Genomic DNA, 56,866 nt, shown 5'->3' on the forward strand with positions numbered 1-56,866 from the left:
CCCTGTTACCGCCGTGAAAGGGCGGTGTCCTAGGCCACTAGACGAAGGGGACACACTACAACATTCACTCCCTGCTTCGTTTCGCTGTGTGCTTTACGCTGCAAGTGGCGCGCATTCTATGGATGGATTGAGAGGTCGTCAACCCCCTGATATAAATTTATTTAAATCAATGACTTCGCCCTGCTTTGCGGCACTAATCCGGATTTTCCGCCGCCCGGTGTTTGGCGCCTATATTCTGACACTCGCCAAGGCGTTATAGTCGGCGTCGTCAGTGATGGCAATCCGCCCTATCGATGCCAGCATTCATATAAGAAGACTGCGGCCGATACAGAATGAGCCACATCGACCCAACTCGTCGAGCGGCCCTAGGCGCCTATATGCCAAGCCACTACACTCGCACGCGAACCCTAAAAAGAGGTCTTACCGGTGACACCACTCATGATCACCCTGCTCGTCGTAGCCGGGATCGCATTATTGATCGCCATTGGCTACATCAACCATGTGGTGGAAAACAACAAGCTGGAAAGGGCCCGTACCAAGGTTGAGCTCAATGATCGCCTGCGTCGTTGCGGCGAAATCACCGAGACCTTCCCCGGCCAATTGATGACACCGGCACTCAAGCTGCTGCTGACCCGCCTGGAGCTGAACGTCTGCCAACGTCTGCTGAATCTGGAAAAGACCAGTTCCAACCTCAAGGCAAGGATTGGCGAGCTGGAAACCCTGGTCGCCCAGGGCGAATCGATTCCGGTCAACAACCCGCCGGCGCCGATCCAGACCGAGGCCAAGGCCAAGGACGTACGCTTCCTGCTCGAAGCCTTGCACGGCCAGATTACCCGCGCCGCACAAGACGGTTTCCTGCCGCCTAACGAAGCCAAGCGCTGGATCCGCGAGGTCCGCCATATTCTGGTGCTGCTGCACATCGAGTTCTTCAACAACCTCGGCCAGCACTCGCTGCAACAGAATCAGCCCGGTCAGGCGCGCCTGGCGTTCGAACGTGGCGTGCAGTACCTGCGAAAACAGCAGGAACCGCAGATCTACGCCGAGCAACTGGAATACCTGGAAAAACTCCTGGCCCGTGCCAATGCGCAAGTCATGGACCGCATTGCCCCGGTAGAAGGCGAAGTCAACCAACTGACCGAAGGCCTCAAAGACGTCGAGGCAGATGCGGACTGGAAAAAGAAAGTGATCTACGACTGATCACTCGTTAAAAAAAACAAGCCACCGGGAAGGTGGCTTTTTTTGGGCTGGATATGAGGTGGGCGTACCGCTGCGGGTAACAGGTCGGCTGGCAGGTCGCTATCGCTGCGATGCGGCGACCCGACAAGCCAGCTCCCACAGCGATTGAGGGCGACCAGAAATCAAAGCCTGAAATGCCCCACCATCCCTTTCAACTCAGTCCCCAACTGCGCCAGTTCGATACTGGATGCCGCATTCCCCTGCATCGCCAGCGAAGACTGATCGGCACTGGCACGAATACTCGTGACACTGCGATTGATCTCCTCAGCCACTGAGCTTTGCTCCTCGGCTGCCGCCGCAATCTGTTGGTTCATCTGCTGAATCAAAGAAACTGCCGCGGCAATGCTCCCCAGCGCGCTCTCAGTTTGCAGCGCATCGCTGACCGCCAGCTTCACCAATTCGCCGCTGCTCTGAATCTGCTGCACCGACGTCTGCGCCGCTGCCCGCAAGGCGCTGACCAGCCGCTCGATTTCCTCGGTGGATTGCTGGGTCCGCTTGGCCAGGGCGCGGACTTCGTCGGCCACCACCGCAAAGCCCCTGCCCTGCTCACCGGCACGGGCGGCTTCAATGGCGGCATTGAGCGCCAGCAGGTTGGTCTGTTCAGCCACACTTTTGATAACACTGAGTACCGTGCCGATATTCTGGATTTCCGCACTCAGGCTTTCGATGCTTGAACTGGCTGAATTGGCCGAATCGGCCAGTTGCTCAATCCGCACCATGCTTTGGCGCACCACTTGCTGGCCGCTCTCAACCTTGCCATCCGCCGTTTGCGCAGCCTGTGCCGCCTCCTCTGCGTTACGCGCGACATCGTGAACGGTGGCGGTCATCTGGTTCATCGCCGTGGCGACTTGTTCGGTTTCTTCCTTCTGACTGCTGACTTCAAGATTGGTCTGCTCAGTGACTGCCGACAGCGATTGCGCCGACGATGCCAACTGTTCGATGCCTGCCTGCAAACCGCTGACGATCTGGCTAAGACCCGCGCCCATCTGCTGCATCGCGTGCATCAGTTGGCCAATCTCGTCGCGACGGGTGACTTCGACAGTCCCGCTCAGATCCCCCGAGGCAATCTGCTGCGCCACACGGATAACGCTGCGCAGCGGCTCCACGATCAACCGGGTAATCGCCCAGGCGGCGATCAACCCGACCAGCAGCGCCAGAGCCGAAGAACCGATGATCAGCAGCGAATTCTTTTTCAGTTCCGTTTGCATCGATTGGTCTTCGGCGATGTACGCCTGGTCCACCCGTTCCACCACTTGGCCGGCACGCTCATGCAGTTGCTGATAAACGTTTTTTTCCTGCTCCAGTAAACCGGTGTACTCGGCGAGCTTGTCGTTGAAACTGGCGATATGGCCGGTCACTTCATTGAGAACCGTCTGATATCCCTCATCCTTGACCGTGGTTTTCAATTGCTCGGCCTGGGTCAGTGCTTGACTGGCCTGTTCGATCTTGCCCTGTCCTGCACTGTCGTCGCCCTTGCGGCTCTGGTCCAGGCGTACGCGCGCTTCATTCATGGCCTGGAGCATCAGGCGTGAAACCTGACTGACCTGATTGGCCTGCTCGATAAACTGCGCGCCGTCCTTGCCTTCGGAATCCTTGAGGGTGTAAGCGCCGTCATCGGCAAGCCCCGACTGCAACACATCAAGATTATTGGCAACGCTGGAGACCGACCAACTGGCCATTTCCAATGCCAGATCCTTGGCCTGGCTCAGCGAGACAAACTCGTCAAACGCCTTGCGATACGCCGCCAGGGACTGCTCGACGTCAGTCATCACCGGGACGTTCGCTGCCGACTCAGCCTTGAGCTGATTCGCCAGCGCGATCAGGCCGTCCACGCCTTCACGCAAAGCGTCGGCTGTTTTCGGGTTGCCGTGCAAGGCGTATTCCTGCTCCAGCAGCCGCACTTTGAGCAGACCACTGTTGAGTGATGACATCTGCTTGAGCCCATCGAAGCGCTGGCTGATGGTGTGCAAGGACCACACGCCAATGGCCGCCACCAAGGCAGTCAACAGCAGCACAAGCACAAACCCGCCACCCAGTTTCTTTGCCATACCGAGGTTGGCAAAACGTCCTTGCACGGCCGAAATCATTGCACGTAGTCCCCTGCCATAGTCTATGGATGCAGATTCGCAACGGGCCTGTGTCAACACAAGTCTCTGGCGCCTGAATAATGGCAAAAAGCTACGTCAACGTCGTTTTCAGAACGCTAGAGGTCGATTCACAGCGGTGGCCTGAAAGAATGCCCTGGCTCGCGGATCGCAAGCACAAGCCACATTGATGCGCTGCCAATCACTGGCTTCCCCCGTGGGACTGAATGCCGTCGCGCACGACAACACAACCCCGTGGCGTTGCGCCTCGGCTCGCATCCGGGCGCAGTCCATCGATCGTGAGCGCGCCCAGATGAACAAGCCGGCAGCGGGCTTGCCAAACACCTCCCACTCGGCGTCTTCAAGCAACTGCAAGGCAGCCTGTCGATCGGTGTTCAAGCGCTGTCTTTGGCGCTTCACCAACTTGCGATACGCGCCGCTGGCCAGCAGGCAGGCCAGCACCGATTCACAAAATCGGGAAGCACCCATGCTGCTGATCATCTTGACTTCGGCCAGTCGTGCAATCACTTCGGCACTGGCCACCACGAAGCCGACACGCAAAGAACTGCTGAGGGTTTTAGAGTAGCTGCCGACATAAATCACACTGTCATCCATGGCGGCGAGACGCATGCCGGTACCGCTGTGAAGATCGGCGAAGACATCATCTTCGATCAGCATCACCTCCTGTTTTTTTGTCAGCTGCAGTACTCGTTGCGCCACCACAGGGACCAGGCTGCCGCCCGTAGGGTTGTGATGGAAGCTGTTGATGAACATTCCCTGCGGGCGGTGCTCGAGCAGTAGTTGTTCGAGAACGGCGACGTCTGGCCCATGCGGCGTTCGCGGTACCTCGAGCATGCGGATACCGTGCAGCCTGAGCAGATCGAACAACATCGGGTAGCCCGGACTCTCGACCACCACGCAATCCCCCGGCTTGAACAGCGTCCGCACGATCAGATCCAAACCCTGGCTGGCGCCTGCGGTGGTTACGATTCGATTGTCTTCAACATCGATGCCCAGCGGCTTCAGGCACTTGAGGATTTGTTCGCGCAGGGCGGGCAACCCCAAGGGTGAACTGTAGTTGAACAGGCCGGCCATATCGGTGCGGCTGACCTGGCGGATCGCATAACTCAAATCATCCGTCTCGCGCCAACTTTCGGGCAGCCCGCCGTAGCCCAGTTGCAGTTCAGACGAAGTTCCAGGTTTTACTACTGCGCCTTCAAACCACAAGTCATCCTGTCGACCCTGGGCTGCGGGGGCTGGGGCTGCCACAACGAAACCGGCGCCCTGGCGAGACTCCAGCACGCCTTGCACCACCAGACGTTCGCATGCCTCGACGACGCAGGATTGGCTGAGCAGGTTGATTCGCGCGATGCGTCGGACTGGCGGCAAGCGCGCGCCAGGCGCCAACTCATTGCAATGCAGCCAGCAGACCAGTGCGTCGACGATTTGCTGTACGACCGGCACCAATGCCTGTCGATCGATTCTCAATTCCATGAGCAAAAAAACTCCTGTGGATTCTGCCGAAAGCAGTTAATCACAGGAGCTCGTTGCGGGATGTGCGACAACGCCGCCAAAACCCCGGGTTTTAATCATTTGAAACACACTGCCCGGCGTATTCACCAAACGGAAAAAAATCTGTGGAAGTGAGTCTGCTCACTCCCGCAGATTGCGTTTTCAGAACGCCGTGACACCGCCATCCACCGCCAATGAATGCCCCGTGGTGAACGCAGCGCCATCGCTGCACAGGTACAGCACTGCGCTGGCGATTTCCTCAACCTTGCCGATGCGACCTACCGGGTGCATGGCGTTGGCAAACTCGCCTTTCTTCGGGTCGGCTTCGTAAGCGCGGCGGAACATGTCGGTATCGATCACCGCCGGGCATACCGCATTGACGCGGATCTTTTTCTTGGCGTATTCGATGGCGGCGGATTTGGTAAGACCGATCACCGCGTGCTTGGAGGCCGCGTAGATACTCATCTTCGGCGCGGCGCCGAGGCCAGCCACCGAAGCGGTGTTGACGATTGCGCCGCCGCCCTGTGCCAGCAACAACGGCAACTGATACTTCATGCACAGCCAAACGCCTTTGACATTGACGCCCATGATCGCGTCGAACTCCTCGACAGTGCCTTCGGCCAATTTGCCTTTTTCGATCTCGATGCCGGCGTTGTTGAAGGCATAGTCGAGACGGCCGTAGGTATTGATGACTTCATCCATCAGGTTTTTTACTTCGCTTTCAAGGGTGACGTTGCAGCGCACGAAGCTCGCTTCACCGCCTGCCGTGCGAATCAGTGCCACCGTTCCTTCGCCGCCCGCCGTGTCCATGTCGGCGACAACTACCTTCAAGCCCTCGGCGGCGAACGCCTGGGCGGTGGCACGGCCGATACCATTGGCGGCGCCCGTCACTACGGCTACCTGACCGGAAAACGTCATGCTCATTGTTATGTCCTCGAAGAGAGTTGGCGGGGGATCGCGTTTTTCCAGTCTAGCCACAGCGGCCCCGGGCAAGGCAGCACTATCAGGTGGCCGGTTGCCTGCCCATGAGTTGCAGTGATGGAACTGCCGTACCAACTATCACTGCACTGGATAAACCTGCATTCGCCGCATCAGCCAAACTTGCGGCATCGCCCACGAAGGTCTATCAACAAGGCTTCATTCATCTTGAGTGCCTGTCATGACATCCCAGACCAATCGCCAGTTCCTGCTCGCCAAACGCCCGGTGGGCGCAGCAACCCGCGAGACATTCACCTATCAGCAAGTACCGGTCGGCGAACCGGCGGCAGGTCAGATCCTGGTCAAGAACGAATACCTGTCCCTGGATCCGGCCATGCGTGGCTGGATGAACGAGGGCAAGTCCTACATTCCGCCGGTGGGGCTCGGCGAGGTGATGCGCGCCTTGGGCGTCGGCAAGGTGGTTGCCTCGAACAATCCGCAGTTCGCCGTCGGCGACTATGTCAACGGCGCGCTGGGCGTGCAGGACTATTTCCTCGGTGAGCCGCGGGGTTTCTACAAGGTCGATCCGCAGCTCGCGCCGCTGCCGCGTTACTTGTCGGCGCTGGGCATGACCGGCATGACGGCTTATTTCGCGTTGCTGGATGTCGGTGCCCCGAAGGCCGGTGAAACCGTAGTGCTTTCGGGCGCGGCCGGAGCGGTGGGCAGCATTGCCGGGCAAATTGCCAAGATCAAGGGATGCCGTGTGGTCGGCATCGCCGGCGGCGCCGACAAGTGCAAATTTCTGATCGAGGAACTGGGCTTCGACGGCGCCATCGACTACAAGAGCGAAGACGTCGTCGCCGGCCTCAAGCGCGAGTGCCCGAAAGGCGTCGATGTGTATTTCGATAACGTCGGCGGCGATATCCTCGACGCAGTACTCAGTCGCCTGAACATGAAGGCACGCGTGGTGATCTGCGGCGCCATCAGCCAGTACAACAACAAGGAGGCGGTCAAGGGCCCGGCCAACTATCTATCGTTGCTGGTGAACCGCGCGCGCATGGAAGGCTTCGTGGTGATGGATTACGCCGCACAATTCGCCACGGCCGCGCAGGAAATGGCCGGTTGGATGGCCAAGGGGCAACTCAAGAGCAAGGAAGACATTGCCGAGGGACTGGAGACGTTCCCCGAGACGCTGATGAAATTGTTCAGCGGGGAGAATTTCGGCAAGTTGGTTCTGAAGGTTTGACGCTGTAACCGACTCAAAAAAAACCTGTGGGAGCGGGCTTGCCCGCGATGAGGGTGTGTCAGTCTAAATCAATGTTGACTGACACACCGCTATCGCGAGCAGGCTCACTCCTACAGGTTTTAGCGGTGTTTAGGCCAATTCAGCAACCACGGCTGCCAACGCCTTGGCCGGATCGGCTGCCTGGCTGATCGGACGGCCGATCACCAGATAGTCGGAGCCGGCGTCCAGCGCCTGACGCGGGGTCAGGATGCGGCGCTGGTCGTCCTGGGCGCTGCCCGCCGGACGAATCCCCGGGGTCACCAGTTGCAGCGACGGGTGCGCCGACTTCAGGGCCTGGGCTTCCAGGGCCGAACACACCAGACCGTCCATCCCGGCTTTTTCCGCCAGTGCGGCCAGGCGCAGCACCTGCTCTTGCGGTTCGATGTCCAGACCGATGCCCGCCAGGTCCTCGCGCTCCATGCTGGTCAACACGGTCACACCGATCAGCAGAGGCTGCGGGCCGCTGCGCTTGTCCAGCACTTCACGGCAGGCCGCCATCATGCGCAGGCCACCGGAGCAATGTACGTTGACCATCCACACGCCCATTTCCGCTGCCGCTTTCACAGCCATGGCTGTGGTGTTGGGAATGTCGTGGAACTTGAGGTCCAGGAACACTTCGAAACCCTTGTCACGCAGGGTGCCGACGATTTCCGAGGCGCAGCTGGTGAAGAGTTCTTTACCGACTTTGACCCGGCACAGTTTCGGGTCCAACTGATCGGCCAGCTTCAGTGCGGCGTCACGGGTAGGGAAATCCAGGGCGACGATGATAGGAGTCTGGCAGGCGGACATGAGTGGGCTCTCAGGCAAGTCGAAATCGGCGCGCATTGTAGCGGAACCAGCGGCGCTGCGGGACCCGATGATCGGTAAATCGTTGATCGCGCTCAGGCAAGCCAGCCATTTTTTGCACAACGCGGCCATGGCGGCGAGTCAATAACGCGTTAGGGTTGTCTTCGCCCCGCAAAAAAGGCGCAGCGCGAAGACCAACCGAATTTCAGTTGAGGGTTTGTCCTCAACTCTGGATCTCCCCAGAGGTAATCCGGGCAGACCGCTGACTCAGCGTTTGCGCAAAATCACGCTACCGATCGAGTAACCGGCGCCGAACGAGCTGAGTACCGCCAGCGAGCCGGCCGGCAGGTCGTCCTGGTTCTTGTGGAACGAAATCACCGAACCGGCAGAACTGGTGTTGGCGTAGGTATCGAGAATCACCGGCGCTTCCTGTTCAGTGGCATCGCGTCCGAGCAGCTTCTTCACGATCAGGTGGTTCATGCTGAGGTTGGCCTGGTGTAGCCAGAAACGCTTCACATCGCTGACGTTGAGCTGGTTTTCCTGCAGATGCTCACCGATCAGCTCGGCCACCATCGGGCAGACTTCCTTGAATACCTTGCGGCCTTCCTGGACGAACAGTTTGTCCTTGGCACCGATACCCTCTTCCGCTGCGCGGTTGAGGAAGCCGAAGTTGTTGCGGATGTTGTTGGAGAACTTGGTCAGCAGCTTGGTGCTGACGATGTCGAACTGGTACTCGGACGTGGCCAGGTCAGCGCGTTCGATGATCACGGCGGTGGCCGCATCGCCGAAGATGAAGTGACTGTCGCGGTCGCGAAAGTTCAGGTGGCCGGTGCAGACTTCCGGGTTGACCATCAGGATCGCCCGGGCCTGGCCCAGTTGCACGCTGTTGGCGGCCGTCTGGATGCCGAAGGTCGCTGAGGAGCACGCCACGTTCATGTCGAAACCGAAACCCTGGATGCCCAGCGCTTCCTGAACTTCAATGGCAATGGCCGGGTAGGCGCGTTGCAGGTTGGAGCAGGCGACGATCACGCCGTCGATGTCCGCGGCGGTCTTGCCGGCGCGTTGCAAGGCTTGTTCGGCAGCGCCGATGGCCATCTGGCACAGCACCGACCATTCGTCATTGGAGCGTTCCGGCAGGCGTGGTGCCATGCGTTGCGGGTCGAGGATGCCTTCCTTGTCCATGACAAAGCGGCTCTTGATGCCGGAAGCCTTTTCGATGAACGCTGCGCTGGATTCGGTCAAGGCTTCGATTTCGCCGCGTTCGATAGCGTCGGCGTTGTCGGCATTGAATTGAGCCACATAGGTATTGAAAGACTGCACCAGCTCTTCGTTGGAGATGCTGTTGGCCGGGGTGTACAGGCCGGTGCCACTGATGACGACGTTATGCATGGTCGTGTCTCTAATCTGTTCAGGCAGAAAGCATTGGCACCGTCGTACCAATACACAAAGGGTCTATTCCCATCCCGGGGACGCAAACCTGGCATCGCTTTATTCAGGCCTGCCCGCAGCGGCGAAGGCTCAAAACCGCGGGGCCGGCGTTTATAGGCGCGAAGTTTGCCATAAACCTTGGATTTTGGCGCCTTTTTGCTGGATGAACCCTCTGTTACAGCCGCCAGAATAAACCTGTGGGAGCGGCGGTGCGACGTTTCGACTTGCCCGCGATGACGGTGTATCAGGGCACACCGTTGGCGACTGATACGCCTTCTTCGCTGGCAAGCCAGCTCCCACAAGGTATTGCATCCGCCCCGGCCTACGACTCGACTTGCGCCCACTGCTTGTTCAGGCGTTTGTCGGAGATCGGCACCTTGGTCCCCAATTGCTGGGCGAACAGCGAAACCCGGTATTCCTCCAGCCACCAGCGATACAGCTCGAGCTGCGGATCGCGCTTGCCTTCCTGGGTGTGTTTGTTGGCGCGGGTCTGGTATTGCGTCCACAGGCCGGACAATTCGCCACTCCATACCCGGTCCCGTTGCACCTGGGCGCCGATTTTTTCGAAGCGCTGCTCAATCGCCTTGAGATAGCGCGGCAACTCTTTGAGCCATGGCATCGGTGTTTCGCGGACAAAGCCCGGATACACCAGATGACTCAACTGTTGCTTGATGTCGTTCAGGGCCACGGCCTGTGCCAGGTCGATCTTGCCCTTGAAGCGTTTTTGCAGGCCATGCCAGAGTTTGAGGATTTCCAGCGTCAGCTTAGCCACCCGCTCGGCATGCTCGGTCCAGGCGCCACGCTTGCGCTCGGCCAGCGACGCCAACCCCGCGCCGTCACGGGGCAACGGGTCTTCGCCCTCGAGAATGCAGCTGTCGAGGCTGGCCAGCAGAATGTCTTCCACCAGTGCGTCGACGCGGCCCATGTCGCGGTACAGCAGGCCCAGTTCAGTCAGGCCCGGCAACTTGCCGCGCAGGAACTTCGCCGGTTCGGCCAATTGCTGCAGCAACAACCGCTGCAGTGCGCGACGATGCTGGAACTCGGCTTCGGCCGGGGTCGAGAACCGCCCTTCCTTGACCGTGCCCGCCTCTTCCACCAGCGCCGGGTAGACCGTCATCGACAGCCCGGCGATCTTCTGCTGGGTTTTTTCGGCCACCGCGGCAAACACTTTCGGTTCCACCGGCTGCTGGCTCTTCGCGGTTTGCGGCACCGCCAACGCAGCCTGGCTCGCTTCGGCGAAACGCGCCGTCAGTTCAGCCAGATCGCGACCTTCGCCGAGGAACTTGCCCTGGGCGTCGACGATTTCCAGGTTCATCCGCAGATGGCTTTCGACCTGCTGCGCCGCCTCGCTCCAGGCTTCATCACTGACGCGGGCGCCGGTCATGCGCAGCAGCTCGCGCCCCAATGCCTGCGGCAATGAGCCCTCGGCAAACGTCATGCGCTGCAAGGCTGCCTTGACGAAGTCCGGCACCGGCACGAAATTCTTGCGCAAGGCCTTGGGCAGGTTGCGCACCAGGGCAATGCACTTGGCTTCGATCAGCCCCGGCACCAGCCATTCCAGGCGTTCCGGTGGCAGCATCGGCAACAGCGGCGCCGGTACGCGCAGGGTCACGCCGTCGCGCGGGTGATTCGGTTCGAAGTGGTAACTCAGGGCCAACTCCAGATCGCCGATGTGCAGCGTGTCCGGGTAATGCTGCGCGGTGACTTCACTGGCTTCGCGGGCCAGCACGTCTTCTTCGCGCATGATCAGCAGCTGCGGGTCTTTCTGGCTGTTGATCCGATACCAGCTGTCGAACGTCGCGGTCTGGTGAATTTCCGCCGGCAGCCGCGCATCGTAGAAGGCGTACAGGGTTTCTTCATCGGCGAGAATGTCGCGGCGACGGGCCTTGGCTTCCAGTTCGTCGAGCTGCTCCAGCAGCTGCTTGTTGGCGGTCAGGCACTTGGCTTTCGATTGGATTTCACCGCGCACCAGCGCTTCGCGGATAAACAGCTCACGCGACACCACCGGGTCGACCGGGCCGTAATGCACCGGCCGGCGACCGACCACAATCAGCCCGAACAGGGTGATCTGCTCGAACGCCACGACTTGCCCGCGCTTCTTCTCCCAATGGGGTTCGAAGTGGTTTTTCTTGATCAAATGCCCGGCCAGCGGTTCGATCCAGTCGGCATCGATCTTCGCCACCATTCGTGCGTAAAGCTTGGTGGTTTCCACCAGTTCGGCCGCCATCAGCCATTGCGGGCGTTTTTTGCCAATGCCCGACGACGGGTGAATCCAGAAGCGCCGCTGTCGGGCGCCAAGATAGTCGCCGTCCTCGGTTTTCTGGCCGATCTGGCTTAACAGGCCAACCAGCACTGCTTTGTGCAGTTTGGGATAGTCCGCCGGCTCTTTGTTGAGACTCAGCTGCATGTCGCGGCAGATCAGGCTCAACTGGCGATGGGAATCTCGCCATTCGCGCAGGCGCAGGTAATTCAGGAAATTCTTGCGGCACCAGTTACGCAGCGGACTGGCGGTCAGCGCCTGGCGCTGTTCTTCGAAACCGCGCCACAGATTGACCAGCCCGGCGAAGTCCGAGTCGGCGTCCTTCCATTGTGCGTGGGCCTGGTCGGCCGCTTGTTGACGCTCTGGCGGCCGCTCGCGCGGGTCCTGGATCGACATGGCGCTGGCGACGATCAACACTTCCTGCAAGCTGCCGAGCTTGGCCGCTTCGAGCAACATGCGCCCCATGCGCGGGTCCACCGGCAATCGCGCCAGTTGACGACCGAGCGGGGTCAGTTGGCTGTTGCGGTCCACCGCCGAGAGCTCTTGCAGCAGGTTGTAGCCGTCGCTGATGGCCTTGCCATCCGGCGGTTCGATAAACGGAAACGCAGTGACCTCGCCGAGGCGCAGGTGCAGCATCTGCAGGATGACCGCCGCGAGGTTGGTACGCAGAATTTCCGGATCGGTAAATTCCGGACGCCCGAGGAAATCTTCTTCGCTGTAGAGCCGTACGCAGATGCCCGGCTCGACCCGTCCGCAACGACCCTTGCGCTGGTTGGCGCTGGCCTGGGAGATCGCTTCGATGGGCAGACGCTGGACCTTGGCGCGATAACTGTAGCGGCTGATGCGCGCGGTGCCGCTGTCGATCACATAGCGAATGCCCGGCACAGTCAGCGAGGTTTCGGCGACGTTGGTCGCCAGCACCACGCGACGGCCTGGATGCGACTGGAAAATCCGTTGTTGCTCGGCTGGCGACAACCGCGCGTACAACGGCAAAATCTCGGTGTGCTTGAGCTGGGCCTTGCGCAGCATGTCGGCGGCGTCGCGAATTTCGCGCTCGCCCGGCAGGAACACCAGCACGTCACCAGGACTGCGTCGTTCACTGCGCTCATAAGCGGCGATTTCGTCGAGGGTGGCGAGGATCGCCTGATCCACAGTCAAGTCGTCCTCGACGCGGTTGCCCTCTTCGTCCTGTTCCAGGGTCAGCGGGCGATACCAGGTGTCCACCGGGAACGTTCGGCCGGAGACTTCGACAATCGGCGCATCATCGAAATGCTTGGAGAAACGCTCAAGATCGATGGTCGCCGAGGTGATGATGACTTTCAGGTCCGGACGGCGCGGCAGCAGGGTTTTCAGGTAACCGAGCAGGAAATCGATGTTGAGGCTGCGTTCGTGGGCTTCGTCGACGATGATCGTGTCGTAGCGTTCCAGATAGCGGTCGTTCTGGGTTTCCGCCAGCAGGATACCGTCGGTCATCAGCTTGATCAGGGTATTGGAGTCGCTTTGATCCTCGAAGCGCACCTGATAGCCGACCAGCGCGCCCAACGGTGTGCCCAGTTCTTCGGCGACTCGGCTGGCGACACTGCGCGCAGCGATCCGCCGCGGTTGGGTGTGGCCGATCAGCCCGTGTTGGCCGCGACCGATTTCCAGGCAGATCTTCGGCAACTGGGTGGTTTTGCCCGAGCCGGTTTCGCCGGCGATGATCAGCACCTGATGCTTGAGCAGTGCCTCTTTGATTTCGTCGCGTTTGGCGGCGATCGGCAGGCTGTCGTCGTAACGAATCACCGGCAGGCTGGCGCGGCGGGCCAGCACCTGATCACTGGACGCCTGCAGGCGCGCCACCCATTGGGCCAATTTGGCTTCGTCGGGTTTCTTGCGCAGCTCAAGCAACTGCCGCCGCAGCCGGTGGCGGTCGGCGAGCATGGCGTGATCGAGGTTTTTCAGCAGTTTGTCGATGGAGGGCGATTCGTCGGTCATCGGGGATGCAATTCAGTCTTCTAGTGGCGCAGGGCGCGATTGTCGCAGATTTGGCCACTTCTGTGGCGAGAGGGCCTTTGTGGCGAGGGAGCTTGCTCCCGTTCGGCTGCGCAGCAGTCGCTAACAGGTGATCTCGGTAAGTCTGACACTACGCGGCGCCTGGTTTTAGGGGTGCCTCGCACCCCAGCGGGAGCAAGCTCCCTCGCCACAGTGGTCCGAGCCGGCCTGATCTACTCGCTGTCCAGGCCTTTACGTCGATAAGGAAACACATCAATCACCTTCCCCGCCCGAATCGCCTCTTGCAGGCTTTTCCAGTAATCGGCGTTGTACAACTCGCCATGCAAACGATCGAACAACTTGCGTTGCCCGGAATCGGCAAACAGAAACGGCGGAAACTCTTCGGGGAAAACATCCAGCGGCCCGATCGAGTACCACGGTTCGGACGCCATTTCGTCTTCCGGGGTCCGCGGTTGCGGGATGTGGCGGAAATTGGCTTCGGTCAGGAAACAGATTTCGTCGTAGTCGTAGAACACCACGCGACCGTGACGGGTTACGCCGAAGTTTTTCAGCAGCATGTCACCGGGAAAAATGTTCGCCGCCGCCAATTGTTTGATCGCCAGGCCGTAATCTTCCAATGCCTCGTGTACCTGCGCTTCGTTGGCGTTTTCCAGGTACAGGTTCAGCGGGGTCATGCGGCGTTCGGTCCAGCAGTGTCGGATCAGCACCGTGTCGCCTTCCACCGACACCGTCGATGGCGCGACTTCAAGCAACTCTTCCAGGCACGCCGGATCGAACTTGCTCAACGGGAAACGGAAGTCGGCAAACTCCTGGGTATCGGCCATGCGCCCGACGCGGTCGACGCTTTTCACCAGGCGATACTTTTCGATCACCGTGGCGCGGTCGACGTTTTTCGACGGCGAAAACCGGTCCTTGATGATTTTGAAAACGGTGTTGAACCCCGGCAGGGTAAACACGCTCATTACCATGCCACGCACGCCGGGGGCCATGATGAACTGGTCGTCGGTGTTGGCCAGGTGATTGATCAACGCCCGGTAGAACTCGGACTTGCCGTGCTTGTAGAAACCGATCGAGGTGTACAGCTCGGCGATGTGCTTGCCCGGCAGGATGCGTTTGAGGAAGCCGATGAACTCCGCCGGAACCGGCACATCCACCATGAAATACGAACGGGTGAACGAGAAGATGATCGACACGTCCGCTTCGTCGGTGATCAGCGCATCGATCTGGATGCCGCGCCCCTCAAGGTGCAGCAGCGGGATTGCCAGCGGCCATTGCTCATCGGCGGTGTAGATGCGCCCGACCAGGTAGGCGCCCTTGTTGCGGTACAGCACCGAGGAAAACAGTTCGACGCTCAGGTCCGGGTCCTTGCACACCCAGTCCGGGAGGTTCTCGCGCAGTTGTGCTTCGAGACGCTTCAGGTCGCCGGGCAAGTCGGCGTATTCCTCGCTGAAACGGTAGTCGGCGAAGATGCTCGCGAGCATCCCGGACAACTGTCCCTGAGGCTTGTAGGTGCGGGTTTGCGCAGCACGAGCCCGGCGCAGGCTTGGCCGGGTGGTGTGGATGAACATGCAGCCATCGCTGATCAGGTCATGGCTGAACAGGCCGCAGAAAATCGAGTTGTACCAGGTTTCGGACAGTTCATCGTCGAAGCGCAAGTCGATCAGACTGATGTAAGCGCTTTTCACCAGTGGCCAGCAACTGACGTCCAGTGTGTCGGGGTCAAAGGCAGTGCGCAGGCGGCCCACCGTTTCACTGACCTTTTCTTCGTACAGGTTGATCCGCGCGGCCGACGCCGCCTGCGCCTCCTGCCACTTGGCCTGTTCGAAGCGCGCCCGGGCGCCGTCGGTGATCTGGCGAAAATGCTCGCGGTAATCGTCAAAGCCATCGAGGATCAAGCGGGCGATGTCGGCGGCTGGCCATTGCTGCGGCATGGTGAGACCTCTGCGGGAATTCGTGAGCCCTGAGCTTAGCCAGTGAAGCGGGTGCAGGAGAAGCGTAATTTTCCGGGCGCCATGGGATTGAGGCGCTTGAGAGTTCTCTGCTCGTTTTTCGGTTGCCATCGATCAGACGCTCAGCAACACTCTCGTCCCCAACAAGGAAGGAATGTGCTGTGAACCCTGTCGATTTATTCCGATTACTGTCGCTTGCGGCCATTTGGGGTGCGAGCTTCCTGTTCATGCGCATCATTGCGCCGGTGATCGGCAGCCTTCCTACCGCTTTTTTCCGCGTCTCGATCGCCGCTGCCGGACTGCTGGTGATCCTCGGGCTGATGCGCATCAGTTGGGATTTCAAAGGCAAACTCAAAACCGTGATGCTGCTCGGGGTGATCAACTCCGGCATTCCGGCGACGCTCTATTCGGTGGCCGCGCAGGTGCTTCCGGCCGGCTATTCGTCGATTTTCAATGCCACCACACCGTTGATGGGCGTGCTGATCGGCGGCCTGTTTTTTCATGAAAGGCTCACTGGCGCCAAGCTCGGCGGCGTATTCCTCGGGTTGTTCGGCGTGGGCGTGCTGACCCGTGCCGGTCCGGTGGCGTTCGATATGGAACTGCTGATGGGAGCCGTCGCCTGCCTGCTCGCAACCACTTGCTACGGATTTGCCGGGTTTCTGGCGCGCCGATGGCTCGATCAGGCCGGCGGTCTGGACAGCCGTTTGTCGGCGCTGGGCAGCATGCTGGGGGCGACGTTGTTCCTGCTGCCGCTATTTGGCTACAGCGTGATCAGCCAACCACCCGCCAGCTGGGGCGGTTGGAGTGTCTGGCTATCATTGCTGGGATTGGGCCTGGGATGCACGGCGTTTGCGTACATCATTTACTTCCGCCTCCTGAGTTCGGTTGGCCCGGTAAAGTCGATGACCACGACCTTCCTGATCCCGCTGTTCGGCGTGTTGTGGGGGGCACTGTTTCTGGATGAGCCGCTGTCGATGGCGCATGTCTATGGTGGCTTGTTGATTGCGGTGGCGTTGTGGATGGTGTTGAAGCCCACAGTGATGAAGGGCGCTGTGGTGGCGGCCAAGTAGATTTGTAGTGCGGCTGATGACGCCATCGCCGGCAAGCCAGCTCCCACAGGGTTCAGTGCCAAGCACAAATCATGTGCACGACACCCATCACTGTGGGAGCTGGCTTGCCAGCGATGGCGTCAGTTCAGACACTACAAGGCCGAAGCACTCACCTCCCCATCCACCAGCCGCCGAATCCCCAGCGGATTGCTGTTTTGCAACGCCTCGGGCAACAACCCATCCGGATAATTCTGGAAGCACACCGGCCGCAGGAAGCGATCGATGGCCAAGGTGCCCACCGACGTTCCCCGCGAGTCAGACGTCGCCGGATACGGCCCGCCATGCACCATCGCCTCACACACTTCGACTCCGGTCGGATAGCCGTTGAGCAGGATCCGCCCGACTTTCTCTTGCAGCATTTCAGCCAGCCAGCGGTACTCCAGCAACTCGTCCGGCTCGCCGATCAACGTCGCCGTCAATTGCCCGCGCAGACCGTGCAACGCTGCCGCCAACTGTGCGCGATCTTCGACCTCGATGACGATGGTGGTCGGCCCGAACACTTCCTCCTGCAACAATTCATCGCCCTTGAGCAACAGGCTGACATCGGCCTTGAACACTTGCGGCTGGGCCTGATTGCCCTGTTGCGGCTTACCGGCCACATGCGTCAGGCCCGGATGTTCGTGCAACTCGCCAAGACCTCGACCGTAACTGGCCAGGGCACCAGCGTTGAGCATGGTTTGTGGCGGTTGCTGGTTCATGCTCGCACAGAAGGTTTGCAGAAACAGGCTGAACTGCGGCGAACGCAGGCCAATGACCAATCCCGGATTGGTACAGAACTGGCCACAGCCGAGCGTCACTGAAGCGGCCAGTTGTGCGGCGATCTGTTCGCCGCGCACCGCCAATGCTTCGGGCAGCAGGAACACCGGGTTGATGCTCGACATTTCGGCAAACACCGGGATCGGCTGCGGTCGGGTGGCGGCCATGTGGCTCAAGGCATTGCCACCCTTGAGTGAACCGGTGAAGCCCACCGCCTGGATCGCCGGATGCTTGACCAGCCATTCGCCGACGCCACCGCCATAAATCATGTTGAACACGCCCGCGGGCATTTCCGTGCGTTCGGCGGCACGGATGATCGCGTCCGCTACCCACTCGGCGGTTGCCATGTGCCCGCTGTGAGCCTTGAACACCACCGGGCAACCGGCAGCCAGCGCCGAAGCGGTGTCACCGCCAGCCGTGGAAAACGCCAGCGGAAAGTTGCTCGCGCCGAACACCGCTACCGGTCCCAGGGCGATGCGGTACTGACGCAGATCCGGGCGTGGCAAGGGCTGGCGATCAGGTAACGCGCGGTCGATGCGCGCGCCGTAGAAATCACCGCGTCGCAACACCTTGGCAAACAGGCGCAACTGGCCGCTGGTTCGCCCGCGCTCGCCCTGGATACGTCCGACAGGCAAGGCGGTTTCTCGGCAGACGGTGGCGACGAAGTCATCGCCCAATGCATCGATTTCATCGGCGATTGCATCGAGAAACTTCGCGCGCTTTTCCGCGCTCAGGTTGCGGTAGATCGGGTACGCCGCCGCGGCGGCTTTGGCGGCGGCATCCACTTCGGCTTCCGATGCTTGAAAGAAATGGCCGGGCAAGAGCTCGCCGGTGGTCGCATCGAGGCTTTGCAGTTGCAAGGTGCCGTTGGCGCTGCGACGGCCGCCGATGTAGTTGTGTCCGAGAAGCGTGGTCATAAGAAACTTCCTGAAGATTTGCAGGAACGGGTACGCGACCTGTGGGAGCCGGCTTGCCGGCGATGGCATCCGAAAAATCGGTGCAGGGCTTGAGGGCCAATCGCTGGCAAGCCTGTTCCCACAGGTTCGTCGGATTTTCCCGATCCTTGTCAGAGTGTGCGCACCTGCCCGATGCCCAACGGCTGGGCACTTTCGCCGATACCGTTGACCAGCGGCGCGCCGAACTCATCGAGGCTGATCTGAAAACGATCCCCGGGCTGGGTCTTCACACCGTCGGCGAATGACAGGGTAGCGGTGCCGAAGTAATGCACATGAACATCGCCGGGACGCAAAAACTGCGCGTATTTGAAGTGATGGAATTCGAGGTTGGCCAGGCTGTGGCACATGTTGTCTTCGCCGCTGAGAAATTCCTTCTCCCAGATCGTTTCGCCATTGCGTTTGATGCGGCTGGTGCCGACCAGGTGCTTGGGCAGCTCCCCAACGCGCAATTCCGGACCGTAGGAGCAACTGCGCAACTTCGAGTGGGCGAGGTACAGGTAATTGCGCCGTTCCATGACGTGGTCGGAGAACTCATTACCCAATGCATAACCGACGCGATACGGCAGGCCATCGTCGCCAATCACGTACAGGCCGGTCAGCTCCGGCTCTTCGCCGGCATCTTCGGCGAACGGCGGCACCGGGAAGTCCGCGCCGGGGCGCACGACGATACTGCCGTCGCCCTTGTAGAACCATTCCGGTTGCGCACCGACCTGCCCCGCCGCGGGCTTGCCGCCTTCAAGGCCCCATTTGAAAATGCGCATGGTGTCGGTCATGCCGGCTTCGACCGCACCGTCATGCTGGTGCATTTTGTCCCGCGCCGAGGCGCTGCCCAGATGCGTCAGACCGGTGCCGCTGATCAGGCAATGCGCCGGGTCTTCATGGTCCAGTGGTGGCAGGACTTTGCCTTGTTGCAACAGCTGTGCGTAATCCGGGCCCGGCGCTGTACCGCGCGAGGCGACCTCCTCTTGCAGGCTGCGCTTGCCGCGGATCGCTGCAAGTGCCAGTTCACGGGTGTTGCGGGTGCCCTGAAGCACTTGGACTTGTGCCCTGTCGACGAGTCCGACCTGGCGTTCCCCGGCGGCGTTTTCGAATTGAATCAGGCGCATGGTGGCCCTCCAGAAAGTCAGGGTGGGCGCCGCTGAGTGACGGCGCCTGCAGGTCACTCGATGATGTTGAAGTCGCTCAGGTATTCATCGGAGATTTCCAGGCCCAGGCCCGGCTTGTGGTCATCGAGCTGGATGTAGCCGTTGACCGGTTGCGGCTCGCCTTTGAACACGTAGTAGAACAGTTCGTTGCCGACTTCGACGTCGAACACCGGGAAGAACTCGGCCATCGGCGAGGCGGTGGTAGACATGGTCAGGTGATAGTTGTGCATCTGCCCGGCGTGAGGGATCACCGGCACCGACCAGGCTTCGGCCATGGCGTTGATCTTGCGCGCAGCGGTGATGCCGCCGACGCGGTTGGTGTCGTACTGGATCACGTCGACGGCGCGGCGTTCCAGCAAGTCCTTGAAACCGTAGGAGGTGAATTCGTGCTCGCCGCCGGAGATCGGCATGATCCCCATTTTTTTCAGTTCGATGTAGCCTTCGATGTCATCGGCGATCACCGGCTCTTCCAGCCAGCGCGGTTCGAATTCGGCCAGCTTCGGCAACATGCGACGTGCGTATTCCAGGGTCCAGCCCATGTAGCATTCGAGCATGATGTCGACGTCAGGGCCGGCCAGTTGGCGCAGGGCACGCACTTGTTCGATGTTGCGACGCATGCCCGCCGGGCCGTCTTTCGGACCGTAGCCGAAGCGCATCTTCAGCGCGGTGAAACCCTGATTCAGATAGCCTTGGGCTTCTTCGAGGAACAGGTCGAGGTTGTCGTTGGCGTAGAGCTTGGAGGCGTAGGTCCAGATCTTTTCCTTGGTGCGCCCGCCAAGCAACTTGAACACCGGTTTGTTGACGGCTTTGCCCATGATGTCCCAGATGGCGATGTCGATCGCCGAGATCGCCGCCATGCCGATACCTTTGCGCCCCCAGGCGTGGCTCTGGCGGTACATTTTCTGCCAGATGTATTCGTTGTCGAACGGGTCTTCGCCGATGGCGATCGGGGCCAGGTAGGTGTCGATGATTTCCTTGGCCACACGGGGTGCCAGGGCGCAGTTACCGATGCCGACAAGACCGGTGTCGGTCTCGACTTCCACCACCAGCCAGCCGTGGAAACGGAACGAGCCCATGGCGTCGCCGCGCTCGAACAGGATGTCGCTGGCGTTGGTGCAGAAGTGCGCTTGCGGTGGAACGACTTTGCCTTTCCACTCGAATACGCGGGTACGGATCGCTTTGATTTTCATGAATACAGTTCCTTGGGCTGTCGGCTTCTTGTCATTGTCAGTCGTGTGCACAGCGCCTTTTCTGGGAGGGCTCCGGCATTCGATGGGGCGACTTTAGCCAGCGTGCGGGGACTGCGGATAATCACTTATGCGTATCCGGCGATAACCAGGGGTGATCACATAAAGGATTTTGTAGCGAGGTAGGGTTATCGAACCGGCACGCAAAAAAACTGTGGGAGCGGGCTTGCCCGCGATGGCGTCTGGTCAGTCACATGAGCTGTAACTGACAGACCGCTATCGCGGGCGAGCCCGCTCCCACAGGGAGTTCAGGTTGTTGGAAAAAGTGGATCAGTAGCTGTTGGCGCCCATCCGGCAAGCAATCTCGAACGCCTGGCGCGTGGCGCCGACATTGGCCTTGCCCTGCCCTGCAATATCAAACGCAGTGCCATGGGCCGGAGTGGTGATCGGGATTGGCAAGCCGCCCTGCACCGTCACGCCACGGGAGAAGCCCATCAACTTGATCGCGATCTGGCCCTGGTCGTGGTACATGGTGACAACCGCGTCGAAGGCACTGGCATCGCCCTGTACCTTCAAGAAAATCGTGTCCCCGGGATACGGCCCTTCCGCTGCAATGCCCAGTGCCTGCGCCGAGCGCACCGCCGGGCCGATGATGTCCAGTTCTTCGCGGCCGAACGAGCCGTTGTCGCCGTTGTGCGGGTTCAGGCCGCAAACGCCGATGCGCGGTTTCTCCAGGCCGTTGCGCTTGAGCGCGGTATCGATCAATTGAATCGCTTCCACCACCCGCTCCTGGCTTAGCAGGCCCGAGACCTCGGCCAGGGCGACGTGGGACGTCACCCGTGAAGTCCACAGATTGTCGAGCACGTTGAATTCGCAAAACGGTCCGTGGAAATCCAGCAACTCGGCAAACCAGTGCAATTCGTCGTTGTGCGCCATGCCGGCCATGTGCAGCGAGGTCTTGTTCAGGGGGCCGAACAGGATCGCATCGGTAGTCCCCGCTTCGGTCAGGCGCAGGGCCTGTTCCAGCGTGTCGAGGCTGTAGCGACCGCCAATCACACTGGCTTCGCTGCGCGGGAATTCACCGATCGCGTCGCCGCGAAAGTCGTAAAAAAGTGGCGTCTCATCAACGAACGATAGCTGCTCAAGTGACTCTACCCGGCGATAGGGGAATTCCACGGCGGCGATGCGCATGCCGCGACGCATTTCCGCTTCGTCGGCGATCAGGATCACGTTGGCCTTGTTGCGTACTTCCGGTTCGGCCAGCAGACGTGCAATCAACTCCGGGCCAATGCCCGCTGGGTCTCCGAGAACCATGGCAATTGTGGTTTTTTTCATGCTTCACTCCTCAAGGGTTCAGGCCACGCTGGGACGAGCCATGGCACGAACCTCTTTTATTGTTCTTGTATGGGACATCATTAGCCTCCCACATGCGGCATTGCTCAGTACTATCAAAGGCCTGGTGACAACCGTCTAATCAAAACTTGAAATAAGGCGATAGCCTCGGGTTATGTCATGTGCCGATTCCATTGCGAGCAGGCTCACCCCTGCAATAACTTCAGCCTCGTTTTACAAGCTATAACCCCAGGCTATCGGTGTATGTATTGTTTTGACTAGACGCGGCGACAACACCTTCCCACACTCAGGACCAGGCTTGCGGCTTCACGGCGCAGACAAGTCACTTATAACAAATACAAAAACGAGGCTCTTCCATCATGCGAAATGCATTCGTCCGTCGCACTTCCCGTCTGTTTCTTGGCTGCACCCTGGTCGCCGCTGGCGCGCTTCCTGCTCTTGCTCAGGCCGCCTGGCAACCGGACAAGAACGTCGAAATCGTCGTTGCCGGTGGCCCCGGTGGCGGCACCGACCAACTCGGTCGCCTGATCCAGTCGATCATCACCACCCACAAGCTGCTCGACGTCAACACCATCGTTCTCAACAAGGGCGGCGGCAACGGTGCCGAAGCGTTCCTCGACATGAAGATGAACAAAGGCGATGCCGAGAAACTGGTGATCGGTACCAACAACATTTACCTGCTGCCGCTGGTGTCCAAGCTCGGCTATCAATGGCAGGAACTGACCCCGATTGCCGCCGTGGCCGAAGATGACTTCATTCTCTGGAGCTACAAAGGCGCGCCGTGGAAAGACGCGAAAGGTTTCTACGAAGCGGCCAAGGCTGATCCATCGAAACTGCGCATGGGTGGCAGCCAGTCCAAGGACGTCGACCAGACCCTGACCCTGCTGCTCAATCAGACCAACAACAGCAAACTGGTGTACATCCCGTTCAAGAGCGGCAGTGAAGCCGCCACCCAACTGGCTGGCAAACACATCGCCGCCAACGTCAACAACCCCAGCGAAAGCATCAGCCAGTGGCGTGGCGATCAGGTCGAACCACTCTGCGTCTTCAGTAAGGAGCGCATGGGCTATACCGAAAAAGTCGCCGGCGACAAATCCTGGGCCGACGTACCGACCTGTCATGAGCAAGGCCTGGGTATCGACCAGTATCGCTTCCCACGCACCGTGTTCATGCCCGGCGATGTCAGCGCTGAACAACGGGCGTTCTATGTCGAGCTGATGCGCAAAGTCACCCAGACTGATGAGTTCAAGGCTTACGTCAAACAGAACGCGCTGGTGCCGACGTTCCTCGAAGGCGAACCTTTGACCGCCTACATCGAAAAAGACACCGCCCGCGTCACTCCGGTGTTCAAGGAAGCCGGCTGGCTGAAAAACTGAAGTTGCCAGGGCCGCTCGCTCAAGGGCGGCCGTCACCTGCTGGAGGTGTTTGATGTCCCATTCTTCGGATTCACCGGCGCTGGTCGGCACCCGTTGGGTCGAACTCGGCCTGACGCTGTTCACCACCCTGATCGGCGCCGTGGTGATGTTCGGCAGTGTCGAACAAGGCATCGGTTGGGGTGATGCCGGCCCCGAGCCGGGTTATTTCCCGTTCTACATCGGCCTGCTGCTGAGCGCCGCCAGCGTCGCCAATGGTGTGTTGACGCTGGTGCGCTGGCACGCCTTGAGCGTGGCCTTCGTCAATCGCGATGCCTTCAAGCAAGTGATGTCGGTGTTTGTACCGATTGCGCTGTTCGTGGCTGCCATGCCGTTCACCGGTATCTACCTGGCATCGGCGGCGTTCATTGCCTGGTTCATGTGGCGTGACAAAGTCCGTGCAAAACCGTACGGCAAATGGATGATCGCCAGCGTGTCCCTCGGCGCGGTACTTGCCAGCTATCTGATTTTCGCGCTGTGGTTCAAGGTCCCGCTGGATGCCGGTCCGATGGGCGACTGGATTGCCCTGGCCGGGAGAAACTTCAAATGAGCGAATTCGATTCCCTGTTGCAAGGCATGAACCTGATCCTGACCCCGGGCCACATTGGCCTGATGGTGGTCGGCGTTTTGCTGGGCATCCTGGTCGGTGTGTTGCCCGGTCTCGGCGCCCCCAACGGCGTGGCACTGTTGCTGCCATTGACCTTCACCATGTCGCCCGTGTCGGCGATCATTCTGCTGTCGTGCATGTATTGGGGCGCGCTGTTCGGCGGCTCGATCACCTCGATCCTGTTCAACATCCCCGGTGAACCCTCATCGGTGGCGACCACCTTCGACGGCTACCCGATGGCCCGCGAAGGCCGCGCTGCCGAAGCGTTGACCGCCGCGTTCAGTTCGGCCCTGATCGGTGCCTTGTGCGGCGTGTTGCTGCTGACGTTCCTGTCGACGAAAATCGCCGCGTTCGCCATGTCCTTCAGCTCACCGGAGTTCTTCGCGGTGTACCTGCTGGCGTTCTGTACGTTCATTGGCATGAGCAAGAACCCGCCGCTGAAAACCGTGGTGGCGATGATGATCGGTTTCGCCATGGCGGCCGTTGGCATGGACACCGTTTCGGGCAATTTGCGCCTGACGTTCGATCAGCCGATCCTGATGACCGGGATCAGTTTTGAGGTGGCGGTGATCGGCCTGTTCGGCATCGGCGAAATCCTCTGCACGGTAGAGGAAGGCCTGGTGTTCCGCGGTGAACACGCACGCATAACACCGATGGTGATCTTGCGCACCTGGGCGAAATTGCCACGCTACTGGTGGACCATTGTGCGCAGCACCCTGGTCGGTTGCTGGATGGGCATCACCCCCGGCGGCCCGACGGCGGCATCGTTCATGAGCTACAGCCTGGCACGGCGCTTTTCGAAGAACCGCGAGAACTTCGGCAAAGGCGAAGTCGAAGGCGTGATCGCCCCGGAAACCGCCGACCACGCCGCCGGCACCAGCGCGCTGCTGCCGATGCTGACCCTGGGTATTCCAGGTTCGGCCACGGCGGCGGTAATGCTCGGCGGCTTGATGATCTGGGGCCTGCACCCCGGGCCGACGCTGTTTGTCGAACAACATGACTTCGTCTGGGGCCTGATCGCCAGCATGTACCTGGGCAACGTGGTCAGCCTGATCGTGGTGTTGGCCACTGTGCCGCTGTTCGCCTCGATCCTGCGCATTCCGTTTTCGATCATCGCGCCGATCATCATCATGGTCTGTGCCATCGGCGCGTACTCGGTGCACAACTCGTTCTTCGACGTCGTGCTGATGCTGGGCTTCGGTGCGCTGGGTTACCTGTTCAAGAAACTCGGCTACCCGATTGCGCCGCTGGTGCTGGCGGCGGTTTTGGGAGACAAGGCCGAAGATGCATTCCGTCAGTCGATGCTGTTCTCTGACGGGCAACTGGGGATTTTCTGGTCCAACCCATTGGTCGGCAGCCTGACCACTGCAGCGCTGCTGATGCTGTTCTGGCCGTTGATATCCAAGGCGCTGGGCACGCTGTTGGGCTTGCGCAAATCCCACGTCGCCAAGGCAAAATCGGTGCTGTGACACAGCAAAGCTGGCAACGCCTGACATTTGTTGTCAGGCTTGCCACAGACTTTTCTGCGAGCGCAGCCCATGACCCGAATTCCTGTTGCCAATGTCATCCATAGTCGACTGCGTCTGCGCCAACTGCGCCTGATGCTGGCGTTACAGGAATTCGGTTCGCTGCGCCGCGCCGCCGATCACATCGGCATGACCCAACCCGCTGCCACCAAAATGCTCCACGAAGCCGAGGACTTGCTCGGTGTCGAGTTGTTCGAACGCCTACCCCGCGGCATGCGCCCCACCCCGTTCGGCGAAACCGTCATTTACTACGCGCGCATGGTCTTCGCCGAACTCAGCGGCATGCGCGAAGAACTGGTCGCACTTGAATCCGGCAATCTGGGCCGGGTGGCAGTCGGCGCGATCCCGGCACTGGCTTCGGGTTTGCTGACACGCACCATCGCGACCTTGAAACAAAGCCATCCACGCTTGTCGATGAGCATTCAGGTCGACACCAGCGACGTGCTGGTGCAGGCGCTGTTGCAGGATCAACTGGACGTCGTATTGGGGCGGATCCCGGTCGGCGCACGTGCCGAAGAACTGTTGTTCGACAGCCTTGGCGAAGAAGCCCTGTGCGTGATCGCCGGTGCGCAAAACCCATTGGCGAAGGAGACGCAACTGAGCTGGGCCGAGTTGCAGAACATGACCTGGGTCTTGCAACAGCACCCGAGCCCGATGCGCGCGATCATCAATCAGGTGTTCCACAATGCCCGGGTCGACATCCCGAGCAGCATCGTCGAAACCACCTCGATCATGACCTTGCTGTCGTTGATTCAACAAACCGACATGCTCGGCGTCACACCGCTGTCGGTGGTCGAGGATTATCCCGGCCGCGACCTGCTGGCTGTGTTGCCGATCAAATTCGAAGCACGCTTGCCACCCTACGGATTGATCACACGACGTCATCGCATCCAGTCATCGGCGATGCAGGCGTTCATGAATTCGGTAAGGGCCGAGCATGCGTTGAGCAAATGAAAAAGGCCCGGCGCCTAGTGCCGGGCCTATGCTACATCCGAGTTTTTGTGATGCAGGCAATCACCCGAACAACCAGTACCCCAACACCATCAGCACCACCACCGCCAACACCGGGCGCAAGGCTCGGTAGGCCTTGGGATTACCGCGTTTCCACTGTTTGACTGCCCCGCTGAATGTGTCGCTGAAGCGCTTGCTCCAGGCATACGCCTGATTGATACCGCCTACCCGTTCGTCATCGAGGTTCTGCGGTGCGGTGGCGCGGCCCAGAAAAGCACTGATCGAACGGTTGATGCGGGTCATCAATCGGTTGCTTAACGGTCGCTCGATATCGCAGAACAGGATGACGCGAGTCTTGTCGGTCTCGTTCTTCACCCAATGCACATAAGTCTCGTCGAACATCACGTCCTCACCGTCGCGCCAGGCGTACTCCTGACCGTCGACGAAGATGCGGCAGTCATCGGAGTTCGGGGTTGACAGGCCCAGGTGATAACGCAGGGAACCGGCGAATGGATCACGGTGCGGGTTGAGGTGACTGCCGCCTGGCAGAAGCGCAAACATCGCGCCCTTGACGTTGGGAATGCTGCTGACCAGTTCCACTGTTTTCGGACATAGCAGCTCTGCCGAAGGTAATGGTTTGTCGTACCACTTGAGATAGAAGCGCTTCCAGCCTTTCTTGAAGAACGATCCAAATCCGGCGTCGTTGTTTTTCTCCGCAGCGCGGATATAACCCTCGTCGAACAGGTCCATCGCTTCGTCGCGAATGACTTCCCAGTTGTCCTTAAGACAATCCAGCTCGGGAAACCGGCTGCGGTCCAGATAAGGTTTCGAAGGCACGCTGGAAAACAGATACATCAGGGCGTTATAAGGGGCAAAGAGGGCCGAGTGGTTGACGAACTGGCGCAGGACCGGCAAACGCGCCTTGCCACGTAAATGCACATAGAGGGTACTGCCCAGAAACAGCAGCAACAACGACGCCTTCGCGGCAAAGGAAAAGGTCATCAACAGCTCCTTGGTGACAGACACGTTACACAACGCCATTTACCCGACGTTGCTGCTGGCATGATAAACATGACCAACCAAGGGAAAAACCCGCCGGCCCCGACATTCAGTGTTAACGATTACGCAACAAAGCACTTGTTAACACGCAGGGCCTGAACGCTGGCTGACGACCATCAGCCTCGATGGAGAAGGCCTATGCCCCTTCTCCATCCTCACCCGAACGAAAGCGGTTTACTGCTGGTTCTCCTGGTCGGTAAACAGATCGCTGAACAACATGCTCGACAAGTAGCGCTCCCCAGAGTCCGGCAGGATCACCACGATGGTTTTGCCCTGCATTTCCGGGGTTTCGGCCAACCTCACCGCTACCGCCATCGCCGCACCGCAGGAGATACCGCACAGAATGCCTTCCTCCTGCATCAGACGCAGGGCCATGGCCTTGGACTCTTCGTCGCTGACCAGCTCGACGCGATCAACCATCGACAAGTCGAGGTTCTTCGGCACGAAACCGGCACCAATTCCCTGGATCTTGTGCGGGCTCGGCTTGATTTCCTGACCGGCCATCAACTGAGTGATCACCGGCGAAACGACCGGTTCGACGGCCACCGAGAGAATCGGTTTGCCCTGGGTATTCTTGATATACCGCGACACACCGGTAATGGTTCCACCGGTTCCTACACCTGCCACCAGAACATCCACCGCGCCATCCGTGTCATTCCAGATTTCCGGACCGGTGGTTTTTTCATGGATGGCCGGGTTTGCCGGGTTATCGAATTGTGCCGGCATGAAGTACGAGGACGGATCGCTCGCGACGATTTCCCCGGCCTTTTCAATGGCACCCTTCATGCCTTTGGCCGGCTCGGTCAGTACCAGTTCGGCCCCCAGTGCCTTGAGCACCTTGCGGCGTTCGATGCTCATGGATGCCGGCATGGTCAGCATCAGTTTGTAGCCCCGCGCGGCGGCGACAAATGCCAGGCCAATACCGGTGTTACCGGAAGTCGGTTCGACAATGGTCATGCCCGGCTTGAGTCTGCCGGTGCCTTCGGCATCCCAGATCATGTTGGCGCCAATCCGGCATTTGACCGAGTAACCGGGGTTTCGCCCTTCGATCTTGGCCAGGATGGTCACACCGCGAGGGGCAATACGGTTGATTTGAACCAGCGGCGTATTGCCGATGGAATGGGCGTTGTCAGCAAAAATACGGCTCATGGCTGGGTCCTTACGACAGCATTGAAATAGGGCATCAAGGTAAGCCTCTTGCCGGTAGGCGTCCAGTCGAGTCGAACGTCCAGACGCCAGTGCAGTCAATGGCTTTAGATCGCCAGAGATTTGCCACTATGAAACGTCGATACAGCTGGCCGCTATGGACCCTCGCCGGCCTTGTTGTGCTGCTGATTGTCCTGCATTTCGCACTGCCCTACCTGGTGCGTGACTACTTGAACGACCGGTTGGCAGACATGGGTGATTATCGCGGCCAGATTACCGACGTGGACCTGGCCTTGTGGCGTGGCGCCTACAAAATCAACGGGCTGAAAATCGTCAAGGTCGATGGCAAGGTACCGGTACCCTTCGTCAATGCGCCGTTGATCGACCTCTCTGTCAGCTGGCACTCGCTCTGGCACGACCATGCGGTCGTCGCCGAAGTCCAGTTCATCAAACCCGAAGTGAACTTCGTCGACGGTGGCGCCAACAAGAAGAACTCTCAGACCGGCCAGGGCACCGACTGGCGGGCGCAGCTGGGCAAACTGTTGCCCATCACCTTGAACGAAGTGCGGATCCGGGACGGCAAAATCAGTTTCCGTAACTTCAATTCAAAACCTCCGGTGAACATGAATGCCACCAATGTCGACGCGAGCATTTTCAACCTGACCAACGTGGTCGACACCGAAGGCAAACGCGACGCACGGTTCGAAGGCAAGGCGTTGCTGCTGGGGCACGCACCGCTTGAAACCACTGCGACCTTCGATCCAATGAGCAATTTCGAGGAGTTTGAATTCCGCATGCGAGCCAGGAAAATCGAGCTCAAACGCATGAATGACTTTGCTTCTGCCTATGGCAAGTTCGACTTCAATGCCGGCCATGGCGATGTGGTGATCGAAGCCGAAGCGAACAAAGGCCGGCTCAAGGGCTACATAAAGCCGCTGTTGCGCGACGTCGATGTATTCAACTGGCAACAAGACGTGGAAAACGAAAAAAAAGGCCTGTTCCGATCAGTCTGGGAAGCGCTGGTGGGCGGTACCGAAACCGTGCTGAAGAATCAGGGTAAAAACCAGTTCGCCACCCGGGTCGAACTCAGCGGCAGCGTGCACCAGCAAGATATCAGCGCTTTCGAAGCGTTTTTGCAGATTTTGCGCAATGGTTTCATCCAGGCATTCAATGCGCGCTACGAGCGATCGAAGCCGGATAGCGATTAACGCTTACGCGTGACGATGTAGCGGCCGTTTTCCTCGGCTGCCCTGGGGCTTTTCGATTGCAGTTGCAAATAATCCCAGCCCAGACACGCCAAAGCCAGAGAACGTGGCACCGCCTCGCGACCGCTGCTGTAGCGGCTGATACTGCGGCTGCTAACTCCCAGTGCCTCGGCGGCCTGATTGAGTGACAAGCCGGTGCGTGCACGCCAGTCGATAAAAATGCGGGTATTTTCATCCGACGCATTTTGCGCGAGAGCATCCAGATACAAGGTATCGGCGCCAATCTGAATGTCCTGCTCGGGCCATTCGACGAACCAGCCGTCATCCCCCAGCACGACCTGTTCAAAAGCACTTCCCAACAGCGGTTGTAGCCCCGCAAAGGCTTGCAGGTCTTGGCTCAAATCCAGAATCAATTGCTGACCGTCAATGAAGGTCAGGGCCATCCGGTAATCCGGCAAAGCCTGAACCGCCGACAATCGTGGTCGTTTCATGGGTAACATTGTTTCCAATCCTCCAGCAATTGCGCCTGATGAGCCCTGACCCATTGCTGCGCCTCCTTGATAATCAGCGGCGGTGCCTTGCCCGCCATCACTTCGATGGTTTCCAGGCTCAACATCACATCCAGCCCGCCACCGACCAGGTGGACGTGAGGTGGCGGATGATCCTTTTCGCGCAACTGAATGCGATAGGTATCTCGAAACCGATATTTGGTAGACATGCATCGCAAGCTATCGCCATTGTGGCGATAGCTCAATACTGGCCAGCCGCCGAGACTGAGTCAAGATGTGACGCTCCATTCAGAGACTGAATAAGCCGTCTGCGTTCACAGTCGACCGGGCAGCGCGTTATAGTCGGGGCTGACTATTTTATTGCGCCCCGCCCTGCCTCTTCAGGTCGGCGTTACCGTTCGAGGATTAGCAGATGAAGTTCGAAGGCACCCAGGCCTACGTCGCCACCGATGACCTGAAGCTGGCGGTCAACGCCGCCATCACCCTGGAGCGGCCATTGCTGGTCAAGGGCGAACCGGGCACCGGCAAGACCATGCTCGCCGAACAACTGGCCGAATCCTTTGGCGCCAAGCTGATCACCTGGCACATCAAATCCACCACCAAGGCTCATCAAGGCCTTTACGAGTACGACGCGGTGAGCCGTCTGCGCGACTCGCAACTGGGCAACGAAAAGGTCCACGACGTCCGTAATTACCTGAAAAAAGGCAAGCTCTGGGAAGCTTTCGAGTCCGACGAACGGGTGATCCTGCTGATCGATGAAATCGACAAGGCCGACATCGAATTCCCTAACGATCTGCTGCAAGAACTCGACAAGATGGAGTTCTACGTTTACGAGATCGACGAGACCATCAAGGCGAAAAAGCGTCCGATCATCATCATTACCTCCAACAACGAAAAAGAGCTGCCGGACGCTTTCCTGCGTCGCTGCTTCTTCCACTACATCGCCTTCCCGGACCGCAGCACCCTGCAGAAAATCGTCGACGTGCACTACCCGGACATCAAGAAAGACCTGGTCAGCGAAGCGCTGGATGTGTTCTTCGATGTGCGCAAGGTGCCGGGGCTGAAGAAGAAGCCATCGACCTCCGAACTGGTGGACTGGCTGAAGCTGCTGATGGCCGACAACATCGGCGAAGCGGTGCTGCGCGAACGCGATCCGACCAAGGCTATCCCGCCGCTGGCCGGTGCCTTGGTAAAGAACGAACAAGACGTGCAATTGCTTGAACGTCTGGCGTTCATGAGTCGTCGCGGCAGCCGCTAAGCACTACTGAACAGGCGTCAACCCATGTTGCTCAATCTCTTCAATGAAATGCGCGCAGCCAAGGTGCCGGTCTCGGTACGCGAGCTGCTGGACTTGATCAACGCGCTGAAACAGCGCGTGACCTTCGCCGACATGGACGAGTTCTACTACTTGTCCCGGGCGATCCTGGTGAAGGACGAAAAGCATTTCGACAAGTTCGACCGGGCCTTCGGTGCTTACTTCAATGGCCTGGAAAAGCTCGACGACCACCTGCAGGCCTTGATTCCGGAAGACTGGCTGCGCAAGGAGTTCGAGCGCTCGCTGACCGATGAAGAGCGCGCCGCGATCCAGTCCCTCGGTGGCCTGGACAAGCTGATCGAAGAGTTCAAGAAACGCCTGGAAGAACAGAAGGAACGCCATGCCGGTGGCAACAAATGGATCGGCACCGGTGGCACCAGCCCGTTCGGTTCCGGTGGTTTCAACCCGGAAGGCATTCGAGTCGGCGACGCCGGCAAGCGCCAGGGCAAGGCGGCCAAGGTCTGGGACCAGCGTGAATACAAGAACCTGGACGATTCGGTCGAGTTGGGCACCCGCAACATCAAGGTCGCCCTGCGAAGGTTGCGCAAGTTCGCTCGCCAGGGCGCGGCAGAAGAGCTGGACATCGATGGCACCATCGACCACACCGCCAAGGACGCGGGGTTGCTGAACATCCAGATGCGACCGGAGCGGCGCAACACCGTCAAGTTGCTGCTGCTGTTCGATATCGGCGGTTCGATGGATGCGCACGTGAAGATCTGCGAAGAGCTGTTCTCGGCCTGCAAGACCGAGTTCAAGCATCTGGAGTACTTCTACTTCCACAACTTCATTTATGAATCGGTGTGGAAGAACAACATGCGCCGCACGTCCGAGCGCACCTCGACCATGGACCTGCTGCACAAGTACGGCGCCGACTACAAAGTGATCTTCATCGGCGACGCCGCCATGGCGCCGTATGAAATCACCCAGGCCGGTGGCAGTGTCGAGCACTGGAACGAAGAAGCCGGTTATGTGTGGATGCAGCGGTTCAAGGAAAAGTACAAGAAGCTCATCTGGATCAACCCGTACCCGAAGGACACTTGGGGCTATACCTCATCGACCAATATTGTGCGGGACTTGATCGATGACCAGATGTATCCGCTGACCTTGCGCGGGTTGGAGGAAGGAATGCGGTTTCTTTCCAAGTGATTTGTGTTGCCTGGTCTGACGCCATCGCGGGCAAGCCCGCTCCCACAATGATTTGTGTTGTTCATAAATTTTGTGAACAACGTTCAACCCTGTGGGAGCGGGCTTGCCCGCGATGCTTTTAGCGGCTCAAAAACCGCTGTAAATACTCGACCTGTTCCCGATGCGCCACCTCCTGCACCACCGGCTTCAACCGCACCTGCCCCCCCGGCAGACACTGCGCCAATCGTGCCAGCGCCAACGGCGTCAACGCCCCCAATCGCGGATACCCACCAATGGTCTGCCGGTCATTGAGCAATACAATCGGCTGCCCGTCTGGCGGTACCTGGACCGCCCCCAGCGGAATGCCTTCGGAGATCATCGGTTTGCCCTGGTACTGCAACGCCGTGCCCAACAGGCGAATGCCCATGCGGTCGGCGCGGCTGTCGAGGCTCCATGCGTTGTTGAACGCATCGAACAGGCTTTGTCCGCTGAATTGGCCGATCTGCGCGCCGATGACCAGATCCAAAGGAGCCTCGAGACTCAGGTCCGGCCGCTGGTCTGCGGTCAATTCCCGCAGCAATATCACTGAATTGCCCGAATAGCTCAAACTTGCGCCTTTGGTCAGCGCGTGGCCCATGCCGTCCAGCCCGCCGAGCGCCTCACGGACCACTGTCGCGCTGCTGCCCAACACCTTCGGCGCATCGAACCCGCCCGGTGCGGCCAGATAGGCACGCGCACCGAGCAATGGCTGAGTGAATTGCAAACGCTGACCTTTGTTCAGCCGGAAACTGCGCCAAGGGGCCAACGCCTCACCATTGATGCGTGCACCGAGGTCCGCTCCGGCCAACGCCAATACACAATCTTCTTCGGCCACAACAGTGAACCCGCCAAGGGTGATTTCAATCACCGCGGCATCCAGCGCGTTACCCAGCAACCAATTGGCCCAGGACATCGAACGCCAATCGGCGGCGCCACCCTGGGTCACGCCCAGATGCCGCACACCGAAACGGCCGGCGTCCTGCAACAGACACAACGGCGTACTCGCCTCAATCGTCAACTGGCTCATGCCTGGGCCTCCAGAGGCGTATCGTCCCCGCCCAGATTGATGAATTCGGCATGACCTACAGCTTCAAAGCGCACCGTATCGCCCGGTTGCATCAGGCTGTAGCCGTCACGGTTGCGGTCAAACAATCGGGCGGGCGTGCGGCCGATCAGATTCCAACCACCCGGCGACACCACCGGATAGGCTGCCGTTTGTCGCTCGGCAATGCCGACACTGCCGGCGGCGACTTTCTTGCGCGGGGTGTTCAGGCGCGGTGCGGCCAGCACCTCTTCCACCAGCCCCATGAAAGCGAAGCCGGGGGCAAAGCCCAAGGCGAACACCTGATACTCACGCTCGCTGTGACGCCGGATCACCTCCTCCACTGCCAAGCCGCTGCGTTGCGACAACAGCCTCAGCTCGGGGCCGACACTCAGGTCGTACCACACCGGCAACACGTGACAGGTGCCACGAGTGCGCGCGTTGGGCGACAGATCGATCAACGCTTCGGCGATCAATTCACGGGCCTGGGCCGGGCTCAATGCTGTCAGGTCGTAATGCACCATCAACGTTGTATAGGACGGCACAAGATCGATCAGATGCCCGGCAAACGCTGCCCGCAGACTTTCGCTGGCGGCGAGCATCCACGGCATGTTGGCTTCTGCGATCTCATCGAACAGGCGCACCATCAGGCAATCCAGCGCGACCACTTCCACCCGCAGTTTCATGACGTGCTCTGCTGGTTCAGGGCTTGGCGGATCCGTTGCACGGCGGCCACCGAACTGGCGTTGTCGCCGTGCACGCAGAGGGTGTTGGCCTGCAGGTGCAAGGCGCTGCCGTCGCTGGCGGTGAGGTGTTCGCCACGGGCAATGGTCAGCGCCTGCCCGATGATTTTTTCCGGATCGTGATGCACCGCCCCCGGCAGTTGTCGCGAAACCAGCATGCCGGCGCTGTCGTAGGCACGGTCAGCGAAGGCTTCGAACCACAGGGTCACGCCATATTCATCACCCAGTTGCTGCGCGGCGCTGTTGTCCCTGGTGGCCATCAACATCAACGGCAGGTCGCGGTCATAGGACGCCACAGCTTGCAGCACCGCACGCAATTGCGCCGGATTGGCCATCATGTCGTTGTACATCGCACCGTGGGGTTTGACGTAACTGACGCGTCCGCCCTGCGCCCGGCAGATGCCATCAAGCGCACCGATCTGGTAATGCACAATATCCTGCAGTTCCTGGGTGGCGTAGGCCATGGAGCGCCGGCCGAACCCCACCAGGTCCTGATAGGCCGGATGGGCGCCGATCTGCACGCCATGGCTGAGCGCGAGGCTGACAGTCTTGCGCATGATGCTCGGATCACCGGCGTGAAAGCCGCAGGCGATGTTGGCGCAATCGATGAAAGGCATGACCTCGGCGTCCAGACCCATGGTCCAGTTACCGAAGCTCTCGCCGATGTCGCAGTTCAATAGCAGGCGGCTCACGGTGAACACTCCTGTAGGCTTTGTTCTTTTTGGCTGCGGGACATATCCGTATGACACGTCCGCAGATTATCAGTTACTGAACGTCGAGTTGCTTGCCACGGGTTTCCGGCAGGCTCAAGGCTGCAAGGATCACCACGCCGTAGGACACTGCCGCAAAGGCGCCGATGCCCACGCTCAGCGGCACGGTCTGGCTGAGCAGACCGATCAGCAGCGGGAACAACGCCGCCAGCGCCCGACCGATGTTGTAGCAAAAGCCCTGGCCGGAACCGCGAATGCGTGTAGGGAACAATTCGGTCAGGAACGCGCCCATGCCACTGAAAATCCCCGAGGCGAAGAACCCCAGCGGAAAGCCCAGCCACAGCATCACGCCGTTGCTGACCGGCAATTGGGTGTAGAGCAAAACGATGGTGAACGAGCCGACAGCGAACAGGATGAAGTTCTTTTTGCGGCCGAGGATGTCGGTCAGGTACGCGCTGATGACATAACCGACGTAGGACCCGACGATCACCATCGCCAGATACCCGCTGGTATTGAGCACGCTCAGACCGCGCTCGTTTTTCAGGAAGGTTGGCAGCCAGGACGTGATTGCGTAATAACCGCCCAGCGCGCCGGTGGTCAGTAACGAAGCGCGAATCGTGGTGAACAGTATGCCCGGAGCGAAGATCTCGTAGAACTTCGACGGATTGCTTGGCTCCTGCCTGGCTTTGGCTTCGCGGTAGATTTCCGGATCTTTCACCAAGCGACGGACGAAAATCACGAAAATCGCCGGCACGATGCCGAGGATGAACAGCGCGCGCCAGGCGTCTTCCGGCGGCAATACAGAGAACAGCAGCGCGTACAGGATCGCGGTCAGGCCCCAGCCCAGCGCCCAGCCCGATTGCACCATGCCCACGGCCTTGCCACGGTCCTTGGCGCGAATCACCTCGCCGATCAACACCGCGCCCGCGGTCCATTCGCCACCGAAACCGAAGCCCATCAACGTACGGGCAATCAGCAGCTGTTCGTAGTTCTGCGCGAACCCGCAAAGGAAGGTGAAGAAGGCAAACCACAGGACGGTCAGTTGCAACGTTCGCACCCGGCCGATCCGATCGGAGAGAATCCCCGCGACCCAACCACCGATGGCGGACGCAATCAACGTGCTGGTGTGAATCAACCCGGCCTGGCCAGTTGTGATGCCCCACATGGCAATCAGGGTCGGCACCACGAAGCTGAGCATCTGGGTGTCCATGCCATCCAGGCCATAGCCGATCTTGCAGCTCCAGAAGGTGCGGCGTTCCTGCTGATTGATATTGCGATACCAGTCGAAAGGTCCCGGGCGAGCCGTGGCTTTCGCAATGGCGGGGGTGTCGGACGCACTCATGGCAAATCTCCGCGCTGATTTTATTGGTATTGTTCTGAGCCCCGACGACGCCTATCGTGGGAACCGGATGGCCAGATTTTTGTGCGCCCTGCCGTGCTGCGTCCAACTAATAAAAACCTGCCTTAGGCATAAGAAATCTTTATCCCATGAACCTGAAGTTCCTCGAGACCTTTGTCTGGGTCGCCCGACTCAAGAGTTTTCGCCTGACCGCCGACAAGTTGTTCACCACCCAGGCGTCGATTTCCAGTCGCATCGCCGTGCTGGAAAGCGAACTTGGGGTGAAGTTGTTCCTGCGTGATTCACGCGGCGTGAGTCTGACGCCCGAAGGCTTGAAAGTGCTCGATTACGCCGAGCAAATGATGGACACCATGCAGGCACTCAAGCAGTCGATCGAGACCCGCTCGAGCAAGGCCGGGCGCGTGCGCATCGGCGTGATGGACACCGTGATCCACACGTGGCTCAGCCCGTTGGTGGCGCAGATGACCGATCACTATCCGCTGGTGGAAATCGAGCTGGTGGCCGATACCTCGCTGAACCTCTGCGATCAGCTGCAAAAAGGCTTCCTCGATGTGATCCTGCAGACCGACCTGTTGCGTCAGGAAAGCGTGCGCAGCCTAGAACTGGCGAGCCACCCGATGGGCTGGATCGCTGCCAGTAACTCCCTCTATAACCGCGCGTATTCGGGCATTGCCGACCTGGCGAATGAACGGATCATCACCTACTCGAAGAACTCCCACCCGCATCAGGAAGTGCTTGCCCTGATGCAGGCCAATGGAGTGGCCGCACCGCGACTGAACTGCGTGAATTCGGTGTCGGCAATTACCCGGTTGCTTCGGGACGGGTTTGGAATTGGCGCGTTGCCCCCGGTACTGGTGGCCGAGGAACTGGCGCGCGGAGAACTGACCTTGCTCGACATCGATCAACGCCCACCGGACTTACAGGTGGTGGTGTCGTGGCGCGTGGGCGTGGAGTGGGCCGAAGAGATTGTGGCGCTGTGTCAGCAGGTGCTGGAGGGGTATGCACGGAAGGTGGGTGAGAATTACATCGTTTTGGCCAGCGGATGATCGTTCCCACGCTCCGCGTGGGAATGCAACCCGGGACGCTCCGCGTCCCATTAGAGCCGAACGCGGAGCGTCCGTTGAGGCATTCCCACGCAGAGCGTGGGAACGATCTGTCAAAGTCCGCGTAAATCCCGCTCTTCAATCGGCCGGCTCTGGCGCAGGCGTTTGCCGCCCAGCACCACCCAGTCGATCAGGCGAAACAGGCACTCGATGCCGAACGACAGCAGCAACGCACCGCTCATGCCCCAGATCATCGCTTCCGGGGTCAGCAGGATCTGGTAGCTGTAGCCATTCCAGGTTTCCTTGCGGATATCCGGGTCGGCCGCCAGCACCACTTGCAGGAACCGGATGTACCACGGGCCTTGCATCGCCTGGAACTGTTTATCCAGCGCAACCTGACGGCTCAGCAGGTTTCCCAGGCTGTCGGCATCGCTGCGAAAGATCGGGTCTTCACTGGCACGGTAATGCGCCACCAGCGCCTGCATATCGCCCTTGAAAAACTGATTGGCGGTGTTCTGGAAGCCGCTCAACCCGGCCTGAGCTTCAATCAGGTGCGCTTCGACCCGCTTGGCGTAATCGTTGATGAACCCCGGCACCTGGACACCGATCAACAGTCCCGCCGCGAACAACACCAGCCGTAGATAACTGAGCAACATGGGTATCGGATCCTTATGAGGTCTGGCCCTGACTGACGCATTCACCGCGTCGCCACAGGCTCCATTGACCCGGTTCGTAACGGGTCCAGGTTTCGTTTTCGGTCAACGGTTCGGTAGCGATCACCGTCACCACGTCGTTGGGAGTGGTTTCAGCCTGGAAGTCGACGATCACATCGACATCCTTCAAGCGTGCCGGGCCAAACGGGGCGCGCCGGGTGATCTGTGCCAGCTTGGTCGAGCAATAACAGAACAACCAGTCGCCATCGCTGAGCAGGCAGTTGAACACGCCTTTGCTACGGTATTCGGCGCACGCAGCCACCAGATCCGGCAACAACGCTTCGACGTCGACCGGCTCGGGGAACGCCGCACGTACGCGGTTGAGCAAATCGCAGAACGCCGCTTCGCTGTCGGTATCACCCACGGGGCGATAGAAACTGGCCGTCGGCTGAAAATCCGCCAGTTGGCCGTTATGCGCGAAACACCAGTTGCGGCCCCACAGTTCACGGACGAACGGGTGCGTGTTGGACAGGCAGACCTTGCCGACGTTGGCCTGACGAATATGGCCGATCACCACTTCGCTCTTGATCGGGTAGCGCTGCACCAGATTCGCCACTTCCGACTCGCAACTCGCGGCCGGGTCCTGGAACAGCCGCAAGCCGCGACCTTCATAGAAGGCGATGCCCCAGCCGTCACGGTGCGGACCGGTGCGCCCGCCGCGCTGCATCAGCCCGGTGAAGCTGAACACGATATCGGTCGGGACATTGGCGCTCATGCCCAATAACTCACACATGCTCGGACTCTCGCTCAATGGCAGGGGGCAAGGTTACAGGCGAGGTTCGACCCGCATGCGCTGGGGATTGCTCGGCACAGGTGGACGGCCGTAACGATCATCGCCAGCACCACCAAAAGGATGCTCCTCTTCTTCCGGATCATCGGCACGGGCGGCGGCTTTGGCGGCGGCAGCCTGTTCCTTGCGAGCGTTTGCTCCACGTTCGATGGCGAAGCGGATTGCCACGAAGACCAGGTAGAGACCGAAGGCGATCATGCCGTACATGAACAGATCGGAGATGGCCCGCCAGGCGTTGTTGCCGACCTTGAACAGCAGGTCCAGGGCGGTAATGGCGATGGCCGGGGCGACTTTTTCCTTCACCGGGTCAATAATCGTCGGGCTGAACAACAGCACCGCCACCAGCAACCGCAGCGGCTCACGCAGCCAGCGCCACATCCAGCGGGTAATGCGCATCCACACCAACAGGCAGCCCAAAGCGGCAAAGGCGTAGAGGCCCCAAGCGATCAGATAGTCGTTCTCGGTCATGGTGTCCATGGCAAGGCAGGCAAAGAGGCGCTTATGATAACGGCTTTTCGCCCGTCAGGCTGCCCCGCTGATGGCGTCGACCATTTCGTACATTGTTCGAGAGCCCTTCATGCCCATATCCGCCAACATTTGCGACGCCCCGATCGCCCACAAGGCCGAAGGCGCCGACCCGTATGCCTGGCTGCAGGAGCGCGACACCGATGCGGTGCTCGACTACCTAAAGGCTGAAAACAGCTATCAGCAAGCGCAAACCGCCGATCAGGCCGAACTGCGTGAAACTCTGTTTGAAGAGATCAAGGGACGGATTCTTGAAACCGACCTGTCCCTGCCCTCGCCATGGGGACCATACCTGTATTACACGCGCACCACGGCGGGCGATGAATACGCCCGTCATTACCGCTGCCCGCGTCCGGCCGACGACAGCCTGACCCTCGACGAAAGCCGGGAACAACTGCTGCTGGACCCGAACGTGCTGGCCAACGGCGGTTTCTTTTCCCTCGGCGCGTTCAGCATCAGCCCGGACCACCAACGCCTGGCCTACAGTGTCGACGCCACTGGCGATGAGATTTACACGCTGTTCGTGAAGGAATTGTCCGACGGACGTGTCAGCGAACTGGAGTTCCAGGACTGCGACGGCAGCATGACCTGGGCCAACGACAGCCTGACGCTGTTCTTCGGCGAACTGGACGACACCCACCGCCCGCACAAGCTGTACCGCTATCGCCTGGACGGCACGGCGGCCGAAGAAGTGTTCCATGAAACGGACGGCCGCTTCTTCATGCATTGCTACCGCGCCAGCTCTGAACAGCAGTTGCTGCTGTCCGTGGGCAGCAAGACTACCAGCGAAGTCTGGGTGCTCGACGCCAACCAGCCACAACAGGCCTTTGCCTGTATTGCGCCGAGGGTCGAAGACCACGAGTACGACGTCGACCATGGCGCACTCGATGGCCAATGGACCTGGTTCATCCGCACCAACCGCGACGGCATCAACTTCGCGTTGTACACCGCTGTCGATACCGGCGTGGCACCGATCGAGGCCCAATGGCAGCTCCTGATCCCCCACAGTGACACGGTGATGATCGACGGCATGAGCCTCAACGCGAGTGCCATGACCCTGAGCCTGCGTGAAGGTGGCCTGCCCATCATCGAAGTTCACCCGCAGGATTTGCCGAGCTACCGGGTGCAGCTGCCGGACGCGGCGTACAGCCTGCATGTGCAGAACAGCCTGGAGTTCGTCAGTGAACGGATTCGCCTGCGTTATGAAGCACTGAACCGTCCGGCACAGATCCGCCAATTGCAATTGAGCAACGGCGAACAGCAAGTGCTCAAGCAAACCCCGGTGCTCGGTCCGTTCGATGCCGACGCCTACGTCAGCCAGCGTCTGTGGGCTACCGCCCCCGACGGCACGCAGGTACCGATCAGCCTGGTGATCAAGCGCGAAGCGCTGGGCAAACCGGTGCCACTGTATCTGTACGGCTACGGCGCCTATGGCGAAAGCCTCGACCCTTGGTTCTCCCACGCGCGCCTGAGCTTGCTCGATCGCGGCATGGCGTTTGCCATCGCCCACGTGCGCGGCGGTGGCGAATTGGGTGAAGCCTGGTATCGCGCAGGCAAACAGGAACACAAGCAAAACACCTTCAGCGACTTTATTGCCTGTGCCGAGCACTTGATCGCCAATGGATTCACCCGTGCACCGCAACTGGCGATCAGTGGCGGCAGCGCCGGTGGCCTGTTGATCGGCGCGGTGCTCAATCAACGCCCGGAGCTGTTCGGTGCGGCGATTGCAGAAGTGCCGTTCGTCGACGTGCTCAACACCATGCTCGACCCGGACCTGCCGCTGACCGTCACCGAATACGATGAGTGGGGCAACCCGCAGGAGCCGGATGTCTATGATCGACTCAAGGCCTACGCCCCGTACGAAAACGTCAAGGCGCAAGCCTATCCGGCCATGCTGGTCATCGCCGGGTACAACGACAGTCGCGTGCAATATTGGGAAGCGGCCAAGTGGGTGGCGAAATTGCGCACGATGAAAACCGACACCAACCCCCTGCTGCTCAAGACCGAACTGGGCGCCGGCCATGGTGGAATGAGTGGCCGATACCAGGGATTGCGTGACGTAGCACTCGAATATGCATTTTTGTTCAAGGTTTTGGGCGTTGCCTGAGGAACTTGGCCTGATGAACCGGTCTTAATTCCGGACACCGGAAGCCGACAGAACACCGTCCGCTGTAGGAGCACAGCTTGCTCGCGATGGCGGCGACTCATTCAACATTGATATTGAATGTGGCGGCCTCATCGCGAGCAAGCTTTGCTCCTACAGGGCAATGTGAAACCCGGAACAGACACAACAAAAAAGACCGCACGACATGTCAGAACCGACCTTACTGAACAACGAAATCCGCGACTGGCTGATGGACTGCGGCCTGTTCAATCAGCTGTTTCCAGCCGACTTCGCCGCGGCTTCGGGCTATTTCAGCATCAGCACCATTACCGAGGGCGAAGAGATATTCCACGAGGGTGATGCCGGCACGTTCATGTGCATCATCCACACCGGCCAGGTGGCCGTGCGGAAAACCACCAGTGACGGCCAGCAGGTGACCATCGCCACGTTGCGCAGCGGTCGTTCGTTCGGCGAAATGGCCGTACTCGACGGAGAGCGGCGCTCTGCCAGTTGTGTGGCCGCGAGCAACTGTCAGTTGCTGAACCTGGGCAAGGACTCGCTGGAAAAAATGCTCAACGACGCCCCGAAAATCGCCGCCAAGATCATCCGCGCCCTCGCCGTCTCCCTTTCCAAACGCCTGCGCATGGCTGACGGGCAACTGCTGACACAGCAGGTCTAACCACCGGGCGACTTGGCTTTCGGCGGGTTTGTCTCAATGCCAGGCAACGGCTGATCCTTGATCGGCGGGCTCGGCCTTTCGATCGGCACCAACGGCGGACCGCCGCTGCCCGGACCCACTTTGGGCAAAGGCGCCGGGCTGATTTGCGGATACGGCGTAGGCGTCGCGGTACCCGGTGAACCGGGCATGGGTGCAGGGCTGACAGGCAGAGATTGCAGCGGTTGGGCCTGCACTGCAGTAATCGAGAGCGCGGCCATGGCAATGACCGTTAGAATGGTGCGCTTCATCAATGGCTCCGTTGGCCTTGTTGTCATTTGCAGGCTACTCCCAACTGCGTCGGTTTGCCTTCCCCTGTGCTGCCATTTTTCCTCAAGTGAGCCCCATGAAACGTTTCGTTCTGCTCGATACCGCCCCCATTCCCGAGAACGGCGGCGCCCTGTGCCTGTTCGAGTATGGCGAGGATTTCGTCATCAAGATCCAGGGCGGCGACGGCGGGCAGTTGATGAACACGCGAATGCACGGATCTGAAGATGCTTTGGCCGAAATCCCTTGCCGCAAGGTCGCCGGTCGTCCGAATTCACGGGTGTTGATCGGTGGCCTGGGCATGGGTTTCACCCTTGCCTCGGCACTCAAGCACCTGGGCAAGAGCGCTGAAGTGGTGGTCGCCGAATTGGTACCCGGCGTGGTGGAGTGGAACCGTGGCCCTTTGGGCGAGAAAGCCGGCAACCCGCTACTGGACCCGCGCACTGTCGTGCGCATGGAAGACGTGGCCAAAGTGCTGCAAGCCGAGCCGCAGGGCTTCGACGCGATCATGCTCGACGTCGACAACGGCCCCGAAGGCCTGACCCAGCGGGCCAATAGCTGGCTCTATTCCGCCGGCGGCCTCAGCGCCTGCGCCAAAGCCCTGCGCCCCAAAGGCGTGCTGGCAGTCTGGTCGGCCAGCGCCGACCGGCAGTTTTCCGACAAACTGAAAAAAGCCGGGTTCAAGGCCGAGGAAGTGCAAGTCTTTGCCCACGGCAACAAGGGCACCCGCCATACCATCTGGATTGCCGAGAAGCTCAAGGGCTGAGCTAAACTGGCTGCATAACCGTCATTAGTCTCTCTACAAAGGTGAACCCATGAGTTCGTCCACCCCAACCAACACGTCGAAGCTCGATCGCATCCTCGCCGACAATCAGCGCGACAAGGAAATGGGCTACCGTGACAAAGCCCTGAAGATGTATCCGCACGTGTGCGGGCGCTGCGCCCGTGAGTTCTCCGGCAAGCGCCTGAGCGAACTGACCGTGCACCACCGCGACCACAACCATGACAACAATCCACAGGACGGCTCGAACTGGGAGTTGCTGTGCCTGTACTGCCACGATAACGAGCACTCGCGTTATACCGACCAGCAGTACTTCGGCGAAGGCTCGCTGAGCACGCCGAAAATCGCCAAGGCCACGCATAACCCGTTTGCCGCGCTGGCCGGCTTGATGAAGAAAGAAGACTGAAGGTCTTGCACTGATCGTTCCCACGCTCTGCGTGGGAATGCCGCCAGGGACGCTCCGCGTTCCGCTTTTGAATGTGACGCAGAGCGTCACGGGATGCATTCCCACGCAGAGCGTGGGAACGATCACTGACCACCCCTCCCCCAATCCCCGTATAATCGCGCTTTTTTCGCAAAAGGCACCCCGCTCGTGGCAGACAAACGGTACAGCTGCATTGGTTTGTTCAACCCCAAATCACCGGAGAATGTCGGCTCCGTGATGCGCGCCGCTGGCTGCTATGGCGTGGCGTCGGTGTTCTACACGGGCAAGCGTTATGAACGGGCCGCCGATTTCGTCACCGATACCAAGCGCGTCCATTACGACATCCCACTGATCGGCATCGATGACCTGAAGAAAATCCTGCCCCTCAATTGCGTTCCGGTCGCCGTGGAACTGGTCGAGGGCGCCCGTCCGCTGCCCGAGTACACCCACCCGGACCGCGCGCTGTACATCTTCGGCCCGGAAGACGGTTCGCTGGATAAGGAAATTCGCGACTGGTGCGAAGACGTGGTCTACATCCCGACCACCGGCTGCATGAACCTGGCCGCTACGGTCAACGTCGTGCTCTACGACCGCATGGCCAAGGGTCTCAATACTCGTTCGGGACCAAAATTCCGCTGAGTTGCCGCACATTCGATGGAACAAGCGACACGCCTGCGCAGTCAGCTTAACTATCGATTACTGAAACAGTCCTTGCTGCCTGGAGACAGATCATGAGCGAACTCAAACGCGTAGAACGCATCGAATCCACCCCCTTCCAGAGCCCGTCCGATCAAAACGTTCAGGGCTGGGAACGCATCGGCTCGCTGGCCGGGGGCGTGGTAATGGTCGGCAAGGGTCTGCGGCGCGGCGGCATCTTTGGCCTGATCCAGGTGGCTATCGGCGGCGTGGCCCTGGCCCGTGGCATCACCGGCCACAGCTCGGCCAAAAGCCTGCTGGAAAAAAGTCGTCAGGACATGGACAACGTGCGGGCAAGAATCCAGCGTGCCGGTGAAGAGTTGAAGACGCTGAAGGCCAATGCCGAAGCGGCGACCAAAACCGCTACGGTCACCGGCAATGATTCGTTGAAGTCGCCGAAAGCCTGAAAATCACAAGATCGCAGCCTGCCGGCGCACCTGCAAAGCTCATTTGCAGGAGCGCCGGCAGGCTGCGTCTTTTGATCTTTACCGAAGCAACTCGCTATCCAACACCCTGGAAGGCTCACCAAGTACGCTCTCACTGAGCTGCACGAACACCTTGGTATCGATGCTTTCCAGCCGCATCGCTCCGCGCACCACATCATCCAGCGAACGCTTGTTGCGCGTCTTCAGGCGAATCTCGCGGTCCAGATCCTGCAACAACACCACTGCCCTGGCCACTTGCGCCGGATTGACCTGCTCCCCGCGCAATGTCGTGACCTTCTGGCCAGACTTGAGCAGTTTTCCATGCAGGCTCTCGAACCGCTCATCGCTCATGCCGCCGGCGCGGCGCAGCAATTCAATGGCGTAGTACTCGGCAAATCCTTCGCTGATCCAGTCACTGCGCTGTGAGTCATTGATCCGACCGAACACCTGGACCAGTTCACGCACCAGCGCGCTGCCGCCGCTTTCGCTGACCAGTGGCAGGCGACTGTTGAAGTAGATCGACTCATGCGCCGCCACGCTACCGCGCCACATCGGATCGTTGGCACCCACAATCAATAACTTGGTGGGGTGCCGAGGAAACACAGCTTGGACTTGCGGCCAGACAAACGTCAGCAGCGTCAGTACATCCATTCGCCGCATGCCCTGGCCTTGCGGGGACGTCACCGTGACTTCGGTTTCACCGAGCCGGGTGCGGCGGCTGCCAAGGTTGCCCGCAAGCATCCAGCCCGTGGGCCGGTCGAACAGACGGGAAACGTTGTCGATGCGGAACTTGTTCTTGCCGATTCGCGGCCAGGCCGTCTCGACGCTTTTCCAGCCATTGGGCAACTCAAACTCAAGGCGTGAAACCAGTTCGATCCCGTCTTGCTGATCAAGCCTGGCGGCGGGCACCAGATCGTCGCCGCGCATCAACGCCCAACTCGGTGTCATGCGTGTATCGAAGCTGGCGCTTTTGCGGCCATGGCTGATACGCACGCGATAGGTCAGGCTGGCCTTGTCCGACGCCGGGCGCCAGATGCCGCGGGCCTGCTTGCCGGGTGTGAGCTGCCATTGACCGTCGGCCTTGAAATCGCTGTAACGGCTGCCGTCGCCGAGGGCGAAATCCAGGCTGCGTACCGCCGAGCCCTGGGCCAGGGTCAAGCGCACTTGCGCCTGATCACTGTGCGGTAACAGCAGCACGTGGTAATCCAGATCGACCTTCTTCGCCGCCCACACCGGCGAACTCAATAGCCATATTCCTGCGATCAGCGCCCGCTGCCACCCCACAGCCATACACACTCCTTGGTGAAACCGTTGACTCGCAGTTCGCTTAACCCGCGCGGAAAATCAGGTGATCTTCCCAATCATCTTCCGGCACGCTGCCTTCGGCGAGCATGCGTCCGGACTGGGAAATACGCTCGTGGTGCACTGCGTCGCGATCACCACAGACCAGGTGATGCCAGAGTGGCAAATCCTTGCCTTCGCTGACCAGGCGATAACCGCAGGTCGGTGGCAGCCACTTGAACTCGTCAGCCTTGCCGGGCGTGAGCTGGATGCAATCGGGTACGGAGTCGCGACGGTTCGGGTAATCGGTGCACTGGCAGGTTTTCAAGTCCAGCAGTTTGCAGGCGATGCGCGTGTAATAGACGCTGTTGTCGTCTTCATCTTCAAGCTTTTGCAGGCAGCACAGGCCACAACCGTCGCACAGCGATTCCCATTCCTCTTGATCGAGTTGATCGAGGGTTTTGCGTTTCCAGAACGGTTCTACTTTGGCGGCCATGGTTCGAGCATCGACATCAGGTGATGAAAAGGCCGCCAGTCTAGTGCCCGCAGCCCTGCGGGCCAAGCATTGGCGACTGTCGGTAGAACGCGCTTGTCAGTTTTGGCGGCGCCAAGTAGGGTTTTGCGTCGCCCCGATGTTCAAATGTCACAAGGAATCTCTTGATGAGTGCAAATCCACGCGTTGCCGATTACGCCATTCACCCTCAGTTCACCGATCGCTGGTCGCCCCGCGCCTTTACCGGCGAGGCCATTCCAGAAGAAACCCTGCTGAGCTTCTTCGAAGCCGCCCGCTGGGCACCGTCGGCGTACAACTCGCAGCCTTGGCGCTTTCTTTACGCGCGTCGCGATACGCCAAACTGGGAACGCTATCTGGGCCTGTTGAACGAGTTCAACCGAAGCTGGGCGCAACACGCCTCGGCACTGGTCATCGTGATTTCGAAAACCACTTTCGCGGTACCTGGCGCCACTGAAGAAACCCCGGCGCTGTGGCATACCTTCGACACCGGTTCGGCCTGGGGCCACCTGGCGCTGCAAGCGAGCCTGAGTGGCTGGCACACTCACGGCATGGCCGGTTTCGACCAGGAACTGACCCGCAAGGAGCTGAACATTCCTGAAGGCTATGCCCTGCACGCGGCCGTGGCAGTCGGCAAGCTGGGCGACAAGGCCACCCTGGCCGAGTACCTGCAAGCCCGTGAAGAGCCAAGCCCGCGTCGTCCGTTGAGCGAACTGGCCACTGAAGGCGATTTCTCCCTCTAAATGAGGGCACCGTTGTACCTGTAGGAGCCAGCCTGCTGGCGAAGAATGCCCAGACGCCGCGATCATTCAGACAGGGCACGTTATCGTTCCCGTCCATCGCGAGCAGGCTCGCTCCTACAGTTTTGATCGCACTGGGCTCAATACCCGCGATTGAAATCCACTTCCCCGCGCAATGCCTCGCCCGCCTGATAGGCCCGCAGGTTCTCGACAAACAGTTTGACCATCAACGATGGCGAAGTCGGTGCCGAACTGTGTCCCGTCAGCAACAGACCCCAGGCTGTCCAGAACGGATGGCGCTGCGGCAGTGGCTCCTGGCGGCAGACGTCAATCACCGCACCTGCCAGATGACCTTCTTTCAATGCTTCCACCAGATCAGCATCGACCACCGCAACGCCACGCCCGACATTGATGAACAGTCCGGTTGGCTTGAACTGCCTGAACAGCGCCGCATCGTAGATATCGTGGGTGTTTGGGGTGTTTGGCAGCAGATTGATTACATAATCCACTTCACCGACCAAGCGCGGCAAATCCGCCATCGTGCCGACTTCGACAAATGGCGCCTGCTCCCGGGCACTGCTGGCAATGCCATACAGTTCAACGCCAAACGGCATCAGGAACTGCGCAACGGTCTGGCCGATGTCACCCGTGCCGACAATCAGCACCTTGCGCCCCGCCAGGCTCTGACCATGGCGACTGTCCCATTTGCGTTCGACCTGGCTGACCAACCGCGCCAGCACTTCGCGCTCATGGCCCAGCATGTAGGTGAGCACATACTCGGCCATCACCTGGCCAAAAATCCCCACGGCGCGGGTCAGGCGGTAGTGCCGCGGCAGGCCGTCCGCCAGCAGCGGCGTAATGCCAGCCCATGTCGATTGCAGCCATTGTGGTTGGTGACCCTGGCGCAGCAAAGTCGCCAGTAAATCAGGCTGGCCGAGCCAGATCGGGCAATCGGCAGCCTGTCGGGCCAGTTCGGCAGAGTCGCCACTGGTCAAGACTTCCAGATCAGGCGCGGCCTCCCGCAACAGGCGGGCGTACACCGGGTGGTCGTGTTCAGCAATCAGAACGCGCATGCATCAAACCTTTCAAAAACAGTGCAGACGGCCGCCGGCAGAGCTTCGCCCTGCCAGCGCGACCATCGCCAAAATCATTCCAGTGTTTCATCAAGACTCTGAACAGAGCCTGTCTGCCGATCACATAGGGTCGTTGCGTCGCAATAACTCTTCCGGCAAATGTTCGATGTACTCGTCCTCGGCCGGTGGCATTTGCAGGTGGTAACCCTGCTTGTCGAGGTTCTCCAGCACCACCGTGATGTCCTCGCGCGACAGTTTGCGCTCCGGGCTCAACACCAGGTCGAAGGCGTGGATGGCTTTGCCGAAGGCGGCCATCAAGGTTTCCGGTACGCGTTCCAGAGCATCGCTCTTGAGTACATAAAGGTACATTTCATTGCGTTTGGTGCTGCGGTAGATGGAGCAAATACGTTTCAAGGCTGTTCTCCGGCGGTGGCCAGGCTGTCGAGCAGCGCCTGGCCCATCAATTCGCGGCGCCAGCCACGCAGCGAATCAGGCAATTGGTAGGGACCATTGGGGAAGCCGCTTTTGAGCAGCGCTTCCAGGGTTTTCTTGCGCAGCATCAGTTCCGGCGCAATGTTCAGACGCTCGGCTTCAACCTGGCCGATGGCTTTCAGCTGTTTGAGCAGTGCGGCGGCGTCCACTGGCAACGGCTCCGGCACGGCGGGCGGCCATTGATCGGGCGACACACTGCCAGAGCGCTTGATCAGATCAAGCAGAAACTCGCCGTCCTGACGCACGGTACGCGGATGCATGTCTTCGATCTTCGCCAACGCGCCAAGGTTGTCTGGCTGCGTGCGCGCCAGCGGCCACAGCGAATGCTCGCGGATGATGCGATTGCGCGGCAGGTCACGGGCACGGGCTTCTTTTTCGCGCCAGGCGCAAAGTTCACGCAGTACCGCGAGCTGAGCGCGGGACAGCTTCCAGGCCAGTTTGGCGTCGCGATAGACCTCGTACGGGTCGATCTCGCGACGCAGGTTGGCGACCAGTTCGGCACCGTCCTCCAACACCCAGGCATATTTGTCGTCGGAAAGCTTCGGGCGCAGTTTTACGAACACCTCTGCCAGATGTACGGCATCTTCCGCGGCGTAACTGATCTGTGTTTCGGAAAGCGGACGTTGCAACCAGTCGGAACGGGTCTCGCCCTTGGGCAGATCGATGCCGAGCACTTCCTGCACCAGTCGCGAATATCCCATCGAGAACCCAAGGTTCAGGTAAGCGGCGGCCAGTTGCGTATCGAACAGCGACGCCGGCAGGCTGCCGGTCAGGCGCAGCAAGACTTCAAGGTCTTCACTGCACGCATGCACGACTTTGACCACGGCTGAGTTTTCCAGCAACGCGGCCAGAGGTTGCCAGTTATCGATGGTCAGCGGATCAATCAGGTAAGCGCGTTCGCCATCGCCAATCTGCAGCAGACCTGCGATCGGATAAAAGGTGTCGACCCGCATGAATTCGGTGTCGAGGGCAACGAATGGCAACTTTTGCCACTCGGCGCAAAATTGACCGAGGCTATCGTTGTCGCGAATCCAGTGAATATCGATGGCCACACGGCTCTCCCTTGAAGAATGGCCCGCAGTATATATCGCCCCCGGCGATTTCCGCGCATCCACTGAACAAGAGCATCAACGAAAACACCTGGCGTACCCGAAGAATAGCCCGTCAACTCCCATTCGACCTGCCTTGCAGGACATGCAGGCCAAACCATCTCGGATCACGCAACACTCATTTATTCGCCAACACGCCATCGATCACTGCTGCGCGGCATCCGGCAAACATATCCAGATCCTGGTTATAGACTTTGCTGTTGACCTCCAGCAACCCCAGCATCGAGTGGAACAGGTTGTCCTGGCTAAGAGGCTTTTCACGGCTTAGCTGCAGACAATGGGTGTCGACGGAGAATGACTTTTGATAACTGTCGGAGAACCAGGCGAGCATCGCCACATGCTTTTGTTGGTCCGGCGCCAGCATGTACGGCGTGCCGTGGAGGAAAAGGTTGTACTCGCCCAGGGATTCGCCATGGTCCGACAGGTAAAGCATCGCCGTATCGACCTTGTCCTGATTGTTGCGCAGCAAATCGATCAGTGTCGACAGCACATGGTCGGTATACACCAGGGTATTGTCATAGCCATTGACGATACTTTCACGGCTGCAATTGTTCAGCGCATTACTCTCACAAACCGGCGTGAATCGTTCGTACTCTTTCGGGTAGCGCTTGAAGTATTCCGGGCCGTGACTGCCCATCTGGTGCAACACCAGTACCGTGTCTTTATCCAGGTTATCGATGAAATGCTGCAGGCCTTGGAGCAGGATCTCGTCGCGGCACTCACTGTTGGCGCACAATACCGGGTCCTTCAACTTGCTGACATCCTCGAGCGTGACCCGATCACAAGTGCCTTTGCAGCCCGACTGGTTGTCGCGCCAGATCACGTCCAGACCCGCTCGCTTGAGCACGTCCAACAGCCCCTCTTCGTTCTTCGCCTTGCTCGCGCTGTAATCCTTGCGCCCCATATTGGAAAACATGCACGGCACCGAGACGGCGGTTTCAGTGCCACAGGAATGCACATCGGTAAAGGCGATCAGGCCGGCTTCTTTACTCAGCGTTGGCGTGGTGTCGCGGTCATAGCCGAGGATGCCAAAGTTCTCGGCCCGGGCGCTTTCACCCACCACCAGCACCGTCAGGGATTTGCGGCCATGGGTCTGCCAAACCGGATTTCGCTGGGCGTCTTCGCCAACAGTGGCAAAGGGTTGTCGGGCAGACGCGACCTGCTCACGCAAGTAGCCAAAAGATGCCCCGATGTAGTTGCTGGGCACCACCATCAGTCGCAATTCGTGGTGATTGCGAAACAATGAAGCAAGGCCCTGATAGTTGACCAGTGCCACACCGCCGATGACGGCTAGCGACGCCACACTCACCAGAACTTTACTCAACAGTTCACGGTGCCAGCGACGGTAATTGATCGGTGTTTTCCACAACAGCAACGACGGTAATACACCCAACATCAGAATATAAACAAACAACTTTAGTGACAGTAAGTCACGAACTTCCGTGGCATTGGTTTCAGCAAAGTTACGAAACATGCCGGCATCGATCAGTACGCCGTACTGACTCATGAAATAGGCGACGCCAGCGCTGACCATGAACAACAGCGTCAGCACGGGCTTCATGACGGGCCGAAACGCCAGCAAGGTCAGCACAATGTTGAAGGCGGCGAGGATCATCGCACCGAAAGCCACGCGCATGACGACACCCTTGCCATCTGCCGCCGTAATCTCGAACAAGTGTTGCCACAAGACAAAGTTGAAAGCTGCTAATAAGAATGCGCTGGCAATCAGTGTCACCCACTCGGAGCGCACGGCTTTAATCTTCAACATGAGATTGGCTGTTCCTGAAAAGAAGTGCCCACGGCGTATGTGAAAATTTCATTTACCGCGACAACACTGATTCTGCGCAGTCGACCATCAATTTTTTGTGAAAAAGAAGCCAACGATTAGTTGGCCTCTGAGATTAGCCTGACACTTTTAGAATATTTGAGAATGATTCAGCTGTAGTTCAGGGAGCGGGTGAATACAACTCCATTCCCTTATGGGAGCGAGCCTGCGCGCGATCGCGGTTTATCAGGCAACGGTGATGCTGAATGTCATGCCCTCTTCGCGAGCAAGCTCGCTCCCGCAGGGACCTATTTAATTTTTGAATACCGCGGCGGATTTTCTGATTTGCCGCCTCCCCCACTGGCGCGCCTAATCGATCTCCTGTTTCTCAAGGACCGATTATGGAAAACGTTCGCGCAACCTCCCGCCCTGCCCTCTGGTTAATGCTCAGCATCATTCTTGTAGCCCTGAACCTGCGCCCCTCCATGGCCGCCGTCGGGCCTTTACTGTCGGCCATTCGTGGCGACATCGCGCTGAGTTTCAGCCTGGCGTCACTGCTGACCATGCTGCCCGTCATGGCGATGGGCCTGGCGATGTTCTTCGGGCTAGCCGTCAGTCAGCGCCTGGGTTCACAACGCACCGTTGTGCTTTCGCTATTGATCATCGGTATCGCCACCGTCTCGCGGTTATTCATCGATTCGGCGTCCGAACTGATCCTCAGCGCCGTACTGGCCGGCATCGGTATTGCGCTGATACAGGCGCTGATGCCGGTGCTGATCAAATCCCGCTTCAGCGACCATGTATCCCTGTGCATGGGGCTTTACGTCACGTCGATCATGGCCGGTGCCGCTATCGCCGCTTCTTTCGCGCCACTGGTGATGGTCCGCACGGGTAGCTGGCGTGCCGGCCTGGCGATCTGGGCCCTGCTGGCGGTGTTGGCGTTGCTGTTCTGGTACGGCCAACGCGCCAGGATGCCGGTTCAGGACGCAAAGCCATCGAGCAATGGATCTTTCTTCGGCAATTCCCGCGCCTGGCTGCTGGCGGTTTTCTTTGGTTTGGGCACGGCGTCCTACACCTGTGTTCTGGCCTGGCTGGCGCCGTATTACGTGGAAAAAGGCTGGAGCGAACAAAACGCCGGACTGTTGCTGGGCTTTTTGACCGCCATGGAGGTGCTGTCGGGCCTGCTGACGCCCGCCATCGCCAATCGCAGCCGTGATCGACGCCTGGTGCTGGCGGCGTTGCTGGCGTTGATCATCGCCGGTTTCTGCGGGCTGATCTTGAGTCCGCAACACCTGAGCCTGCTGTGGCCGTGCCTGCTGGGCCTGGGCATTGGCGGGTTGTTCCCGATGAGCCTGATCGTGTCGCTGGATCATCTGGATGAACCCCGACGCGCCGGTGGCCTGACCGCATTCGTGCAAGGAATCGGTTATTTGATCGCCGGGCTCTCGCCGCTGTTGGCCGGGATGATCCGCGATCAGCTCGGCAGCTTCGAATGGGCCTGGTGGTCACTCACCGCAGTGATGGTCCTGATGCTATTGATGGTCTTGCGCTTCAATCCGCGGCACTACGCCCGACACTTTCACTGACTTGCCAACAGCTGCTCACAGTTGCATGCCTGCGCGAGATTCTCCTCGCGCTGGCATTCCGCTAGGATCGTTCGCACAAGTTTGCGCACGATCCGCGCAATATGCGCAGTGGGACGGAAGGAATGCTCAACAGTAACGTGTTACGAAAGCTCGACATGCAGGACCTCATGGTGTTCGTCGCCGTGTATGAGCAACAAAGTGTCACCGAGGTCTCCGAAGCGCTGAGCGTCAGCCAGTCCACCGTGAGTTACTGCCTGAAAAAACTGCGCAACGGTTTCTCCGACGACTTGTTCATCAATACCCGCACCGGCATGCACCCCACTTCCAAAGCCAGCAGCATGTACCCGCATGTGCTGAAGATTCTCGAAAGCATCAACCTGTGCCACAGCGGCGCACCGGCATTCGATCCGGCCTTGCAACCGGCGACCTTCAACATTTGTGCCCCGGAATACTTCGAGCAGTTGATCCTGCCGCAATTGCTGAAGCGCTTTGCTATGGCCGACCTTGCGGTGATGGTCAACGTGCACAAATTCGAAACAGACATTCCGGTCGATGCTCTACGGAATGGCAGCCTTGATCTGGTGATTGGCTTCGGCCCGAACTTTCACCGCAGCCACGGCGATTTCAATGCGCAGGTGCTGATGGAGGATGATCTGGTGTGTGTCTTCGACAGGCGTGCCACGCCGCTGGAACCGCGGCTGAGCCTGCAAACTTTCGTCGAGCGCCGGCATGTGTTCCCAACGCCCTGGACTTCCACCACCAATATGGTCGACGGTTGGTTGGCGCAGCAGGCGCAACAACGGCAGATTGTCGCTCGAGCCAACAGCTACGGCGCGGCGCTAAAGATGATCACCGGCACTGACTTCATTTTGACCTTGCCCAGACGGATCCAGCAATTACTGGCCGAGCAGGCCGCCTTCGACCACCGTGAAGCCCCCGAGGGCTTGCCGGGCTTCACGCTCGACATGCGCTGGAGTCAAAGGCTGGATCAAGACAGCGCCAACACCTGGTTGCGTGAGCAAGTGATGATGGCTTGCGCCGACCAGAAGATGTCCTGAAATTCAGACGGCGATTGCGGTCTTGGCGTACGACTCGCGATCAATGTCGAGAATCTCCACACATAGCTGAACTTCAACGCCTGCCGGCCACGCACACAAATCCTGCACCACCGCTAACAGGCTGGCGGATAACTGCTGCTTGATCTGCGCAGAACGACCGCTCAACACCGCCAGCTTCACGTGCACGAACGCCCGCTCGGCCAATGCGGTCCCGATCTTGAACGTCTCTACCTTGACCGCGCGACTCTTGATGTCGGACTCGGCACCGAACTGACCGGAAGCCACCAGCGTATTGTTGAGCCGCATCAGCGCCACATCGGCATTCAGATCAGGCAGATTGGCGGTATATTCCAGGTGCAGGTGAGGCATGGCGGGATTCCTGTAGATCAATGGCAAGTACGTACATATAGCACAGCGCTGCCGTGGTTATTGGGGTAGCGACATCAGATCGCGTTCACCCATGAATGCTTCAATTCGTGAGCGCAACCAGCGCTCGGCAGGATCGCTGTCGGCATGACTGAGCCAGACCATGGACAGTTCCAGGGTCGGGGTCTTGAACGGAAACGGCTCCATGAACAACTGACCCGAAGCCGCCATCGCTGCAGCGGTGTAATCCGGCAGGCTGGCAATCAGATCGGTCCCTGCAAGCAAAGCCGGCAACGAACTGTACTGCGGCACCGAGAGCACCACCTGACGCGACCGACCGATCTGCGCCAGCCACTCATCCGCAAAACCGCTGACGTTGGCGATGTGCGACACCAGCACATGGGGGCGCGAGCAATATTCATCGACCGTCAACGGCGTATCGGAGGCATCGGCGCGCAAAACACTGGGAGAGATATGGCGCAGCAATTTACGCTTCGCGTTTGCCGGCAGGCCGCGAGTCTGGCTGATACCCACCGTAATATCCCCAGACGCCAACAAGTCTGGAATTCGCCAGTAATCGACATTCTGCACCACGAAAACCACCTTCGGCGCCTCCTGGCGCAACGCGCGCAGCAGGGGCGGCAACAGACCGAACTCGACATCGTCGGACATCCCGATCCGAAAGGTCATGGTGCTGTTACCCGGGTCGAAATCGTGGGTCAGGCTCAACGCCACCGATAACGAATCCAGTGCCGGCGACAGATAGCGAAAGATCTCTTCGGCCCGCGCCGTCGGCTCCATGCGATGACCGACGCGAATGAACAAAGGATCATCGAACATCGTACGCAAGCGGTTGAGCGCCGAGCTGATGGTTGGCTGGCCGAGAAACAGCTTCTTCGCCACCTTGGTGACATTACGCTCAAGCATCAGCGACTCAAACACCACCATCAGGTTGATGTCGGCCTTGCGTAGTTCGTTGCGATTCATCCATTGCCCCCGCGCTAAAAAACTGCCGACAGTTTAGGGAGATGTCGCAATCGGCGTCTATATAACGAAGCTGCCCTGATATTGAGCAGCTTCGACACGTCATGCCTGGAGCTGCTTGACCGGCGTCAGGTCAGATGTCCCCTTGATCAAGCTGATTGCATGCACGCAATCAGCTTTGTTGACGTATGCCTCGCCACTGGCGATCGTTTCATGATTCCCTGCCCGCAAACGCCACCTCCACTGACCTTTGCCAGTCAGGATCGAGCCGCGGGTTTGCCTGTAAATCTCAAAATACATAGTTCGCTCCTTGCGATGGCTGATTACAACAGGTCGCTGACCTGTGCATGCCAGAGTAGATGAGGTTTTTTTCGAGGGAAGTCTGGGGGTGTCAGAGAATATTTCGGGAGAAAACGCTGAACCTCGGGGGCGGCCAATGGATTAAGGGAGCGGTAAATTCAGCGACAACAGAGAGTAATTTTTCTCGTAAATCGGCATATTTTTCTTACATCGAAACGATGCTCGGTCCGACGATCAATCATCGACAAAAAAACCGGACAAACAAAAAAGCCCCGCAGCTTGTTCAGCTACGGGGCTTTTTCTATGTAATGGCGGAGAGATAGGGATTCGAACCCTAGGTACCGGTGAAGGTACAACGGATTTCGAATCCGTCCCATTCGGCCACTCTGGCATCTCTCCAACGGCGCGCATCA

General features: G+C 59.5%; 52 protein-coding genes and 1 tRNA gene. 20 read left to right on the forward strand and 33 right to left on the reverse strand.

The annotated features are described in order from the left end of the window. Window positions 1-438: 438 nt before the first annotated feature. Window positions 439-1,197, forward strand: coding sequence for a hypothetical protein (locus D8U69_RS03080; RefSeq protein WP_056855963.1), 759 nt, complete (start codon window positions 439-441; stop codon window positions 1,195-1,197). 161 nt (window positions 1,198-1,358) lie between these two features. Here the strand turns inward: D8U69_RS03080 and D8U69_RS03085 are convergent, their stop codons facing one another. The 3 genes from D8U69_RS03085 to D8U69_RS03095 all read right to left on the reverse strand — a co-directional run bounded on the left by D8U69_RS03085 (window position 1,359) and on the right by D8U69_RS03095 (window position 5,756). Continuing rightward, a complete protein-coding gene (locus D8U69_RS03085) occupies window positions 1,359-3,323 on the reverse strand; it encodes a methyl-accepting chemotaxis protein (RefSeq protein WP_056855964.1) in 1,965 nt (654 codons plus the stop codon). 108 nt (window positions 3,324-3,431) lie between these two features. Further along, a complete protein-coding gene (locus D8U69_RS03090) occupies window positions 3,432-4,814 on the reverse strand; it encodes a PLP-dependent aminotransferase family protein (protein ID WP_130906665.1) in 1,383 nt (460 codons plus the stop codon). A gap of 180 nt (window positions 4,815-4,994) precedes the next feature. Then, on the reverse strand, window positions 4,995-5,756 hold the full coding sequence (locus D8U69_RS03095; RefSeq protein ID WP_056855966.1) for an SDR family oxidoreductase: 762 nt from the start codon (window positions 5,754-5,756) through the stop codon (window positions 4,995-4,997). A gap of 235 nt (window positions 5,757-5,991) precedes the next feature. On the opposite strand from D8U69_RS03095, the gene D8U69_RS03100 reads away from it, so the two are divergent. Then, window positions 5,992-6,996, forward strand: a complete 1,005-nt coding sequence (locus D8U69_RS03100) for an NADP-dependent oxidoreductase (RefSeq protein ID WP_056855967.1) — start codon at window positions 5,992-5,994, stop codon at window positions 6,994-6,996. A 129-nt stretch (window positions 6,997-7,125) separates the two neighbouring features. Here the strand turns inward: D8U69_RS03100 and pyrF are convergent, their stop codons facing one another. From pyrF to aceK, 4 genes are all read right to left on the reverse strand, one after another. Beyond that, complete coding sequence (gene pyrF, locus D8U69_RS03105) at window positions 7,126-7,824, reverse strand: orotidine-5'-phosphate decarboxylase (protein ID WP_130931720.1); 699 nt, start codon at window positions 7,822-7,824, stop codon at window positions 7,126-7,128. Between the two features lie 264 nt (window positions 7,825-8,088). After that, a complete protein-coding gene (locus tag D8U69_RS03110; RefSeq protein ID WP_056855968.1) occupies window positions 8,089-9,210 on the reverse strand; it encodes a beta-ketoacyl-ACP synthase III in 1,122 nt (373 codons plus the stop codon). Between the two features lie 361 nt (window positions 9,211-9,571). Then, window positions 9,572-13,483 (reverse strand): ATP-dependent RNA helicase HrpA, encoded by a 3,912-nt coding sequence (gene hrpA, locus D8U69_RS03115; protein ID WP_130906666.1) that lies wholly within the window; start codon window positions 13,481-13,483, stop codon window positions 9,572-9,574. Window positions 13,484-13,713: 230 nt separating this feature from the next. Next, a complete protein-coding gene (gene aceK / locus D8U69_RS03120) occupies window positions 13,714-15,432 on the reverse strand; it encodes a bifunctional isocitrate dehydrogenase kinase/phosphatase (protein WP_056855970.1) in 1,719 nt (572 codons plus the stop codon). A 179-nt stretch (window positions 15,433-15,611) separates the two neighbouring features. On the opposite strand from aceK, the gene D8U69_RS03125 reads away from it, so the two are divergent. Beyond that, window positions 15,612-16,520: a DMT family transporter gene (locus D8U69_RS03125; RefSeq protein ID WP_130906667.1), complete on the forward strand. Its 909-nt coding sequence runs from the start codon at window positions 15,612-15,614 to the stop codon at window positions 16,518-16,520. A gap of 131 nt (window positions 16,521-16,651) precedes the next feature. On the opposite strand, the gene D8U69_RS03130 is transcribed toward D8U69_RS03125, so the two are convergent. The 4 genes from D8U69_RS03130 to D8U69_RS03145 form a co-directional block, all read right to left on the reverse strand. Next, window positions 16,652-18,232, reverse strand: a complete 1,581-nt coding sequence (locus D8U69_RS03130; protein WP_130906668.1) for an aldehyde dehydrogenase (NADP(+)) — start codon at window positions 18,230-18,232, stop codon at window positions 16,652-16,654. Window positions 18,233-18,381: 149 nt separating this feature from the next. Next, window positions 18,382-19,377 carry an AraD1 family protein gene (gene araD1 / locus D8U69_RS03135; RefSeq protein WP_130906669.1) on the reverse strand — a complete coding sequence of 332 codons (996 nt, stop codon included), beginning with the start codon at window positions 19,375-19,377 and terminating at the stop codon, window positions 18,382-18,384. A 53-nt stretch (window positions 19,378-19,430) separates the two neighbouring features. After that, entirely contained in the window at window positions 19,431-20,606 is a 1,176-nt protein-coding gene (locus D8U69_RS03140) for an L-rhamnonate dehydratase (protein ID WP_056855974.1), read from the reverse strand. 327 nt (window positions 20,607-20,933) lie between these two features. After that, complete coding sequence (locus D8U69_RS03145; RefSeq protein ID WP_056855975.1) at window positions 20,934-21,938, reverse strand: 4-hydroxythreonine-4-phosphate dehydrogenase PdxA; 1,005 nt, start codon at window positions 21,936-21,938, stop codon at window positions 20,934-20,936. Between the two features lie 377 nt (window positions 21,939-22,315). On the opposite strand from D8U69_RS03145, the gene D8U69_RS03150 reads away from it, so the two are divergent. The 4 genes from D8U69_RS03150 to D8U69_RS03165 all read left to right on the forward strand — a co-directional run bounded on the left by D8U69_RS03150 (window position 22,316) and on the right by D8U69_RS03165 (window position 26,455). Continuing rightward, on the forward strand, window positions 22,316-23,332 hold the full coding sequence (locus D8U69_RS03150) for a tripartite tricarboxylate transporter substrate binding protein (protein WP_056855976.1): 1,017 nt from the start codon (window positions 22,316-22,318) through the stop codon (window positions 23,330-23,332). Between the two features lie 52 nt (window positions 23,333-23,384). Continuing rightward, on the forward strand, window positions 23,385-23,918 hold the full coding sequence (locus D8U69_RS03155) for a tripartite tricarboxylate transporter TctB family protein (RefSeq protein WP_056855977.1): 534 nt from the start codon (window positions 23,385-23,387) through the stop codon (window positions 23,916-23,918). Then, window positions 23,915-25,444 (forward strand): tripartite tricarboxylate transporter permease, encoded by a 1,530-nt coding sequence (locus tag D8U69_RS03160; RefSeq protein ID WP_056855978.1) that lies wholly within the window; start codon window positions 23,915-23,917, stop codon window positions 25,442-25,444. The genes D8U69_RS03155 and D8U69_RS03160 overlap by 4 nt, the downstream gene beginning before the upstream one ends. A 69-nt stretch (window positions 25,445-25,513) precedes the next feature. Then, on the forward strand, window positions 25,514-26,455 hold the full coding sequence (locus tag D8U69_RS03165) for a LysR family transcriptional regulator (protein ID WP_130906670.1): 942 nt from the start codon (window positions 25,514-25,516) through the stop codon (window positions 26,453-26,455). 60 nt (window positions 26,456-26,515) lie between these two features. Here D8U69_RS03165 and D8U69_RS03170 read toward each other — a convergent pair whose 3' ends face one another. Both D8U69_RS03170 and cysK read right to left on the reverse strand, forming a co-directional pair. Then, window positions 26,516-27,454: an aspartyl/asparaginyl beta-hydroxylase domain-containing protein gene (locus tag D8U69_RS03170; protein WP_056855981.1), complete on the reverse strand. Its 939-nt coding sequence runs from the start codon at window positions 27,452-27,454 to the stop codon at window positions 26,516-26,518. A gap of 231 nt (window positions 27,455-27,685) precedes the next feature. Beyond that, window positions 27,686-28,660 carry a cysteine synthase A gene (gene cysK, locus D8U69_RS03175; RefSeq protein WP_130906671.1) on the reverse strand — a complete coding sequence of 325 codons (975 nt, stop codon included), beginning with the start codon at window positions 28,658-28,660 and terminating at the stop codon, window positions 27,686-27,688. A 128-nt stretch (window positions 28,661-28,788) separates the two neighbouring features. Between cysK and D8U69_RS03180 the strand changes: the two genes are divergently transcribed. Then, entirely contained in the window at window positions 28,789-29,865 is a 1,077-nt protein-coding gene (locus tag D8U69_RS03180; RefSeq protein ID WP_056855983.1) for a DUF748 domain-containing protein, read from the forward strand. Here D8U69_RS03180 and D8U69_RS03185 read toward each other — a convergent pair. Then, window positions 29,862-30,362, reverse strand: a complete 501-nt coding sequence (locus D8U69_RS03185; protein ID WP_056855984.1) for a DUF2442 domain-containing protein — start codon at window positions 30,360-30,362, stop codon at window positions 29,862-29,864. The genes D8U69_RS03180 and D8U69_RS03185 overlap by 4 nt on opposite strands. Continuing rightward, window positions 30,350-30,580: a DUF4160 domain-containing protein gene (locus D8U69_RS03190; RefSeq protein WP_177434391.1), complete on the reverse strand. Its 231-nt coding sequence runs from the start codon at window positions 30,578-30,580 to the stop codon at window positions 30,350-30,352. Before D8U69_RS03190 ends, D8U69_RS03185 begins: the two co-directional genes overlap by 13 nt. Before the next feature lie 203 nt (window positions 30,581-30,783). Here D8U69_RS03190 and D8U69_RS03195 point away from each other — a divergent pair, with 203 nt between their 5' ends. Continuing rightward, complete coding sequence (locus tag D8U69_RS03195) at window positions 30,784-31,629, forward strand: MoxR family ATPase (protein ID WP_056855986.1); 846 nt, start codon at window positions 30,784-30,786, stop codon at window positions 31,627-31,629. A 24-nt stretch (window positions 31,630-31,653) separates the two neighbouring features. Continuing rightward, entirely contained in the window at window positions 31,654-32,832 is a 1,179-nt protein-coding gene (locus tag D8U69_RS03200) for a VWA domain-containing protein (protein WP_056855987.1), read from the forward strand. 118 nt (window positions 32,833-32,950) lie between these two features. On the opposite strand, the gene D8U69_RS03205 is transcribed toward D8U69_RS03200, so the two are convergent. The 4 genes from D8U69_RS03205 to D8U69_RS03220 all read right to left on the reverse strand — a co-directional run bounded on the left by D8U69_RS03205 (window position 32,951) and on the right by D8U69_RS03220 (window position 36,687). Beyond that, on the reverse strand, window positions 32,951-33,877 hold the full coding sequence (locus D8U69_RS03205; RefSeq protein ID WP_130906673.1) for a biotin-dependent carboxyltransferase family protein: 927 nt from the start codon (window positions 33,875-33,877) through the stop codon (window positions 32,951-32,953). Next, window positions 33,874-34,578 (reverse strand): allophanate hydrolase subunit 1, encoded by a 705-nt coding sequence (locus D8U69_RS03210; RefSeq protein ID WP_056855989.1) that lies wholly within the window; start codon window positions 34,576-34,578, stop codon window positions 33,874-33,876. Before D8U69_RS03210 ends, D8U69_RS03205 begins: the two co-directional genes overlap by 4 nt. Continuing rightward, window positions 34,575-35,327, reverse strand: coding sequence for a 5-oxoprolinase subunit PxpA (locus D8U69_RS03215; RefSeq protein ID WP_056855990.1), 753 nt, complete (start codon window positions 35,325-35,327; stop codon window positions 34,575-34,577). The genes D8U69_RS03210 and D8U69_RS03215 overlap by 4 nt, the downstream gene beginning before the upstream one ends. Window positions 35,328-35,400: 73 nt before the next feature. Then, on the reverse strand, window positions 35,401-36,687 hold the full coding sequence (locus D8U69_RS03220) for an MFS transporter (RefSeq protein WP_130906674.1): 1,287 nt from the start codon (window positions 36,685-36,687) through the stop codon (window positions 35,401-35,403). A gap of 146 nt (window positions 36,688-36,833) precedes the next feature. Here D8U69_RS03220 and D8U69_RS03225 point away from each other — a divergent pair, with 146 nt between their 5' ends. Continuing rightward, window positions 36,834-37,751: a LysR family transcriptional regulator gene (locus D8U69_RS03225; RefSeq protein WP_130906675.1), complete on the forward strand. Its 918-nt coding sequence runs from the start codon at window positions 36,834-36,836 to the stop codon at window positions 37,749-37,751. Between the two features lie 110 nt (window positions 37,752-37,861). On the opposite strand, the gene D8U69_RS03230 is transcribed toward D8U69_RS03225, so the two are convergent. Genes D8U69_RS03230 through D8U69_RS03240 form a run of 3 tightly spaced genes read right to left on the reverse strand, consistent with a single transcriptional unit; the run spans window position 37,862 to window position 39,728 of the window. Continuing rightward, entirely contained in the window at window positions 37,862-38,404 is a 543-nt protein-coding gene (locus D8U69_RS03230; RefSeq protein ID WP_130906676.1) for a DUF2937 family protein, read from the reverse strand. A gap of 13 nt (window positions 38,405-38,417) precedes the next feature. Further along, window positions 38,418-39,194, reverse strand: coding sequence for a class II glutamine amidotransferase (locus D8U69_RS03235; RefSeq protein ID WP_130906677.1), 777 nt, complete (start codon window positions 39,192-39,194; stop codon window positions 38,418-38,420). Window positions 39,195-39,227: 33 nt separating this feature from the next. Beyond that, entirely contained in the window at window positions 39,228-39,728 is a 501-nt protein-coding gene (locus D8U69_RS03240; RefSeq protein WP_130904309.1) for an MFS transporter, read from the reverse strand. Window positions 39,729-39,828: 100 nt separating this feature from the next. Between D8U69_RS03240 and D8U69_RS03245 the strand changes: the two genes are divergently transcribed. Next, entirely contained in the window at window positions 39,829-41,883 is a 2,055-nt protein-coding gene (locus tag D8U69_RS03245) for a S9 family peptidase (RefSeq protein WP_130906678.1), read from the forward strand. 202 nt (window positions 41,884-42,085) lie between these two features. Beyond that, window positions 42,086-42,559: a cyclic nucleotide-binding domain-containing protein gene (locus D8U69_RS03250; protein ID WP_130906679.1), complete on the forward strand. Its 474-nt coding sequence runs from the start codon at window positions 42,086-42,088 to the stop codon at window positions 42,557-42,559. Here the strand turns inward: D8U69_RS03250 and D8U69_RS03255 are convergent. Continuing rightward, complete coding sequence (locus D8U69_RS03255) at window positions 42,556-42,846, reverse strand: hypothetical protein (RefSeq protein WP_056855998.1); 291 nt, start codon at window positions 42,844-42,846, stop codon at window positions 42,556-42,558. The two genes, D8U69_RS03250 and D8U69_RS03255, sit on opposite strands and share 4 nt — an antisense overlap. A 95-nt stretch (window positions 42,847-42,941) precedes the next feature. On the opposite strand from D8U69_RS03255, the gene D8U69_RS03260 reads away from it, so the two are divergent. From D8U69_RS03260 to D8U69_RS03280, 4 genes are all read left to right on the forward strand, one after another. Beyond that, on the forward strand, window positions 42,942-43,628 hold the full coding sequence (locus D8U69_RS03260) for a hypothetical protein (protein ID WP_056856304.1): 687 nt from the start codon (window positions 42,942-42,944) through the stop codon (window positions 43,626-43,628). Between the two features lie 49 nt (window positions 43,629-43,677). Then, entirely contained in the window at window positions 43,678-44,049 is a 372-nt protein-coding gene (locus tag D8U69_RS03265) for a YajD family HNH nuclease (RefSeq protein WP_007944009.1), read from the forward strand. Window positions 44,050-44,235: 186 nt separating this feature from the next. Beyond that, window positions 44,236-44,706, forward strand: coding sequence for an RNA methyltransferase (locus D8U69_RS03275; RefSeq protein ID WP_056855999.1), 471 nt, complete (start codon window positions 44,236-44,238; stop codon window positions 44,704-44,706). A 92-nt stretch (window positions 44,707-44,798) separates the two neighbouring features. Next, a complete protein-coding gene (locus tag D8U69_RS03280; protein WP_056856000.1) occupies window positions 44,799-45,170 on the forward strand; it encodes a DUF2892 domain-containing protein in 372 nt (123 codons plus the stop codon). A gap of 78 nt (window positions 45,171-45,248) precedes the next feature. Here the strand turns inward: D8U69_RS03280 and D8U69_RS03285 are convergent, their stop codons facing one another. Both D8U69_RS03285 and D8U69_RS03290 read right to left on the reverse strand, forming a co-directional pair. Beyond that, window positions 45,249-46,478, reverse strand: a complete 1,230-nt coding sequence (locus tag D8U69_RS03285; protein ID WP_130906681.1) for a hypothetical protein — start codon at window positions 46,476-46,478, stop codon at window positions 45,249-45,251. Window positions 46,479-46,515: 37 nt separating this feature from the next. Then, window positions 46,516-46,965, reverse strand: coding sequence for a YcgN family cysteine cluster protein (locus tag D8U69_RS03290; RefSeq protein WP_056856002.1), 450 nt, complete (start codon window positions 46,963-46,965; stop codon window positions 46,516-46,518). Between the two features lie 164 nt (window positions 46,966-47,129). Between D8U69_RS03290 and D8U69_RS03295 the strand changes: the two genes are divergently transcribed. Beyond that, a complete protein-coding gene (locus tag D8U69_RS03295; RefSeq protein WP_056856003.1) occupies window positions 47,130-47,723 on the forward strand; it encodes a nitroreductase family protein in 594 nt (197 codons plus the stop codon). Window positions 47,724-47,860: 137 nt separating this feature from the next. Here the strand turns inward: D8U69_RS03295 and D8U69_RS03300 are convergent, their stop codons facing one another. The 4 genes from D8U69_RS03300 to D8U69_RS03315 form a co-directional block, all read right to left on the reverse strand. Then, window positions 47,861-48,793: a D-2-hydroxyacid dehydrogenase gene (locus D8U69_RS03300; RefSeq protein ID WP_056856004.1), complete on the reverse strand. Its 933-nt coding sequence runs from the start codon at window positions 48,791-48,793 to the stop codon at window positions 47,861-47,863. Window positions 48,794-48,913: 120 nt separating this feature from the next. Continuing rightward, window positions 48,914-49,207: a YcgL domain-containing protein gene (locus D8U69_RS03305; protein ID WP_053155806.1), complete on the reverse strand. Its 294-nt coding sequence runs from the start codon at window positions 49,205-49,207 to the stop codon at window positions 48,914-48,916. Next, window positions 49,204-50,337: a ribonuclease D gene (gene rnd, locus D8U69_RS03310; RefSeq protein ID WP_056856005.1), complete on the reverse strand. Its 1,134-nt coding sequence runs from the start codon at window positions 50,335-50,337 to the stop codon at window positions 49,204-49,206. The genes D8U69_RS03305 and rnd overlap by 4 nt, the downstream gene beginning before the upstream one ends. Window positions 50,338-50,512: 175 nt before the next feature. After that, window positions 50,513-52,162 carry a phosphoethanolamine--lipid A transferase gene (locus D8U69_RS03315; protein WP_130904302.1) on the reverse strand — a complete coding sequence of 550 codons (1,650 nt, stop codon included), beginning with the start codon at window positions 52,160-52,162 and terminating at the stop codon, window positions 50,513-50,515. Between the two features lie 398 nt (window positions 52,163-52,560). On the opposite strand from D8U69_RS03315, the gene D8U69_RS03320 reads away from it, so the two are divergent. Together D8U69_RS03320 and D8U69_RS03325 are read left to right on the forward strand one after the other, a co-directional pair. After that, complete coding sequence (locus D8U69_RS03320; protein WP_130906682.1) at window positions 52,561-53,745, forward strand: cyanate transporter; 1,185 nt, start codon at window positions 52,561-52,563, stop codon at window positions 53,743-53,745. A gap of 122 nt (window positions 53,746-53,867) precedes the next feature. Beyond that, window positions 53,868-54,803 carry a LysR family transcriptional regulator gene (locus tag D8U69_RS03325; protein WP_130906683.1) on the forward strand — a complete coding sequence of 312 codons (936 nt, stop codon included), beginning with the start codon at window positions 53,868-53,870 and terminating at the stop codon, window positions 54,801-54,803. 3 nt (window positions 54,804-54,806) lie between these two features. Here D8U69_RS03325 and D8U69_RS03330 read toward each other — a convergent pair whose 3' ends face one another. The 4 genes from D8U69_RS03330 to D8U69_RS03345 form a co-directional block, all read right to left on the reverse strand. Beyond that, window positions 54,807-55,172 (reverse strand): 5-carboxymethyl-2-hydroxymuconate Delta-isomerase, encoded by a 366-nt coding sequence (locus D8U69_RS03330; protein WP_130904299.1) that lies wholly within the window; start codon window positions 55,170-55,172, stop codon window positions 54,807-54,809. Between the two features lie 57 nt (window positions 55,173-55,229). After that, the gene (locus D8U69_RS03335; protein ID WP_130904298.1) at window positions 55,230-56,156 is read right to left on the reverse strand and encodes a LysR substrate-binding domain-containing protein; all 927 of its coding nucleotides are present in this window, start codon (window positions 56,154-56,156) and stop codon (window positions 55,230-55,232) included. A gap of 99 nt (window positions 56,157-56,255) precedes the next feature. After that, window positions 56,256-56,453 (reverse strand): DUF1508 domain-containing protein, encoded by a 198-nt coding sequence (locus tag D8U69_RS03340; RefSeq protein ID WP_056856009.1) that lies wholly within the window; start codon window positions 56,451-56,453, stop codon window positions 56,256-56,258. A gap of 309 nt (window positions 56,454-56,762) precedes the next feature. Next, window positions 56,763-56,852: transfer RNA gene (locus tag D8U69_RS03345), tRNA-Ser, on the reverse strand. Window positions 56,853-56,866: the final 14 nt, after the last annotated feature.

The organism is Pseudomonas sp. Sample_16 (assembly GCF_004307665.1).
In the GTDB taxonomy this organism is placed as follows: domain Bacteria; phylum Pseudomonadota; class Gammaproteobacteria; order Pseudomonadales; family Pseudomonadaceae; genus Aquipseudomonas.

Coding starts and splice junctions, on each gene's coding strand:
- D8U69_RS03080 (WP_056855963.1), top strand. CDS start 439: ATGATCACCCTGCTCGTCGTAGCCGGGATCGCATTATTGATCGCCATT.
- D8U69_RS03085 (WP_056855964.1), bottom strand. CDS start 3,323: ATGATTTCGGCCGTGCAAGGACGTTTTGCCAACCTCGGTATGGCAAAG.
- D8U69_RS03090 (WP_130906665.1), bottom strand. CDS start 4,814: ATGGAATTGAGAATCGATCGACAGGCATTGGTGCCGGTCGTACAGCAA.
- D8U69_RS03095 (WP_056855966.1), bottom strand. CDS start 5,756: ATGAGCATGACGTTTTCCGGTCAGGTAGCCGTAGTGACGGGCGCCGCC.
- D8U69_RS03100 (WP_056855967.1), top strand. CDS start 5,992: ATGACATCCCAGACCAATCGCCAGTTCCTGCTCGCCAAACGCCCGGTG.
- pyrF (WP_130931720.1), bottom strand. CDS start 7,824: ATGTCCGCCTGCCAGACTCCTATCATCGTCGCCCTGGATTTCCCTACC.
- D8U69_RS03110 (WP_056855968.1), bottom strand. CDS start 9,210: ATGCATAACGTCGTCATCAGTGGCACCGGCCTGTACACCCCGGCCAAC.
- hrpA (WP_130906666.1), bottom strand. CDS start 13,483: ATGACCGACGAATCGCCCTCCATCGACAAACTGCTGAAAAACCTCGAT.
- aceK (WP_056855970.1), bottom strand. CDS start 15,432: ATGCCGCAGCAATGGCCAGCCGCCGACATCGCCCGCTTGATCCTCGAT.
- D8U69_RS03130 (WP_130906668.1), bottom strand. CDS start 18,232: ATGACCACGCTTCTCGGACACAACTACATCGGCGGCCGTCGCAGCGCC.
- araD1 (WP_130906669.1), bottom strand. CDS start 19,377: ATGCGCCTGATTCAATTCGAAAACGCCGCCGGGGAACGCCAGGTCGGA.
- D8U69_RS03140 (WP_056855974.1), bottom strand. CDS start 20,606: ATGAAAATCAAAGCGATCCGTACCCGCGTATTCGAGTGGAAAGGCAAA.
- D8U69_RS03145 (WP_056855975.1), bottom strand. CDS start 21,938: ATGAAAAAAACCACAATTGCCATGGTTCTCGGAGACCCAGCGGGCATT.
- D8U69_RS03150 (WP_056855976.1), top strand. CDS start 22,316: ATGCGAAATGCATTCGTCCGTCGCACTTCCCGTCTGTTTCTTGGCTGC.
- D8U69_RS03155 (WP_056855977.1), top strand. CDS start 23,385: ATGTCCCATTCTTCGGATTCACCGGCGCTGGTCGGCACCCGTTGGGTC.
- D8U69_RS03160 (WP_056855978.1), top strand. CDS start 23,915: ATGAGCGAATTCGATTCCCTGTTGCAAGGCATGAACCTGATCCTGACC.
- D8U69_RS03165 (WP_130906670.1), top strand. CDS start 25,514: ATGACCCGAATTCCTGTTGCCAATGTCATCCATAGTCGACTGCGTCTG.
- D8U69_RS03170 (WP_056855981.1), bottom strand. CDS start 27,454: ATGACCTTTTCCTTTGCCGCGAAGGCGTCGTTGTTGCTGCTGTTTCTG.
- cysK (WP_130906671.1), bottom strand. CDS start 28,660: ATGAGCCGTATTTTTGCTGACAACGCCCATTCCATCGGCAATACGCCG.
- D8U69_RS03180 (WP_056855983.1), top strand. CDS start 28,789: ATGAAACGTCGATACAGCTGGCCGCTATGGACCCTCGCCGGCCTTGTT.
- D8U69_RS03185 (WP_056855984.1), bottom strand. CDS start 30,362: ATGTTACCCATGAAACGACCACGATTGTCGGCGGTTCAGGCTTTGCCG.
- D8U69_RS03190 (WP_177434391.1), bottom strand. CDS start 30,580: ATGTCTACCAAATATCGGTTTCGAGATACCTATCGCATTCAGTTGCGC.
- D8U69_RS03195 (WP_056855986.1), top strand. CDS start 30,784: ATGAAGTTCGAAGGCACCCAGGCCTACGTCGCCACCGATGACCTGAAG.
- D8U69_RS03200 (WP_056855987.1), top strand. CDS start 31,654: ATGTTGCTCAATCTCTTCAATGAAATGCGCGCAGCCAAGGTGCCGGTC.
- D8U69_RS03205 (WP_130906673.1), bottom strand. CDS start 33,877: ATGAGCCAGTTGACGATTGAGGCGAGTACGCCGTTGTGTCTGTTGCAG.
- D8U69_RS03210 (WP_056855989.1), bottom strand. CDS start 34,578: ATGAAACTGCGGGTGGAAGTGGTCGCGCTGGATTGCCTGATGGTGCGC.
- D8U69_RS03220 (WP_130906674.1), bottom strand. CDS start 36,687: ATGAGTGCGTCCGACACCCCCGCCATTGCGAAAGCCACGGCTCGCCCG.
- D8U69_RS03225 (WP_130906675.1), top strand. CDS start 36,834: ATGAACCTGAAGTTCCTCGAGACCTTTGTCTGGGTCGCCCGACTCAAG.
- D8U69_RS03230 (WP_130906676.1), bottom strand. CDS start 38,404: ATGTTGCTCAGTTATCTACGGCTGGTGTTGTTCGCGGCGGGACTGTTG.
- D8U69_RS03235 (WP_130906677.1), bottom strand. CDS start 39,194: ATGTGTGAGTTATTGGGCATGAGCGCCAATGTCCCGACCGATATCGTG.
- D8U69_RS03240 (WP_130904309.1), bottom strand. CDS start 39,728: ATGGACACCATGACCGAGAACGACTATCTGATCGCTTGGGGCCTCTAC.
- D8U69_RS03245 (WP_130906678.1), top strand. CDS start 39,829: ATGCCCATATCCGCCAACATTTGCGACGCCCCGATCGCCCACAAGGCC.
- D8U69_RS03250 (WP_130906679.1), top strand. CDS start 42,086: ATGTCAGAACCGACCTTACTGAACAACGAAATCCGCGACTGGCTGATG.
- D8U69_RS03255 (WP_056855998.1), bottom strand. CDS start 42,846: ATGAAGCGCACCATTCTAACGGTCATTGCCATGGCCGCGCTCTCGATT.
- D8U69_RS03260 (WP_056856304.1), top strand. CDS start 42,942: ATGAAACGTTTCGTTCTGCTCGATACCGCCCCCATTCCCGAGAACGGC.
- D8U69_RS03265 (WP_007944009.1), top strand. CDS start 43,678: ATGAGTTCGTCCACCCCAACCAACACGTCGAAGCTCGATCGCATCCTC.
- D8U69_RS03280 (WP_056856000.1), top strand. CDS start 44,799: ATGAGCGAACTCAAACGCGTAGAACGCATCGAATCCACCCCCTTCCAG.
- D8U69_RS03285 (WP_130906681.1), bottom strand. CDS start 46,478: ATGGCTGTGGGGTGGCAGCGGGCGCTGATCGCAGGAATATGGCTATTG.
- D8U69_RS03290 (WP_056856002.1), bottom strand. CDS start 46,965: ATGGCCGCCAAAGTAGAACCGTTCTGGAAACGCAAAACCCTCGATCAA.
- D8U69_RS03295 (WP_056856003.1), top strand. CDS start 47,130: ATGAGTGCAAATCCACGCGTTGCCGATTACGCCATTCACCCTCAGTTC.
- D8U69_RS03300 (WP_056856004.1), bottom strand. CDS start 48,793: ATGCGCGTTCTGATTGCTGAACACGACCACCCGGTGTACGCCCGCCTG.
- D8U69_RS03315 (WP_130904302.1), bottom strand. CDS start 52,162: ATGTTGAAGATTAAAGCCGTGCGCTCCGAGTGGGTGACACTGATTGCC.
- D8U69_RS03320 (WP_130906682.1), top strand. CDS start 52,561: ATGGAAAACGTTCGCGCAACCTCCCGCCCTGCCCTCTGGTTAATGCTC.
- D8U69_RS03325 (WP_130906683.1), top strand. CDS start 53,868: ATGCTCAACAGTAACGTGTTACGAAAGCTCGACATGCAGGACCTCATG.
- D8U69_RS03330 (WP_130904299.1), bottom strand. CDS start 55,172: ATGCCTCACCTGCACCTGGAATATACCGCCAATCTGCCTGATCTGAAT.
- D8U69_RS03335 (WP_130904298.1), bottom strand. CDS start 56,156: ATGAATCGCAACGAACTACGCAAGGCCGACATCAACCTGATGGTGGTG.
- D8U69_RS03340 (WP_056856009.1), bottom strand. CDS start 56,453: ATGTATTTTGAGATTTACAGGCAAACCCGCGGCTCGATCCTGACTGGC.